The organism is Streptomyces sp. NPDC107538 (assembly GCF_055657445.1).
This window is the reverse complement of the sequence record NZ_JBVKAY010000007.1, coordinates 512,378-565,499: the sequence shown is the minus strand read 5'-3', so window position 1 is coordinate 565,499 and position 53,122 is coordinate 512,378. Positions and strand designations below refer to the sequence as shown.

Here is a 53,122-nt window from a genome sequence, read left to right as displayed (position 1 = left end):
CTCGACCCCCGCTCCCGCCACAACATGTGGCAGATCATCCGCGAACTCGTCTCCGACGGCGTCACCGTCTTCCTCACCACCCAGTACCTGGAAGAAGCCGACGAACTCGCCGACCGCATCGCGGTACTGAACGACGGCAAGATCGCGGCAGAGGGCAGCGCGGAGGAGCTGAAGCGCCTCATCCCGGGCGGCCACGTCCGCCTCCGCTTCACCGACCCGACCGCCTACCGCGCCGCCGCCTCCGCCCTGCGCGAGGTCACCCGCGACGACGAGGCCCTCGTCCTGCAGATCCCGAGCGACGGCAGCCAACGCGAACTGCGCTCCCTGCTCGACTGGCTGGACTCCGCCGGTATCGAGGCGGACGAACTGACCGTGCACACCCCGGACCTCGACGACGTGTTCTTCGCCCTGACCGGCCCCACCACCGGCCCCGCCGCCGTCACCGTCCCCAACCAGCCCAAGGAGAACGCCCGATGAGCGCCCTCGCCCTCGCCGTCCGCGACTCGAACACCATGCTGCGCCGCAACCTCCTGCACGCGTGGCGCTACCCGTCCGCGTCGCTGAACCTGCTGCTCACGCCGATCATGATGCTGCTGCTCTTCGTCTACATCTTCGGTGATGTGATGAGCGCGGGCATAGGAGGAGGCGGCGCGGATCGCTCCGAGTACATCGCCTACATCGTGCCGGGCATCCTGATGATGACCGTCGGCAGCACCGTGATCGGGGCGGCGGTGTACATCTCCATGGACATGTCGGAGGGGCTCATCGCCCGCTTCCGGACCATGGCGGTCCACCGCTCCTCCGTGATCATCGGGCATGTCGTCGGCAGCGTGCTGCAGTGCATCGCCAGCGCGGTCCTCGTCGGTGCTGTCGGCGTCGCCATCGGCTTCCGGTCCACAAACGCCACGGTCCTTGAGTGGCTGGCGGCGTTCGGGCTGCTCGTGCTCTTCTCGCTGGCGCTCACCTGGATCGCGGTCGGCCTGGGTATGGCCAGCCCGAACGCGGAGGCGGCCAGCAACAGCGCGATGCCGCTGATCCTTCTGCCGCTCATCTCCAGCGCCTTCATCCCGGCCGACACGATGCCGGGCTGGTTCCAGCCCATCGCCGAGTACCAGCCCTTCACCCCCGCCATCGAGACGCTGCGCGGTCTGCTGCTCGGCACCGAGATCGGTAACGACGGCTGGATAGCGATCGCCTGGTGTGTCGGCCTGACCGTGCTCGGCTACCGGTGGTCGACGGCCCAGTTCAACCGCGACCCCAAGTAGCGGCCACCGCCGCGACGCCGGCACAGGCCGCGCCGGCCGCCTCCCGCAGGGGTCGCGTGTGAGGGCGGCGTACTCCGACATCGCGTCGGGGGACGCCGCCCGGCCGACGTGCTCGCGAGGGAGGCGTTCGTCGTCCGGCGGTCACCGCCAGGGGACTGATGGCCCTTCAGGAAGGCGTCGGCGTCGAGGCCGTGCACGTCGATCGCCTCCGCAGCACGCTACGGCCGTTCGGTCAGGGCTTCGTCGGGCACGGGGGCGTCCGCGGCGGGGCCGGCCGTGGAGCCCTCCGGCCGGGTCACCAGTCGTACGAGATCCGTCCAGGTGGACTGGAGGCGCTCGGTGGACACGGCGTGTTCGCGGCCCAGATAGTCCGCGGTCTCGAAGGTCGTGTAGGCGAGGAGGGCGTGGGCCAGGAGGTCGTGGTCCGCGTCGACTCCCGCGTCCCGCAGCAGGGTCGCGACGTGGCGGTGGAAGGCACGCCCCGTGTCGGAGGCGTTGCGGTTGCGCAACTGGAGTCGGCGGGCCAGGGACGCGCCGAGGTCGTCGGCGGCGGCGATACGGGCGATCAGGGTGCATCCGAAAGCCGTCAGCCGGTCCGCCGCCGGAGCCCCCGGGCCCAGAGGCGGAGGGCCGCAGAGGTAGGCCTCGTGGAACTCGGCCTCGACCTCGTCGAGCAGCGCGCGCAGCAGGCCGTCGCGGTCGCCGAAGCGGCGGAAGAGGGTGCCCTTCCCCACGCCCGCCTCTTTCGCGACCGCTTCCATGGTCATGTGCTCCGTGCCGCACTCGACGACCAGACGGCGGGCGGCCTCCAGCAGCCGGGCCCGGTTGCGGGCGGCGTCCAAGCGTTCGGTGGAGCACGGCTCTTCGGCCCGTTCGAGGTCGGCGCGTTCGACGTCGGCGGCGATGCCGTCCGGTGCTGCCATCGACCTTCTCCCGTCAGGCGTACGCACCGCTGTCGTCGGCGAGAACGAGGTCCCGGACTCCTCCGGGGGTGCGCGGCCGACGGCCCAGGTTAGCGGGGTGCGGGGGCGCCGGGATGCGACCGCGGTCCCGGTCCGCATCGGCTGATGGGACTAGGACCCGGTGTGGCCGGGGGCCTGGTGAGCGACCGCCGGTCGGCCGATCAGCGTTCCGGGCGGGTCAGTTGACGTTCCGGCCGTGACCGGCCCAATAGGGCTCCCGCAGCTTGAACTTCTGGATCTTTCCGGTCGCCGTCCGCGGAATCGCGTCGCGGAACTCCACGCTCGTCGGGGCCTTGTACCCGGCCAGCCGCTCCTTGCAGTGCGCGATGATCTCCGCCTCGCTCACCGCCGCTCCGTCGGCGCGGCGAAGGCCGCCGAGGGCGTGGAGGGCACCCCGGCCGTTCCGGGCTATGTGTCGATGTCCGGTACGTCGATGGCGACCCCGCACGTGGCCGGCGCGGCGGCGATCCTCGCGCAGCGGCACCCGGACTGGACCGGTGAGCGCATCAAGCGGGCGCTGACGTCCTCCGCCGAGCCGGGCGCCGGTCTGTCGCCGTTCCAGCAGGGCACCGGGCGGACCGACGTGGCCCGGGCGATCACCCAGACCGTCGTCGGCGAGCAGGCTTCCGTGAACTTCGGTACCCAGCTGTGGCCGCACGCCGACGACAAGCCGTCGACCAGACGGATCACCTACCGCAACGACGGCGCGGAGCCCGTCACCCTCGACCTGTCGACGGAGACGACCGGGCCGAAGGGCAAGCCCGCACCGGCCGGTTTCTTCACCGTCGGCGCCGACCGGGTGACCGTCCCGGCGGGCGGCAGCGCGGGCGTCGACCTCACGGCGGACACCCGGATCGGCGGCCAGGACGGCGTGTTCGCCGGGGTGCTCGTCGCCAGGACGGCCGAGGGCGGGCGGAGCGTGCGCACCTCCTTCGCCGTGCGGCGCGAGGCGGAGGCGTACGACCTCACCCTCAAGTACGTCGACACCGAGGGGAGGCCCTCGCGGTCGGGGACGCTGGTCCTCGGTCAGACCGCCGACCTCCAGCTGAACCCGTACGACGCCGACGGCGACGGGGTCGTCAGGGCGCGTGTGCCGAAGGGCACGTATCTGCTGGAGACGCTGGTCCAGACGCCCAAGGGGGCGGGGTCCGCGGCGCCCGGCATCGCGCTGATGGTGCAGCCGAAGCTCGCCGTCGCCAAGAACACGACGGTGACCTTCGACGCGCGCAAGGCCAAGCCCGTGCGCGTCAGTGTGCCGGAGTCCGCCAGGAGTGTGCAGACGTTCGTGAAGTACTACCTGGAGACCGACGCGTTCGGTTACGGCTCGGTCTGGCAGTCGAACTCCTTCCAGGGGTTCCGCACCGGTCATGTGGGCGGCACCCTGCCGGCGAAGGAGTTCAGCTCGCAGATCGGTGGCACCTGGCAGAAGCGCGGTACGAGTACGACGTACAACCTCGTGTACGACCGCGCGGGTTCGCTGCGCACCGGCCTCACCCACAAGGTCGCCAGGAGTGAACTCTCGCTGGTGAACCTGAGGATTGGATCGTCCGTCAAGAACCGCCGGGGCGCGATCAGTCCGACCTGGGAGACGGGCTCGGGGGTCGGGTACGAGACGGTCAGCGAGCCGTTCGCGCTGCCGGCCACAGCGAAGACCTATGTCAACGCGGGCAAGGGGGTCAAGTGGGGGTTCAGCGTCGGGCAGTACCGGCCCGGAGCCGGCGAGACGCTCGATGTGATCCTGTCCGACAGCGGGCCCAGGACCTACCGGGCCGGGACGACGTACACGCGGACGTTCAACGTCGGTGTGTTCAGTCCGAAGATCGACGAGTACAACACCGCGCGGCGCTGGGGCAATGAACTCAGCTTCTGCATAGGGGAGTTCGCGGACGGCTCCGGCAACGTCGGCGAGTCGGTGACGACGAGGCAGCGGACCGTCGCCACGGTCGACGGCAAGAAGCTCGTGGACACGGCGGGGCCGCTGTGCGAGGACGTCGGCGGGTTGCCGTCCCGGTCCGCGACGTACCGGATCACCACGGACGCGACCCGCTCCACCGAGGTCGCCGGTGTCACCACCCGTCTCGTCGCGGCCTGGACGTTCACCTCGAAGAGGGCCACGGGCGACGAGTACACGGTTCTCCCACTCTCCTCGGTCCGCTTCACCCCGAAGCTGAGCCTGTCCAGCACCGCCCCCGCAGGCCGCAAGCTCACCGTCCCCCTCACCCTCCAGGGCCCCGCCGCCAAGAGCCTCAAAACCCTCTCCGTCCACGTCTCCTACGACGGCGGCAAGAAGTGGTCCAAAACCCCGGTGACCACGAAGAAAACCAACCGAACCCTCACCCTCAACCACCCCAAGAAAGCCAAGTCGGTCTCCCTCAAGGCCAAGCTCACGGACAAGAACGGCAACACGTACTCCGTCACCGTCCTGAGGGCCTACCTCCTCAAGTGACACCGGCCCCCACCACTACCGCACCCGCTTCCCACCTCCCGACAGAGGAAAAGCACGTGCCGGGCCGCCAACCGCGGGGGCAGGATGCACACATGTCGACCGAAGTCAGCGGGACGATCGAGTGCCGCCCGGGTGCCCGCCTCTGGGGTCCCGAGGACGAGGACTCCCTGTGGCACACCGCCATCGACCTCTTCCTCCTCAACAACGGCAATGCCTACGACGCCCTCGGCTGCCTCTTCGGTGTCCGCAACCACTGCGGCTTCCGCCCCCTGGCCGAGGGCCGTGGCCTTCCGACCGACGTGTCCGAGGGCCTGCGCGCCGAGTACGAGGCCTATGGCAGACACCCCGACGTCCACGGCACGACGTGGATCACATGGGCCGAACTCGCCGCCGCCGACTGGCAGGAGACGGACGGCTCCGGCACCCGCAGCCGGGAGGTGGTCGCCGGCGCCGCCACCCGCTGGGGACCCGTCTGGACCGTGATGCGCACACTCGGCGAACTCCATGGAGGGGACCATGTACGGCTTGTGGTCTGGTTTCACTGACTGGGGATCGCCGACGGCGTCCCGCTGGTTCTGTGGGGGCGGTCATGAGTGGGCGGGATGTCATGGTGAATGAGCTTGCTCAGGGGCTGCGGTCGATGGTGGAGGGGATCGACTGGTTCGATGGGCTCGGTGGGGAGGAGCAGGCGGAGACGCTGATGTTTCTGCGGCATTACTGCGTGCAGGCGCGGGTCGTGGACGCGGACGGTCCGGAGGGGGTACGCCTCTCCGGGCTGCGGCCGACGCACACGCCCGCCGTCCTCGTCACCCGTGGCCCGATCGAACAGCAGCTGGGGAAGATCATCGCTCTCACCCCACGGGACGAGCGCCGGAAGGCGTTCCGGCTGCTGGTCGCGCTGCTGGGGATCGCCGACGGTCGACGGCGCGAGCGCTTCTGTGCCAGTGGGTGCGGTCACTGGTGGCACGAGCTGCCCACCGCGTAGAGGATGGATGAGGGGGAAGGCGTCCTCGGGTCGGCCAGCCCTCCACACACACGCATCCCCCACCGAGTGATGAGGTCCGGCCATGCGCACATACGACGACCCGCCGGCGTCCTCTCTCGGCATCATGCCGAGGGCGACGTGACCGAGGCGGCGCGCGGGGGCGGGCCGGGTGAGGGGCGTTATGGGGAGGCCGTCTTCCGTCCGGAGCGGGCCGGTGAGGGTGTGCGGATCGATTACGGCGCCCTCGCCTACGACGACGTCACGATGGCGCGGCTCCGGGCGCTCGGGGTCGGCCCGGGGTGGCGCTGTCTTGATGTGGGGGCCGGCACGGGCACGGTGGCGCGGCGGCTGCTGGGCGAGGGTGGGGTCGAGAGGGTGCTCGCCGTGGACCGCGACGTACGGTTCCTCGCCGCGCGCCCCGTGCCCGGGCTCGACGTGCTGCAGGCGGACATCACCGCCCCGGGCTTCTCCCCCGGCCGCTTCCGGCTCGTCCACGCGCGCTTCGTCCTGATGCACCTGCCCGAGCGCGACCGGCTGATCGCGGCCCTGGCCGAACTCGTCGCGCCCGGTGGCGTACTCGTGCTGAGCGACGCGATCGACCCCACGCGCGACACCGGCTCGGCGGACCTCACCCAGCCGGTGGCCCCGCCGAAGCCGGTGACCCCGCCCGGGCCGACGCGCGGCCGGGCGACGCCCGCAACGCCCGCGACGCCGTACGACAAGGCGATGCGGGCGATGTGGCAGGGGCTGCGGGCCACCATCGGCACCGATGTCTCCTGGGTACCGTCGTACCCGCGGCTGCTGCGTGCGGCGGGGCTCGTGTCCGTGGCCGCCGAGGTCAATGTGCCGCCCCTGCTGCCGGGGAGCCCCCTCAGCCGCTTCTGGGCCGACACCTGGGAACGGAGCAGAGCGGCGATGGTCGCGACCGGCCTGGTCGACGACTCGGCTGTCGACGGGGCCATCCGCTACCTCGACTCCGACGAGTGCGCCGCGCTGTCGGCCGGCATGCTCACCGCCTGGGGCCGCAAACCGGGGCGAGATCGTCACCGACGATGACGCGGCCCCGCCTGTAACGCTTTTCGTGTCTCCGTCCAAGAACAAGTGACACCTTGGGAATCACACGCCCCTCCGGCGACGCGGACCGGCAGGTTCCCGACGAGAAGGAGACGCCTGTGGACGACGCGGAACGGTTACGGAGTGGGCCCGCCGAAGCGGTACGCGACCCGCGGCTCTTCGAGGAGTTCTACCGGCGCCACGTGGACGCGGTCCTGCGTTTCGTGGCCCGGCGGGTCGACGACCCGCACACCGCGGCCGACCTGACGGCCGAGATCTTCCTCGCCGTCCTCGACTCGGCCCCCTCCTACCGGCCACGCCTCGGCAGCGAGACGGCCTGGCTGTACGGCATCGCACGCAATGTCGTGTCGTCGGAGCGCCGCCGGGTGGCCCGCGAGACGGAGCACCACCGGCGGATCTCCGGGCGCCGGCTGCTGGAGGCCGACGACATCGCCCGGATCGAGGACCGGATCGACGCGGAGAGCCCCGGGCGGCGCGCCCTGGCGGCGCTGGCGAGGCTGCCGCACGGTGAGCGGGCCGTCATGGAACTGATCGTCGTGGACCAGCTCACGGTCACGGAGGCGGCGGCCTCCCTCGGTATCCGCCAGGTCACCGCCCGGGTGCGCCTGCACCGGGCGCGCAAGGCGCTGCGGGCGGAGACGGATCTCCGGCCTCCGGAGCCCAACCCCCCTGCCCCACGCGCGAGTTCTCGCGGACCGGTGTCGCCGGACGCATCGCTGCTGCACGTCGTGAGGGGAGAGGCATGACCACGGGGAACACGTTCGAGGACCGGCTGCTGGGCGAGCTGAAGCGGGAGATCGAACTGCGCGAGGCGCGACGGCCCACTCCTCGACGGCCCACTACTCGATGGCTCAGTCCGCGATGGCTCAGTCCGCGACGGATCGCCGTCGTGGCGGCGGCCTGCGCGGCGGCCTGGCTCGCCTCGGCGGCCCTGCCCGGTTCACCGGCCGACTCGACGGCGTACGCGGTCGAGCGCAACGGCGACGGCAGTGTCCGGCTCACCGTCAAGGACCAGGACATCAGCGTGGTGGAACAACGCGAACTCGCGGAGAAGGTCCGCCCGTGGGGCGTCGCCGTGACGATCGACGTGCTCGCCCCCGGCTACGTCTGCGACCGGAGCCAGGTCACCTCCGCGCTGGCGATGCTCGACCGGCAGGGCAGGCGGGTTCCCCTGATCCCCATGGAGGCCCGCTGGGACGTCACCCTGCGCCGGGGCAACGTGCTGGCCTTCGAGAACACCGAGGGTGACTCCCGGCCGCGCGCGGTCGAGTTCTACAAGACCCCGGACGAGGCCGAACCCTGCGTACCGAGGAAGGTGGCCCTGCCGGACGACTGAGTATCCGGCCCACGTCATGACACCCCCACCCTTCATTCCCTCACCCCTCCATCGACCACTCTCCGCACGCAAAACATCACCCAGTGCCATCAAGTGCGGCGGCGGCCCCTCGCGAGTGGGCTGGCTGGACGCCTTGCGCGGGATCGCCGCACTTGTCGTGGTGTTCGACCACTCGTCGTACACCTTCCTGGCGGAGTTCCGGCGGGAGCTGATGCCCGAGTTCAACACCAGCCGGTACGGCATCATGGTGTTCTTCCTGGTGAGCGGCTACATCGTCCCGGCGTCGCTGGAACGCCGGGGCTGTGTCCGGACGTTCTGGATCGGACGGGTCTTCCGGATCTACCCGCTGTGGGCGGCCGTCCTCGCCGTGACCGTCGCCCTCGATGCGTGTGGCCTCGCGGAGACGCGTGACGTCGGAGGGCAGAGCGTCGCGACCGTCGTCGCCGCGCATCTCACCATGCTCCAGGAGCTGTTGGGGACGCCCGGTCTGCTGCTGGTCCTGTGGACGCTCTCGTACGAGATGGCGTTCTATCTGCTGGTCGTCGCCCTGTACACGGTCCGCCTCCACCAGCGGTCGGCGACCGTCGCCGTCGTCCTCGCCGGGCTCGCCGCGGTGTGCGTGACGGCCGGGGTCGCGCTGCCCGCCTCCGCGCTCTCGGACCGGGTCGGCACGGGCACGCTGGTCGTGCTCGCGTCGGCCGCCCTGGTGGTCGCCGTCTGCTGCGCGAGTGCCGGGCCACCCGTACTCCGGGTGTTCGGCGGCCTGTTGGGAGGCGTGCTGGCGCTCGTCCTGGTGCCGCTGAACGGGACGGTTCCCGTGTGGGAAGGGCTGACGATCCTCGCCGTGATGTTCCTCGGCACCGCGGTCCACCGTGCCGAGCACGGTCGAACCAGCCGGCGGTGTGCGGTGGGTGCGGCCGTCGTCGTGGTCGCCTGTGGCGTGGCGAGCGCGTACGGGTACGGCGACGCGGACCACTTCACCCGGCGCGGCTGGATCGTGGCCTTCCTGCTGGCCGTCCTCACCTTCGGCGCCGGGCTGACGTTACGTCACCGGCGCGTCCCTCGCGTGCTGACCGGGCTGGGGACGATCAGTTACTCGCTCTATCTCGTGCACCCGGTGCTGCTGACGGTGATCGACACGACGATCGGCCGTCGCCAACGAGACCACCCGATGCTCGAAGTGGCCTTCCTCGCCGTGCTGTTGCCCTTGTGTGCCCTGACCCACCGCTGGGTCGAAGCACCGGGGGTCGCCCGGGGCGGGGCACTGGCCCACCGTGGTGTTCGTGGTGACGACGGTGGTCGACGGCCGCCCGTACGCCGACACCTGTCCTGCCGCTGACACCCCCCGCCCTCCGCCGGTGCGGTCAGGGCACCGGCGTCTCGGGGCTGGGGGCGGCCGAGGCCGAGTTCGTGTACGGCTTGAAGCAGACCAGTACTTCGAGGGGGTGTCCTCCGCCGGGTGTCTGGATCAGGGCCGGGAGTGCCGTCATCAGGGCGGGGTGGCCCTTGGCGACGTCCTCCTGATGCGGGCCCCAGCCGGCCGCGTCGGCGAGGGAGGTGGCGGTCTCGGCGAAGACGTCCCGGCTGCCGAAGAGGAAGAACGTGCGGGCGTGCGTGGCGTGTCGCAACTCGTCCCGGAAGTCGGCGTGTTCACTGCGTGCTCGCCAGGAGGTCGCGTCCCGGGTGGTGCGTGCCTCGTCGGTACGGACGGTCAGCGGGGTGCCGTTCACCAGCTTGCGCCGCACCTCGGGCCAATCGCTGGGGCGCAGGCCGAGGGTGTGGTGGGCGAGGACGAGGTCGACCGGCTCGCCAAAGCCGTCGTCGGGCGGGAGGCTGTCGCGCAGCGGTACGTGGACGATCGTGTGCCGGGAGTAGGCGGCGAAGGAGAACAGGCCCGCGAGACGGTTCAGCCCGTCGTGGTCCCCGAGCAGCATGCCGATGGGCTCGGGGGCTCGCAGGGTGGTGTGCCGCAGCGGAGGGTGAGGCCGGACGACACGGTGCTCTTGCGGGCCCGTCCGGGGCCTGAACTGCCGCAGTCTCAGCCGCATATGGAGAACCTCATGGCTACAGCATCGGGGGCTGCGCGCCTCCCCGGCAACGGGGATTCGCCCGGGTCACGGCATGCCCGATCAGCGTGCGGTCCGCCCGCCCGGTTCGGCTGCGCGGTTCGCCTGCCCGGTTGCCTGGTTCGCCCGCCCGCCCACGGCCGGTGACGTAACTCCCGGTCTCGGGGCGGGTCAGTCCCCGCCCGGCATGGCGTCCCTGGCGCGCTTCTCCATCTCCTCCGGCGAGATGTCCTCCACGTGCGTGGCGACATGCCACCGGTGGCCGAAGGGGTCCTCGAACTGTCCGACCCGGTCGCCGTAGAACTCGTCCTTGACCGCGGTCACCTCGGTCGCCCCCAGGGCGAGGGCCGCGTCGAAGACCTCGTCGACGTCCTCGACGTAGACAAACAGGTTCACCGGTGTCCCGCCGAGCGTCTTCGGACTGCGGAACCCCAGGTCCGGGAACTCGTCCGCGACCATGACGACCGAGTTGCCGATCTGCAGCTCGGCGTGGTGGACCTTGCCGTCGGGCGACGCCATCCGCATGCGTTCCGTGGCGCCCAGGACGGCGATGTAGAAGTCGATCCCGGCCGCCGCACCGTCCACACAGAGGTACGGCGTGAGCCGGGGATAGTCCTCGGAGAAGGGCTGTGTGCTCACTGTCTGCCACCTTCCGACAGGCGAGGGCCGTGCCCGTGGCCCCGCGACGTCCGTCGCCGCCGCCCGGCACGCTCGTCACCCCGGCGCATACCGGGACACACGTCAAGCGTGGCACTCCTCGCCGGTCCACGCAGCCAGACGGCCGGTGCAGCAGGAACCTGGGTCCGCCCACCTCTCCGTCCACCTCGCCATTCCACCTCTCCATTCCACCTCTCCGTGGGAATCTCCGCGGACTCACGAACGGTGGACCAGTAAGGGTGAGTAACATCCGCACACACCCCATTCGTTTGCCGGGAGGTAACCGCCATGACTGAATCACCTTCGGGGACAACCGACCTCAAGGCCCAGTACACCGCCCAGGTCTCCGCCGATCTCGAGCGCAACGCCAAGGAGCAGGAGCGCCTGCGCGAGGAGATCGACGCTCTGCAGGACCAGCTCCGCAATCTCCAGCAGGACCAGAGCGTGCTGGCGAACATGCAGCAGGCACTCGGCGCCGCGACGCCCGAGGCCGCTGCCGGGCCCACTGCCGCCGAGCCCGCTCGCGTGGCCGAGAAGGTCGCGGCGCCGTCCGTTCCCCGGCAGAAGACCGGGACCGCCTCGGCCACCGCTCCGACGACCGGTAAGCGGACGCGCGCGAAGAAGGCTCCGGCCCCGCAGGCCGGCAAGCAGGCGAAGAAGCCCACGGCCACCAAGACCAAGGCCAAGCCCGCTACCTCGACCGCGACCTCGACCTCCGACGCCTCCACGGCGAAGCCCGCGCCCACGAAAACCACACCCGCAAAGCCCGCGGCAGCGAAGGCCGCGTCCGCCAAGAAGTCGACGCAGCCCACCCTCGTCGAACTCATCCGCCGCCACCTGACCGAGCAGAGCGAACCGCGCTCTGCCGCCGAGGTCGCCACCGCGCTCACCCAGGCCCACCCCGACCGGCGCATCCAGACCAACGTCGTGCGCACCACCCTCGAAGGACTGGTGGCCAAGAGCAACGCACAGCGCACGAGGCAGGGCTCCTCCGTCTACTACACCGCCCCCGACACCCAGGAGCCCGCCCAGACCCCGGCCCCGGCTCCGGCCCCGTCCGACGCCGCCGCCGAGTCCGAGTGACCCAAGAAACCGGCCTGCGCGGTGCCGCGCAGGGGCAGCACCTCGCGGGACGGCCGTCGCCTACCGCACCAGGCAGGGCCGCTTGTTGTCGAACTTCCAGCCAGGGACGAGGTATTGCATGGTGACGGCGTCGTCGCGGGCGCCCAACGCCTTCTCCCTGTAGAGCTCGTGGGCCGCCAGCAGGCGGTCCCGGTCGAGGTGGACGCCGAGGCCCGGGGCGTCGGGCACGGCGATCTCGCCGTCGACGATGCGGGGTGGGGCGGTGGTGAGCCGTTCCAGCCCCTCCTGCCAGATCCAGTGCGTGTCGAGGGCGTTGTACTCGCCCGGGGCCGCGGCGCCGCAGTGCGTGACCATGGCCAGGGAGATGTCGAAGTGGTTGTTGGAGTGGCAGCCCCAGGTCAGGCCCATGGCGTTGCACAGCTGCGCCACGCGTACGGAGCCCTGCATGGTCCAGAAGTGCGGGTCGGCCAGCGGGATGGAGACCGACTGGAGGGTCAGGGCGTGGGCCAGCTGCCGCCAGTCCGTGGCGATCATGTTGGTGGCGGTGGGCAGCCCGGTGGCGCGACGGAACTCGGCGAGGATCTCCCGTCCTGAGTAGCCGTCCTCCGCGCCGCAGGGGTCCTCGGCGTAGGCGAGCGTGCCGAGCAGGGGCCGGCACAGGTCGATCGCCTCGCGCAGGGACCACGCGCCGTTCGGGTCGAGGGTGATCCGGGCCTCCGGGAAGCGGTTCTTCAGCGCCCGTACGGCCTCGACCTCCTCCGCGCCCGCCAGGACACCGCCCTTGAGCTTGAAGTCCCGGAAGCCGTAGAGGTCGTAGGCCGCCTCCGCCTGGTGGACGATCGCCTCGGGGGTCAGTGCCTCCTCATGCCGGATCCGGTGCCACCGCGCGTCCGCGTCGGGTTCGCGGACGTACTCCAGATCGGTCCGGTCCGGGTCGCCGACGTAAAAGAGATAGCCCAGCACCCGTACCGCATCCCGCTGTTGGCCGTCGCCCAGGAGGGCCGCGACGGGTACGTCGAGGTGTTGTCCGAGGAGGTCGAGCAGTGCCGACTCGACGGCGGTGACCGTGTGCACGGTGGTCCGCAGGTCGAAGGTCTGGGCGCCCCGGCCGCCGGCGTCGCGGTCCGCGAACCGGTCGCCGATCTCGCGCAGGACGCGCTTGTAGTCGCCCACCTTCGCGCCGACGACGAGGGGTTCGGCGTCGCGGAGGGTGCGGGTGATCTTCTCGCCGCCGGGGACCTCGCCCAGCCCGGTGCGTCCCTCGGAGTCGGTGAGGACGACGATGTTGCGGGTGAAGTAGGGGCCGTGGGCGCCGGAGAGATTCAGCTCCATGCTGTCCCGTCCGGCGACTGGGTAGACGGAGAACGCCGTGACGGTCGGCTGTCCGATGCTCATCGGGTGCCCTTCTGAGGTGAGATGGCGGGAGGTGGCAGGAGGAGGGGTGGGGCGGACAAGGAGCGGGTGGGGTTCAGAGGCTCAGGACGTCGAGGGCCCATTCGGACGCCAGGACGCCGCCCAGGCCGAGGATGGCGAGCACCGTCGTATAGGAGGTACGGACCTTGATCGCTTCGATGACGGAGAGGTTGAAGTACTCCTTGAACAGCCAGAATCCCGGGTCGTTGACATGGGAGCACGCGATGGAGCCACAGGCGACGGCGAGCACCATCATCTCCGGGTGGACCCCGCTGCCCGCCAGCAGCGGCAGCACCACGCCGGAGGCGGTGACGACGGCGACCGTCGCCGAGCCGAGCGCGATACGGAGGATGACGGCGACGAGCCAGGCGAGGACGATGGGTGAGATGGACCAGCTGTCGGTGGCGTCCTTGATGTAGTCGGAGATGCCGCCTTCGACGAGGACGTTCTTGAAGGCCCCGCCGGCGCCGATCACCAGGAGGATCATCGCCATGGCCTTCGCCGCCGAGGTGCAGGAGGCGCCGACCTCCTCCAGGCTCCGCCCGATCCGCGGCCCGAACGCCCAGATCGCCAGACACAGGGTCAGCAGCAGCGCGATCGGTGCCGAGCCGACGAAGGCGACGGCGTTCAGGAACGGGCTCTCGGTGGAGGTGGCCATGTCCGTCACGGCGGCGGCCACGATCAGCACCACGGGGAAGAGGGCCACGAACAGGGACCAGCCGAGGCCGGGCATCTCCTCGTCGGTGAACTCCCGCTCGGTGACCAGGCCTTGGGGGATGGACGGGTTCAGCGCGCGCACGAAGGGCAGCCGGGGCCAGGTCAGGGCGATGAGCGCGCCGGCGGGGACGGCGATGAACAGGCCGTAGAACAGCGTCAGTCCGACGGAGGCGTGGAAGGTCGCGGCGACGGCGGTGGGGCCGGGGTGCGGCGGCAGGAAGCTGTGCATGGTGGACAGCGCGATCGACATCGGCAGACCGACCCACAGCAGCTTCGCTCCGGTGACCCTGACCAGGGTGAACGCGATGGGCACGATGATGATGAAGGCGACCTCGTAGAACATGGTCACGCCGATCAGCATGGACGTGACCACCATGGCCACCTGGACCCAGCGCGGGCCGAAGGCGTCGAGGAGCTTGCCGGCTATACGTTGCGCGGCGCCGGAGTCCCCCATCACGCGGCCGACCATGGCGCCGAGTCCGATGGTGAGCATGGTGTCGCCGATCTGGCCCCCGATGCCCTCGGAGAGGACGTCCGGGATGGTCGCCACCGGAATGCCCCGGACCAGTGCCACGCCGACCGCGACGAGCAGGAGTGCCGCGAACCCGTTCAGTCTCAGCCTGGTCATGAGGAGAAGCAGAATCAGAACACTGACCGCGACCACGAGGAGGGGCAAGGCAGCTCTCCTTTGAACTGACGGGGGGGATGACTGGTGGGATATCGAAGCCATCTCTGTATGCAGATGTCGTCCACGTATGCAGATGGAGGCTAGGTGCGTGAACAGCTGGGGGTCAATGGGTGTGCGGCGGCCAATCGGCGCGGATCTACGATGGGCGCATGCCTGAGGGGAGAGGTGTCCGCGGTGTGAAGTCGGCGTCCCGGACCGTCGCGCTGCTGGAACTGCTCGCCGCGCGGGGCGAGCGGCCCTCGCGTCTGGACGAGCTGGCGGAGGACCTGGGTGTGCCGCGCAGCAGCATGTACCAGCTGCTCCAGACCCTCGTCGACTGCGGCTGGGTCCGCACCGACGCCACCGGTTCCCTCTACGGCATCGGGATTCGCGCGCTGCTGACCGGCACCAGCTACCTCGACGGCGACCGGCGCATCCGTACGGTCCGCCCCTTCCTCGACGAGGCGTCGGACGCCCTCGGCGAGACGATCCACCTGGCGCGCCTCGACGGCCCCGACGTCGTCTATCTGGCCACCCGCGAGTCCCACGAGTACCTGCGCACCATCAGCCGGGTCGGGCGCCGTGTCCCGGCCCATGCGGGCGCGCTCGGCAAGGCGCTGCTCGCCGAGCGGGCCGACGACGAACTACCGCTCCCCGAAGGGCCGTTGGCCGCCCTCACCGGGAACACGCACACCGACCGTGCCGCCCTGCTGGCCGATCTGGCCCAGGTGCGCGAGCGCGGCCATTCCCTCGACCGCGAGGAGACGGTGACCGGTATCGCCGGCTTCGGCTTCGCCCTGCGGTACGACGCGCCGGCCACCGACGCCATCAGCTGCTCGGTCCCGGTGGCCCGGCTGACCCCGGAGCACGAGTCCCGCATCGTCGCCGTGATGCGAGACATCCGAACGAAGATCGAGACCCAGCTGCCGCCCGCCCCCGGCGCGCCCGACTGGCGCTGAGCGGGCGGGGGCGTCGCCACGGCGGGGCCGACGCGCCGTGGCCTGCCGCGGCGACCAGTGGGTCAGGCCGGTGGCGTCAGCGCCCGTGCCAGGTACGGGGCGGTCGCGCTCCGCTGTGAGCGGGCCACCTCGGCGGGGGGTCCCGCGGCCACGATCCGGCCGCCCTCCTCACCACCGCCCGGGCCCATGTCGATCACCCAGTCGGCGCCGGCGACCACCGCCATGTCATGCTCGACGACCACCACGGTGTGCCCGGCGTCGACGAGGCCGTGCAGTTGGCGCATCAGCACCTCCACGTCGGCCGGGTGGAGGCCGGTCGTGGGTTCGTCGAGGACGTACAGGGTGTGGCCGCGGCGCCCGTGCCGCAGTTCGCCGGCGAGTTTGATGCGCTGGGCCTCGCCGCCGGACAGCTCGGTCGCGGGCTGCCCCAGGCGGAGATAGCCGAGGCCCACGTCGAGGAGGGTGCCGAGGGTGCGGGCCGCGGCCGGGGTGTCCGCGAAGAACTCCGCCGCCGCCTCGACCGTCAGGTCCAGCACCTGGGCGATGGTGTGGCCCCGGTAGGTCACCTCCAGGGTCCGGGGGTTGTAGCGGGCACCGTCGCACTCCGGGCAGGGCGCGTAGGTGCTCGGCAGGAACAGCAGCTCCACGCTCACGAAGCCCTCGCCCTGACAGGTCTCGCAGCGCCCGCCCGCGTTGTTGAAGGAGAACCGCCCGGCGCCGAAACCACGCTCGCGCGCCCCGTCGGTGGCCGCGAACACCTTGCGTACGGCGTCGAAGAGACCGGTGTACGTCGCCAGATTGGAGCGCGGGGTACGGCCGATGGGCTTCTGGTCGACCGACACCAGCCGCCCGACGCCGGCCGCATCCTCACCCACGCCATCGCTCCCGCCGATCCCACCGCTCCCACCCCTCCCACCGCTCCCGCCCATCCGGTCGATCTCGCCGACCAACGTGGACTTCCCCGATCCGGAGACGCCCGTGACGGCCGTGAGGACGCCCAGGGGGAATGCGGCCGTGACTCCGCGCAGGTTGTGGCGGGTCACCGGGCCGACCTTCAACTGCCCCCGAGGGGTACGGCCGTGGCCGGCGGGTGCGGGCGCGCGGTCGAAGAGGAAGCGGGCCGTCGCCGACTCCGCGACCGGGGCCAGCTCCGCCACCGGCCCGCTGTGCAGCACCCGCCCGCCGTGCTCACCGGCGAGCGGGCCGACGTCCACCAGCCAGTCGGCGCCGCGCATCACGTCGAGGTGGTGCTCGACCACGAACACCGAGTTCCCGGCGGTCTTCAGCCGGTCCAGCAGGGTGAGCAGGGCCTCGGTGTCCGCCGGGTGCAGCCCCGCGGACGGCTCGTCGAGGACGTACACCACGCCGAACAGCCCGGAGCGCAACTGTGTGGCCAGCCGCAGCCGTTGCAGCTCGCCCGCCGACAGGGTGGGGGTCGCACGGTCGAGACCGAGATAGCCGAGGCCCAGTTCGAGGATGGGCTCGATACGGGACCTGAGGTCGTCGGTGAGGACCCGGGCCGTCGCGGAGGCGCCCGCCGGGATGTCGGCCAGCTCCGCCAGCGGGCGCGCGGCGAGTTCGGCGATCGTGCGGCCCGCGAAGGTCACCGCCAGCGCCTCGGGCCGCAGCCTGCTCCCGCCGCACGCCGGGCAGTGCTCGCTCCGCAGGAAGCGCTCCGCCTTCGCCCGCAGCGACGGGCTCTTGGTGTCGGCGAACGTCTTCAGCACATACCGGCGGGCGCTCATGTACGTGCCCTGGTACGGCCGTTGGATGCGGTCGGCGTCCCGGACCGGATGTACCGTCACGACCGGCTGCTCGTCGGTGAACAGGATCCATTCCCGCTCGTCGGCGGGGAGGTCGCGCCAGGGCCGGTCCACGTCGTGTCCGAGCGCGTCGAGGATGTCGCGCAGGTTCTTGCCCTGCCACGCGCCGGGCCAGGCGGCGATGGCGCCCTCGCGGATGGACAGGGCGGGGTCCGGGACCAGTGACTCCTCGGTCGTGTGGTGCACCCGGCCCAGCCCGTGGCACTCCGGGCACGCCCCGGCCGCCGTGTTCGGGGAGAAGGCGTCCGAGTCGAGGCGCTCCGCGCCGGGCGGGTAGTCGCCCGCGCGGGAGAAGAGCATCCGCAGGGAGTTGGACAGGTTGGTGAGCGTCCCGACCGAGGAGCGGGACGTGGGCGCGGCGCGCCGCTGCTGGAGCGAGACGGCGGGCGGCAGGCCGGTGATCTCGCCGACCTTCGGCGCGCCGACCTGGTGGATGAGGCGGCGGGCGTACGGCGCCACCGACTCGAAGTAGCGGCGCTGGGCCTCGGCGTAGATGGTGCCGAACGCCAGCGACGACTTGCCGGAGCCGGAGACGCCGGTGAAGACCGCGAGCGCGTCACGCGGGATGTCGACGTCCACGCCCTGGAGGTTGTGCTCACGGGCGCCGCGGACGCGGACGTACGGGTCGTGCGGACCGGGCATGGCGGGGCTCCGTACAGGTCTGATGCCGAGCGGGGGACCACTCCCACGGTGTCACGGCGGGCGCGTGCCCGGCGCCCGTGCCGCCGATCACCTCACCGTACCCGCGTACCCACTTTCGACAATTTACTAGGACGTCCTACTATCTCTTCAGACAGCGTTCTCCGACCCGCCCGGGAAGGCCCCCATGAGCGACCTGCACCGCCCCGTGCATCCCGTCCGTCTGATCACCGCCTCGGCCCTGTTCGACGGGCACGACGCGTCGATCAACATCATGCGGCGCATCCTCCAGTCCCAGGGCGCCGAGGTGATCCATCTCGGGCACAACCGGTCGGTGCGGGAGGTCGTGGACGCGGCGCTGGAGGAGGACGCCCATGGGGTGGCGGTCTCGTCCTACCAGGGCGGACACGTGGAGTACTTCGAATACCTGGTCGAGTCGCTGCGTGAGCGGGGCGCGGACCACGTCCGGGTGGTGGGCGGTGGCGGCGGCGTCATCGTGCCCGAGGAGATCGCCCGGCTGCGCGGCAGCGGGGTGACCATCTTCTCCCCCGAGGACGGTCAGCGGATGGGGCTGGCCGGGATGGTCAACACGGTCGTGCGGGACTGCGACTTCGACCTGTGGGACAGCAAGCCGGCGGATGCCGCCGGCGTGCTCGCCGGGGACCGGTTCGCGATCGCCCGCGCCCTCACCGGGGCCGAGCTGGGCAAGCTGCCGCCGGACCTCCTGGCCCAGGTGCGGGCCGCCTCCTCGGCCCGGGTGACGCCGGTGCTGGGCATCACCGGCACCGGTGGTTCGGGCAAGTCCTCGCTCACGGACGAGCTGGTGCGCCGGTTCCGCGTCGACCAGCAGGACAAGCTGCGGATCGCCGTGATCGCGGTGGACCCGACCCGCCGCCGGGGCGGGGGTGCCCTGCTCGGCGACCGGATCCGGATGAACTCCCTCGACGGCGGCCGGATCTTCTTCCGCAGTCTGGCCACCCGCGGCAGCCGCGAGCTGCCCGAGCACCTGCCCGATGTGATCGACGTGGTCAAGGCCGCCGGGTTCGACCTGGTGATCGTGGAGACTCCGGGCATCGGTCAGGGCGACGCGGCGATCGTGCCGTTCGTGGACACCTCGATGTATGTGATGACGCCGGAGTTCGGTGCCGCCTCGCAGCTGGAGAAGATCGACATGCTCGACTTCGCCGACATCGTGGCGATCAACAAGTTCGAGCGGCGCGGCGCGAAGGACGCGCTGCGTGACGTGGGCCGTCAACTGGTCCGCAACCGCGAGGCGTTCGGCATGCGGCCCGAGGACATGCCGGTGTACGGCACCTCGGCGGCCACCTTCAACGACGACGGCGTCACCGCGCTGTACCAGCGGGTGCGGTCCGCCCTCGCCGAGCACGGACTGCCGCTGTCCGAGGGCTCGTTGGCGCCGGTCGACGTACGGCACTCGTCCGGCATCCGCCAGGTCGTGCCCGCGGACCGGGTGCGCTACCTCGCCGAGATCACCGACTCGGTCCGCGGCTACCACGCCGAGACGGTCCGGCTCGCCGAGGCCGCACGCCGGGTGCAGCGCCTGGACCTGGTCAGCGGTGAACTCGCCGACGCCGGCCGTGGCACGGACGACGTACAGGCCCTGCTCCAGGACGCCCGCCGGGGGCTCCCGCACGACCTCGGCGAGCGGATCGCGAACTGGCCCGCCGTGGTGGAGTCGTACTCCGGGGACGAGCAGGTCGTGAAGGTGCGGGACAAGGAGATCCGCACCAAGCTGACCCGTGAGTCCCTCTCCGGCAACCGGATCCCCCGTGTCGCACTGCCCCGGTTCACCGACCACGGGGAGCTGGTGAACTTCTGGCGCCGGGAGAACCTGCCCGGCCACTTCCCGTACACCGCCGGGGTGTTCCCCTTCAAGCGCGACGGCGAGGACCCGGCCCGGATGTTCGCCGGTGAGGGCGACCCCTTCCGCACCAACCGCCGTTTCAAGCTGCTCTCCGAGGGCCAGCCGGCCACCCGGCTGTCCACCGCCTTCGACTCGGTCACCCTCTACGGCCGCGACCCCGACGAGCGCCCCGACGTCTACGGCAAGGTGGGCACCTCGGGCGTCTCGGTGGCCACCCTCGACGACATGAAGGCCCTCTACGACGGCTTCGACCTGGTCGCGCCGACGACCTCGGTCTCCATGACGATCAACGGGCCCGCGCCGACCGTCCTCGCCTTCTTCCTCAACACCGTCATCGACCAGCGGATCGAGGCCTTCCGGGCCGCCGAGGGCCGCGACCCGTCACCCGAGGAGGCCGCCGACCTGCGCGCGCACGCGCTCGCGAATGTGCGCGGCACCGTCCAGGCCGACATCCTCAAGGAGGACCAGGGCCAGAACACCTGTCTGTTCTCCACCGAGTTCAGCCTGCGGATGATGGCCGACATCCAGGAGTGGTTCATCGAGCAGAAGGTCCGCAACTTCTACTCGGTGTCCATCTCCGGCTACCACATCGCCGAAGCCGGCGCGAACCCCATCAGCCAGCTCGCCTTCACCCTCGCCAACGGCTTCACCTACGTCGAGGCCTACCTCGCCCGGGGCATGCACATCGACGACTTCGCCCCCAACCTGTCGTTCTTCTTCTCCAACGGCATGGACCCCGAGTACGCGGTACTGGGCCGGGTCGCCCGCCGCATCTGGGCGGTGGCGATGAAGGAGAAGTACGGGGCGGGCGAGCGCTCGCAGAAGCTGAAGTACCACGTCCAGACCTCCGGCCGCTCCCTGCACGCCCAGGAGATGGACTTCAACGACATCCGCACCACCCTCCAGGCGCTCATCGCCCTCTACGACAACTGCAACAGCCTGCACACCAACGCCTACGACGAGGCGGTCACCACCCCCACCGAGGAGTCCGTGCGCCGGGCCCTGGCCATCCAGTTGATCATCAACCGGGAATGGGGCCTGGCCATGAACGAGAACCCCCTCCAGGGCTCGTTCGTCATCGACGAACTCACCGACCTGGTCGAGGAGGCCGTCCTCACGGAGTTCGAGCGGATCAGTGAACGCGGCGGTGTGCTCGGCGCGATGGAGACCGGCTACCAGCGCGGCCGCATCCAGGACGAGTCGATGCTGTACGAGCAGCGCAAGCACGACGGCACCCTGCCCGTCATCGGCGTCAACACCTTCCGCAACCCGCACGCCGACACCGCCGAACCCGTCGTCATCGAGCTGGCCCGCGCCACCGAGGACGAGAAGCAGTCCCAGCTCGACCGCGTACGGGAGCACCAGGACCGCCACCGCGACCAGGCCCACACCGCCCTGGCCGCCCTCAAGGACGCGGCGGTGAGCGGCACCAACGTCTTCGCGGTCCTCATGGACGCCGCCCGGGTCTGCTCGCTGCAGCAGATCACCGAGGCGTTCTTCGAGGTCGGCGGCCAGTACCGCCGGAACGTCTGAACAGGATGCCGCCGGGCCCGGGATCGGCCGGCCCCGGGCCCGGCGGCATCCCCCGTCAGGCTTTCAGTGCCGCCAGCACCACCGACCGGGCCTCCTCCTGGACCTGGCGCAGGTGGTCCGGGCCGAGGAAGGACTCGCCGTAGATCTTGTAGACGTCCTCGGTGCCCGAAGGGCGGGCCGCGAACCAGGCGTTGGCGGTGGCGACCTTGATGCCGCCGAGGGCGGCGCCGTTGCCGGGGGCCTCGGTGAGCACCTGGGTGACCGGTTCCCCGGCGAGGGTGTCGGCGGTGACCTGGGCCGGGGACAGCTTGGCGAGCAGCGCCTTCTCCTCGCGGGAGGCGGGGGCGTCGACGCGCGCGTAGGCCGGAGCGCCGAAGCGGTCGGTGAGCCGCGCGTAGTGCTGCGACGGGGTCTGTCCCGTGACCGCCGTGATCTCGGAGGCGAGCAGGGCCAGGATGATGCCGTCCTTGTCGGTGGTCCACACCGAGCCGTCGCGGCGCAGGAAGGACGCGCCCGCCGACTCCTCGCCGCCGAAGCCGAGCGTGCCGTCGGACAGGCCGTCCACGAACCACTTGAATCCGACGGGTACTTCGACCAGCTTCCGGCCGACGTCGGCCGCGACCCGGTCGATCATGCTCGACGACACCAGGGTCTTGCCGATCCCGGCTCCCGCGGGCCACTGCTCCCGGTGCGAGAAGAGGTAGGAGATCGCCACGGCCAGATAGTGGTTGGGGTTCATCAGCCCGCCGTCCGGGGTGACGATGCCGTGCCGGTCGGCGTCGGCGTCGTTGCCGGTGGAGATGTCGAACCGGTCGCGGCGCTCGATGAGCGAGGCCATCGCGTACGGCGAGGAGCAGTCCATCCGGATCTTGCCGTCCCAGTCCAGCGTCATGAAGCGCCAGGTGGGGTCGGTGAGCGGGTTCACCACCGTCAGGTCGAGCCGGTGCTGTTCGGCGATCCGGCCCCAGTAGGCGACCGACGCGCCGCCGAGCGGATCGGCGCCGATGCGCACGCCCGCGGCCCGGATCGCGTCCAGGTCCAGCACGTTCGGCAGGTCGGCCACATAGGCGCCGAGGAAGTCGTGGCGGCCGGTGCCGGGTGCGGCCAGGGCCCGGGCGTAGGGGATGCGCCGTACGTCCTTCATGCCGGCCGTGATGATCTCGTTGGCGCGGTCCTGGATCCAGGAGGTCGCCTCCGAACCGGCGGGGCCGCCGCTCGGCGGGTTGTACTTGAAGCCGCCGTCGGCGGGCGGGTTGTGCGAGGGGGTGACCACCACCCCGTCGGCGAGTGCGGACGTACGGCCGCGGTTGTGGGTGAGGATGGCGTGCGAGACGGCCGGGGTGGGTGTGTAGCCGTCGGCGGCGTCGATGAGGACGGTCACGTCGTTGGCGGCGAACACCTCCAGTGCCGTGATCCGCGCGGGCTCCGACAGGGCGTGGGTGTCGGCGCCGAGGAAGAGGGGGCCGTCGGTGCCCTGGGCGCTGCGGTACTCGCAGATGGCCTGACTGGTGGCCGCGATGTGGTCCTCGTTGAACGCCGCCGTCAGCGACGAGCCGCGGTGTCCCGACGTACCGAACGTCACCCGTTGCCCGGGGTCGGCCGGGTCGGGGTGCAGCGCGTAGTACGCCGTGACCAGCCGGGCCACATCGATGAGGTCCTCGGGCCCGGCGACCTGTCCCGCTCGCGCGTCCTGCATGTCCCCGCTCCTGTCGCAGAGGTCGAGTTGAGTACGGCCCTCATTCTCCCCCGCGCGTCTCACCGGGACGCACGGGTACCGGGGCGGAGCGGCGGGCCGGTGCCATGGCCCAGCGGATCGTCCGGGTCAGGGCCTGGCCGGTGGGGCGTACGGCGAGGTGCTCGACGACCGGGACCCGGGGCAGCCACAGCATGCCGCGGGCCCAGGGCGGCAGCAGGGCGACCGCGTTCGCGGCCAGTCCGCCGTAGAAGGGCCGTACCGCGAGAGGCAGGGGCGGCTGGAACAGCAGGAACCGGGCGGCGGCGCGGGCCTCGGGCGTGGCCCTCAACTCCTGCCGGTAGGCGGTGAGTCGCTCGGAGAGTTCGCGGCGGTCGCGCGGTGGGTCGAGCACGCCGAGCGCCTCGGCGACGCGCGCGGTGTCGGCGACGTACGCGTCATAGCCGGCGGCGTCCAGCGGCTGGGCCCCGAAGCGTTCGTGGGCGCGCAGGAAGCTGACCGTCTCGGCGGTGTGCACCCAGCCGAGCAGACGCGGATCGGCCGCGTGGTACGGCACGCCCTCGGCCGTGGTCCCGCGGATCCGCTCGTGGATGCCCCGGACGTGGTCGACCGCGCGCTGGGCGTCCTCGGCGGTGCCGTAGGTCGTCACGGCCAGGAAGGTGCTGGTGCGCTGGAGCCGGCCCCAGGGGTCGCCGCGGTAGCCGGAGTGCCCGGCCACGGCCGCCATGGCGAGCGGGTGCAGGGACTGCAGCAGCAGGGCGCTCAGCCCGCCGATGAACATGGAGGCGTCGCCGTGGACGGTGCGGATGGGGCGGTCCGGACCGAACCAGCGCGGGCCGGGGGTGTCGTGGATACGGGCACGCGTGTCCGGCCCGTCAGGACCGGCGACCCGGCGGAACAGGGCCTGGCCCAGCTGTTCACGGACGGCGGTCAGCATGGTCGGCCTCCCCTCTGCTGTTCTTCCAGTGTCCGCGACGCCTGCCCCCACCCCCGCGCACCCACGGTCACCGGTGGACGACCCTGTGCACCGAATGCACCCCGCGAACGGGAATTACGTTCCTTTTCCTACGATATGGGTACGTGGCTCACCGTACGTGAGGCCTCCCGTGAGCCTCCTGAGCACCGAAAGGAGCGTGCGTCATGGCCACTCCTGATCCCGCCCTGCGGCATCCCGCCGCGCCGCGGCCCATGACAGTGGAACCCCTCGACGGCGTGCCGCCCGGCGAGACACCACCCGGCGAAGGCTCCACGTCCGGAATCTCCCATCCGGAGCCGCCCGCGCCGCGCAAGGGCTGGGAGGCGATGTCCCTCATGGTGATCATGCTGATGGTGGTGCTGATCGCGGTCGGTCTGATCAGCATGGCCGTGGTGCTCTGACCGCCTCTCCCCTGTCGTGGTCACGGTCCCGGCCCCGGGTCGGGCCGTACGGCCTCGGTGATGCCGGCGCGGGCCGCTTCGAGCTGAGCGGCGAACGCGATGCCCAGGAACAGCACCACACCGGTGAGGTTGGCCCACAGCAGCAGGGCGACGAACGCCGTCAGGGGGCCGTACACCGCGCCGAACGATCCGCTGCTGTCGACGTAGAGCGCCAGCAGCCAGGTGGCCGCGACCCACAGCACCAGGTGGACCGCCGAGCCGAACGCGAGCCAGGTGTAGCCCGGCTGGTCCCTGCGCGGGGCCCAGCGGAAGATCACCGCCGAGGCGAGCCAGGCGAGGGCGACACCCAGGGGCACCTCCATCGGTCGCCACCAGTCGAGGAGCCCCGGGGACCAGTGCAGGGCCTCCACCACCGCGCCGCCGAGGGCGTCCCCCGCGACGAGCACGAGGAAGCCGAGGACCATCGGCATTCCGGCCGCGAGGGCGAGGAGGAGGGCCCGGCCGTACTTGGCCAGGAACGGCCGGTCGCGTTCGATGCCGTAGATGCGGTTGGCGCCCCGCTCGACCTGTGCCATCGCCGAGGCGAGGTTGAGTACGGCGAAGGCCAGCCCGAGCCACATGGCGACGGCGTTCCAGACACCGGAGCCGGCGCTGCGGGCGGTGGCGTCGAGGGCGTCCTCGACGAGCCGCGCGCTGGCGCCCGGCACGATGCGGCCCAGGGTCAGTTCGATGATCCGGCCCACGCTCTCCGTGTGCACGGTGGTGGCCACGCCGACCAGCGCGATCGTGAACGGCACCAGGCCCAGGACCACTTGGAACGCGAGCGAACGGGAGTGGGAGAAGCCGTCGCCGTAGCGGAACCGGGCGAACGCGTCGAGGAGCAGCCGCCGCCCGCCGTAGTGCCGCAGCGCGGTGAGCGCCTCGTCCCCGGACAACTCCTCCCCGATCATGTCCCGCGTCTGCGGCACGTGCACAACGGTCCCCATCGAGAACGTCCCCTCCTGCTCCCCCGGGCCCTTCCCGGCCGCCGACCCGCCACCACCTGCTTCCAGTGGTTCCCCGACGGACGGAGGCCTACCGTACCGAGAGCGCGGGGCGACCCCGCAGAACCTCGGACGCCTCCCGGCTCAGCGCGCCGAGTTCCCTCAGCTTGACCCCTTGCCTGCTCAAGCCGCTGGTCAGGGTCGGATGCTCGGCTACGGTGGCGGGATGGTCGAGAAGGGGCTGCCTGCGGACGTGGCCGAGGTGCTCGCTGCCGTGCTGGACGCGGAGGATCCGGTTCAGGGCGTGTTGCGACGGCAGGTTGCGTATCTCGGTGTGCGGGCGCGTTGCTCATGCGGGTGCGGTACGGCGTACTTCGAACTCGACGCCGGCAAGGCGGAGCCCGCGCCCACCGGACCCGGCACGGTCGTGGCGGCCGAGGCGCGACTTGTCACCGAGGCCGGTACCTGCCCCGGCGAGGTTCTGGTCTTCGCCGAGGACGGCTATCTCTCCTGGCTCGAAGTCTGTTCATGGAGCGACGAGATCGAAGTGACACTGACCGCCGCCCGTCACTGGCTCCAGCCCCACCCCTGACCCCCTGCCCCTGGGCGGCGTCCGCCACGACGGGGAGGTCTGGTCACGTCGGCCCAGCAGCGAAAGGGGCGCCCGTCGCACGGCGGACCCTGGCGCTGCGGATGGACCCCTCACCGGGCTTCCGGTACGAAGGCGACCGAGCACCCCGGTCCGACCGTGCCGAACAGGTCGATGCATCGGGTCCCGTGGCGATCGCCGCACTGGTGACGCCCGTGCGCACACCGGCGTCCGCCGTCTGAACCCGAGGCACATGCGCGACGGCACGGTGTCAGGGCCGTGCGTCAGCTTCCCGGGCGGAGTGTGGTGCGGGCCATGAGGAGGGGCTGGAAGAAGCCGGTCTGCGTAGGCGTACGCCAGGAGAGGTCGACGAATCCGGCCTCGGCCGCGAGGGCGGCCAGCCGGTTCCGGCCGAGTGCCCAGTACGTGGTCCGGCGGACCTCGACCCGCCATCCTCCGCCTGCGGGGAGGAGCTGGAAGTGCTCCAGGTCGTAGTGCTCGCCGTCGTCGTGCCAGTGCCAGAGCTGGAAGGTGACGGTCCGTTCTCCGCCGCCGCTGCCTTCGCCCGGATCGGCGGGGCCGGCGTGTCCGTGGACCTGTGGGGGTGTCGACGTCGGGCGGTCGCGCAGGAGGTCGTCGTACGGGCGGGTGCTGACCAGCAGGAGCCCGCCGGGACGCAGTACGCGGCGCATCTCGGCCAGGGCGGCGTGCGCGTCCCGTTCCGTCAGCAGGTGGGGCAGCGAGTTGTCGGCGCAGACGACCGTGTCGAACCGGCCGTCGGGGAACGGAAGGCGCCGCATGTCGGCGGCGGCCGTGGGCAGGCGGACGCCCCGGGAGACGGCCTCACGGGCGGCGCGGGCGGCCGCGCGGGGGCTGAGGTCCGTCCCGGTGACGTGGTGTCCGCGCAACGCCAGGCCGATCGCCTGTGTGCCGATGCCGCAGGAACAGTCCAGCACCGCGGCGCCGTCCCGGCCGATCAGGGCGTCCAGGGCGGCGCCCTGCCGGCGGAGGCTCGCGTCCCAGTCGGCGTAGATGAGGTGGTAGTCGTCGGCCAGTTCGTCGTAGAAGCGCGCCACGGATGCCTCGGGCATGGCGCGAGGATAGCTCTTCGCGGTCGGCCCGACCGGTCAGCCCAAGGCGTCACGCAAGGCCGGCAGGAGGGTCTTTTCCGACCAGTCCAGGTACGCGGGCTGTGACTCGCCGCCGATCTGTACGAGGGCGATGTCGGTGAAACCGGCGTCGGCGTAGGGCCGTACGGCCTCGACGAAGGCCTCCGGGTCGTCGCCGCAGGGGATGGAGGCGGCGACGTCGTCGGGGGTGACGTACTGCGTGGCCGCGGCGAACGAATCCGGGTGCGGCAGCTCGGAGTTGACCTTCCAGCCGCCGCCGAACCAGCGGAACTGGTCGTGGGCGCGCCGGACGGCGGTGTCGCGGTCGGGGTCGTAGCAGACCGGCAGTTGTCCCACGCGGGGCTTGCCCGTGCCACCGTGCCGGTCGAAGGCCTGGAGCAGCCCCGGCTCGGGTTCCGTGGCGATGACCAGGTCGGCGAGTTTGCCGGCGAGGGCGCAGGACTGTTCGCCGGAGACGGCGATGCCGATCGGCGGCGGCTCGTCCGGGAGGTCCCAGAGCCGGGCGGACTCCACGTCGTAGTGCTCGCCGTGGTGGTTCACATGGCCGCCCTCGAAGAGCGCCCGGATGATCTCCACGGCCTCCGCGAGCATCTCGTGTCGTACGTTCACGGAGGGCCAACCGCCGCCCACGACATGCTCGTTGAGGTTCTCGCCCGAGCCGAGTCCGAGCCGGAACCGTCCCTCCGACAGCAGCTGCAGCGTCGCCGCCTTCTGTGCCACGACCGCCGGGTGATAGCGGAACGTCGGGCAGGTCACGTAGGTCATCAGGGGGATGTGCGAGGTTGCCTGGGCGGCCGCGCCCAGCACGGCCCACGCGTACGGCGAGTGACCTTGCGAGCGCAGCCACGGAAAGTAGTGGTCGGACGTCACCGAGAAGTCGAAGCCCGCTCCCTCGGCCCGCACCAGATGGTCGACGAGCTCACGGGGTCCGGCCTGCTCGGTCATCATCGTGTAGCCGATGTGCACCATGAGGTGCGGGTCCCCTGCCCGGGCGGATGGAAACAGCGGATGGAAACAGGGGGCGGGGATCGGCTCACCGGGCTCCGAGCACGGCCTCCAGTTGCCCCAGCGGATCGTCGCCCACGAAGCGGAGGACGACCGTGTCGGCGCCGGCCGCCGCGAGGGCGCGGATGCCGTCGGCGGCCCCGGCGGCGTCGCCGGAGACGGTGAAGACCTCCTCCTGGGGACGGCCCAGCCAGGCGCCGTGGCCCTCGGTGAGGGGGTGGAGGGCGCGGGCCACCTCGTCGGGGTCGTCGCCGACGCGGGCGAAGGCGAACACGGTCAGGGTGTGGTCGGCGGTGGCGCCGCCCTTCGCCGTCAGCTCGCGGATGCGCTCCAGGTCGCGCGGGCCGTGGCCCTCGGCGATCAGCGTGCCGTCGGCGACCCGGCCGGACAGTTCCAGGGAACGCGGGCGCACCACGCCCGCGACGACCGGCGGGACCTCGGCCGGTGGATGCACCAACTCGACTCCGTCGAGCCGTACTTCACGCCCCGCCAGGTCGACGCGCTCCCCGCGCAGCAGCGTGCGTACGGAGGTGATCGTCTCCTCCAGCAGGGCCAGCGGGGAGCGGGGCGCCACACCGACCTGGGCCATCCACTCCCCCACACCGTGCCCGACGCCGGCCACCAGGCGGCCGGGGAACACCCGGGCGAGCGTGGCCAGTTCCATCGCCAGCAGCGCGGGGCTGCGCAGGGGGGCCGGGGTGATGCCGATGCCCACCCGCAGGTGCCGGGTCGCTCCCAGGGCCACGGCCGCCGCCGACACGCCGCCGTTCCAGCCGAGGTCCTCCACCACCCACAGATCGTCCACGCCCAAGGCCTCGGCCCGCCGCGCGAAGTCGGGCAACCCTTCCGGAGCCCGGTCCCGGTCGTGCATCACACCGATGCGTACGTTCGTCATGCGACGAACCTATGCGCCGCCCGGCCGGTGGATCAACGGCGTGAACCGGGGAAACGCCGTGTGCGTCATGGGCTGTAGCGGTGGCCCGGTGTTCACAATGGGCCGTCGACGGAGCATGGGAGGAACCCTCAAGTGGCCGATTACTCACTGACGCTCGACGAGTCGGAGATCGCGCGGTACCGGCTCATGGCGGATGTCGCCGAGCGGCGGGAGCGCGAGGTGTGGACGGCCGCCGGGGTGGCGGCGGGGGCGCGGATCGCGGATGTGGGGTGCGGGCCGGGGGCGATCTCGGTGCGGCTGGCGGGGATCGCCGCACCGGACGGTGCCGTGTGGGCGGTGGACCGGGACGGCGACGCGCTGGACGTCGCCTCGGCGCTGGCCGCACGCTCCGGGGTGCCCGTGCACACCGGCACCGGCTCCGCCGACGCGACCGGACTCGCCGAGGGCACGTTCGACGTGGTGATGCTCCGGCATGTCCTCGCGCACAACGGCGGGCGGGAGCAGGCGATCGTGGACCACCTCGCCGAGCTGGCCAGGCCGGGTGGTGGGACGGTGTATCTCGTCGACGTCGACGTGTCCGGCTTCCGGCTGCGGGGCGCGCCCGCCGCGTACGACGAGATGGACGCGCGCTACCGCGAGCTGCACCGGCGCCGGGGCAACGACCTCTCCGTCGGCCTGCGGCTCGACGAACTCCTCACCGGCGCCGGACTCGAAGTCGTCGTCTTCGAGGGGCACATCGATGTCATGACTCCCCAGCCCGGTATGCGCGGCCCCGCCTGGGCCGCCCGCGACGCGCTGCTCGCCGAGGGCCTCGTCACCGCCGACGACATCGCCCGCTGGGACGCGGAGTTCACGGAGGTCGAGAAGGACCTGTCCGGCCTCCGCTTCTTCGCCCACACCTATGTCGCGGTCGGCCGCCGGGCCTGACGTTCTCCCGGCGCTCGGTGGAAGGAGCGGCCCGGGTTCGGGGCGTCCTCGCGGATGTCGACGCGTTCTCGTCGCGGTCTTGTAGGTGGCATGACCACGCGCATGCGTAGCCTTTGCCTCCGCTTCGCCGCCCGTATGCCTCGGCTTGCTTGCATCGACGGCATGGACCACATCACGTTCCTCGTGGCGGTCGTCATCGTCACGGCCCTCGCGTTCGACTTCACCAACGGCTTCCACGACACGGCCAACGCGATGGCGACCTCGATCGCCACGGGCGCCCTGAAGCCCAGAACAGCGGTCCTGATCAGCGGCGTCCTGAACGTCGTCGGCGCGTTCCTGTCCACCGAGGTCGCGAAGACGATCTCCGGCGGCATCGTGGACGACACCCTGGTGACACCGGGCATGATCTTCGCCGGTCTGGTCGGCGCGATCCTGTGGAACCTGACGACCTGGCTGCTGGGGCTGCCGTCCAGCTCGTCGCACGCGCTGTTCGGCGGTCTCGGGGCCGTGTGGGTGGGGTCGTGGCGTGGCTGGTGACCCTGCCGGCCGCCGCGCTGGTCGGCGGTCTCGCGGCGAGCGTGGTGACGCACGGCGGGATCTCGGTCTCGTGGTCATCGCGCTGCTCGCGCTGGCCGTGGCCGGCTTCATCGTCCTCATGTCGCGCCGCGACCCCACCCACACGGCGCCGAGACCGCGCGCGAGGGCGGCGGGGGCACCGACCCGGTGGGCCTCGGCGTGGCCGGGCTGTGCTTCCTGGCGTGCGCCGCGGTGGTGGCGTACGGGATCTGGCTGATCGTTCCGCAGTTCCACTGATCCTTCGGGGAGTAGCGATGACCGAACTGCTGACCGACATGCGTGTCGACTACAGCGATCACGACGACCCGGTGCTGATCCGGCCCGACGGCAGCCCGGTGGACACCTGGCGGGAGAACTACCCGTACGCCCGGCGGATGGAGCCGGCGGAGTACGACTGGCACAAGCGGCTGCAGCAGATCGAGCTGCTGAAACTGCAGAGCTGGATCAAGGAGTCGGGGCGCCGGCTGGTCGTCGTCTTCGAGGGACGGGACGCGGCCGGCAAGGGCGGCACGATCAAGCGGTTCACCGAGCATCTCAATCCGCGCGGCGCGCGGGTGGTGGCGCTGGAGAAGCCGACCGAGCGCGAGCGCGGGCAGTGGTACTTCCAGCGGTACGTCGAGCATCTGCCGACGGCCGGGGAGATCGTGCTCTTCGACCGGTCCTGGTACAACCGGGCCGGTGTGGAGCGGGTGATGGGCTTCTGCACGGACGACGAGTACCGGCGCTTCATGCGGCAGGCGCCCGCCTTCGAGCGGATGCTCGTCGACGACGGCGTGGACCTGGTGAAGTTCTGGTTCTCGGTGTCGCGGAGCGAGCAGCGCACCCGTTTCACGATCCGTCAGGTCGATCCCGTACGGCAGTGGAAGCTCAGCCCGATGGATCTGGCCTCCCTGGACCGCTGGGACGACTACACCGCCGCGAAGGTCGCCATGTTCCGGGAGACGGACACCGAGCAGGCGCCGTGGACCGTGGTGAAGAGCAACGACAAGAAGCGGGCCCGGGTGGAGGCCATGCGCAGTGTGCTGGCCCGCTTCGACTACACCGGCAAGGACCACGAAGTGGTCGGCGAACCGGACCGCAGGATCGTGGGCGAGGCGGCGACCCTGCTGGAGGCCGGGGAGGACGACGCCCGGTAGGGCGACCGGGGAGGACGACGCCGGTAAGGCGATTCACAGGTCCCGCAAAGGCTCAGCACAGTCGGCCCCAGGTGCGCCCGACAGGATCGGGGCATGGCCGGCACTTCTGGAACGCGCGAGGACCTGATCCGCGTACTGATCGTCGACGACGAGCCCGGGCTCGTGGAGACGCTGTCGGTGGCCGTCGCGGAGGCGGGCTGGCGGCCCTGCGCGGCGGCCGACGGCGAGAGCGCGCTGCGCACGGCCCGGGGCTGCGCGCCGCATGCCGTCGTCCTGGACGGCATGCTGCCCGGCCTGGACGGCGTCCAGGTGCTGCGGCGCCTGCGGCAAGAGAACCCGCGGCTGCCCGTGCTCATGCTGACCGCCCGGGACGCCCTGGAGCACCGGATCGACGGGCTGTCGGCGGGCGCGGACGACTATGTCAACTCCCTCACCGACGCCCAGCGGAGCGTCGCCGTGGAGTCCTCGACCAAGTCGAACGAGTCGATGAAGGCGGGCGCGTTCGCCGACAACACCGTCCAGGCGTACACGGGGCTGCGCGGCGACAAGCTCTCCGCCGCCCAGAAGAAGAAGCTGCTCGGCATCGTCGACGCGTTCGCGAGCCGCGGCAAGGCCGATGTCGCGAAGGCCCGGATGGCGGAGGTCCGCAAGCACGTCGACGACACGTACGTGACATGGGCGGGCGGGATCGAGGACGACTCCGCCTTCTACGTCCGGGTGCACAGCCCGGTCGTCTGGGTCGAGGTCGACTGCCAGGCCCCCGGCCCGCTCGCGGGCGCCTACGGGGCCTCCCAGGGCAGCGGCGCGACCCAGATGCACGTCCACTCCGTCATCCGGACCCCGAACGGCAACGACTACGGGAAGGAGCTCCTTCGACAGCACTATCTGACGTCACCTCACCACCGGTGAGCTGACCACCGCGTTTTCCGTCATGGCGAGGGCCGCACCCGTTGTCCGGGTGCGGCCCTCGCGCGGGTCGCGGTGCGGTTCAGTCCACGATCAGCTCGGGGCGGGCCGCCGGGGCGCGGTCGGTGAGGAGGCCGCCGAAGTTGCCCTCGACCTCCGCCTTCTCGGCCGCGTTCGGGTACGGGTTCGTGCAGGCGGTGCCCGCGGTGGACCCGGACATCAGGCTGGAGCACGGGCCGGGCTTGCGGTCGGGCAGGCCCAGGATGTGCCCGAGTTCATGGGCGGAGATACGGATGGTGTCGTAGCCCTGGTCGACGGCCTGGCGGCCGATGTAGACGGTGCCGTTGCCGAGGCTCGTGGTCAGGGCGCGGGGCCAGCCGTTGTCCGCCAGGACCCGGATGTTGGCGCGCTGCCCGGTGGCGGCCGGCCGCAGTTCGACGGCGTCGACGCTCTCGTTCCAGATCGCCGCGCCCCGGTCGACCGCGCTCCTGAACTCGGCGGAGCCACTGGCGTCGTAGGTGAAGACCCGCGCGGCCAGGGTGGTGTCGGCCGCGTCGGCGGGGGCGGCCACGGCCTGGCCGGCCGTCAGGGACACGGACACCATCAGGGCGGCGGCCACGCCGCCGATCAGCGTACGGATGGACATGTTCGACCTCCTCGTGGGGGAAGTTAGTCGTGCACATGACATTAGCGGTTCACCGTCCGGCGGGGGTGGAGTCGAACACGTCAATCCGAGGCGGCCCCGGCCGAATGCCGCCGGGCCCCGCGTACGGTCGCGCGGGGCCCGGGGTGTCGATGTGCGTTGGGCCTTGAGGGTTGGGCGTTGGGCGTCAGGGGCAGCTGATGCGGATGTCGCCCGGGTCCGTCGTGCAGGTGTCCGTGTTGAGGCCGCCGTTGGCGGTGTCGTTGCCGGAGACGGTGTCGACGGTGTTGAGGTTGTCGGTGCCGCTGTTGCCGATCAGATTGTCGTTGCCGGGGCCGCCGTTGAGGGTGTCGTTCCCGGCGCCGCCGTCGACGCGGTCGTTGCCGTGGCCGCCGTGGACGGTGTCGTTGCCGGAGCCCGCGTTGACGGTGTCGTCGCCGCCGAGGGCGCAGATCACGTCGTTGCCGAAGGTGCCGGTGAGGGTGTCGTTGCCGCTGGTGCCGATACGGGTGCAGCCACGGCTGTTGGTCACCGTGGTGGTCGCCGTGGCCGTGTTGTCGCCGGGGTCGGGGTCGGCCTGTGTGGCGCCGACCGTGGCCCGGTCGGTGAGCGTGCCGGTGGCCCGGGGTTCGGCGGCGACCGTCACCGTGACGACGGCTCCGGGGGCGAGGGTGCCCAGGGCGCAACTGGCGCTCGTGGCGGTGGTGGTGCAGGTGCCCGAGGTGGTGGTCGCCGAGACGACCGAGGCGGCGACGCCGCTCAGCGTGTCGGACAGGGAGACGTTCGTGGCGGAGGTCGTGGTGCTGGTGTTGGTCACGCGCACGGTGTAGGCGGGCCGGTCACCGATGGCGGCCGTGGTGGGGCCGGACTTGGTGACCGACAGGTCCACGTCGGCCGGTGGCGGCGTGCCGCCGCCCTCGAAGCGGGCCAGGGCGAAGTCGGTGTCCGGGCCGCCCCACCCGGCGGCGACGATCCTGCCGTCGGGCTGGAGCGCCACGCCCTGGGCCGCGTCACCGCCGCCGAAGTCCGCGGTCGCGACGCCGCCGGTGCCGAAGCCGGTGTCCTGGCTGCCGCCGGGGTTGTAGCGCAGGACGGCGAAGTCTCCGCCGGGCCCGTTGCTTCCGGCGACGACGATCCGGCCGTCGCCCGGCTGCAGCGCCACGTCCGCGGCTCCGCCGCCGCCGGGGGTGAGGACCCGTCCGTCGCCGTCGAAGGCCGGATCCAGGGTGCCGTCGGGCCGGTAGCGGGCCAGGGCGAATCTGCCGCTGCTGCCGCCCACCGCGACGATCCTGCCGTCGGGCTGGACGGTGATTCCCTCGACGGACTCGTACGCGCCGAAGTCGGTACGTTCCATGCCGTCGCCGCCGAAGGCCGGGTCCAGGGTGCCGTCCGCGGTGTAGCGCAGGACGACGAAGTCGAAGCGGGTGGAGCCGACCTGGCCGCCGACGACGATTTTGCCGTCGGCCTGGAGCGCCAGGGTGCGGCCGTCGCCGCCCTCGTTCAGCCCCGGCGCCGGGTCGGTGGCCACCTGGCCGTCGCCGCCGCCGAAGCCCGTGTCCGGGGAGCCGTCCTCGTTGTACCGGGCCAGCGCGACGCGGCCGCCCGCGCTGCCTACGGCCACGATCTTGCCGTCGGGCTGTACGGCCACGTCCCGGGCCTCGTCCGGGCCCCCGAAATCGGTGAACACCCTGCCGTCACCGCCGCCGAAACCGGAGTCCAGCGTGCCGTCGGTGTTGTACCGGGCCACCGTGAACCAGCAGCAGTTCTCCCACCCGCGCCAGCTGCTGCCGACCACGACGATCTTGCCGTCGGGCTGCAGCGCCAAGGCGTGGGCCTCGCTCCACTGGAGGTCCGGGTCCATGTTGTTGATGGGGGTGGTCACCGTGCCGTCACCGTCGAAGCCGGTGTCCGGGGTGCCGTCGGCATTGTGCCGGGTCAGCGCGAAGCGGCTCTCCGTCGCCGAGTAGTCGGCCGAGGAGCCGACGGAGACGATCTTGCCGTCCGGCTGTACGGCCACGTCGTGGGCGCGATCGTCGTCGGCGAGGTCGGTGAGCAGCCTGCCGTCGCCACTGAAGGTGGGATCGAGGTCGCCGGGGGCCGCGGTGGCGGTGCCGGGGAAGGTGAGGACGAGGGCCAGCACGGTGGCCGCGACGGTCCCGGCGCGGGCCGGGAAGACCCAGCGGGGGCGTTCGCCCCGGCGCCGCCGGGGTGGTCGCACATGAGGTGTGAGCATGTGCGACAGCCTTTCCGGCCTTCGCACACACTGCCGGACGCGTGGGTGGGCGTTGCCCTCACCGGACGCAGGAATCCATCCGCGTGGGTGAGCTGGGGGTGGGGCGGCCGTGGCGGGGGTGGAGTTTCGGCGGGGGGATGGAGGCCGGTGGGCAGAACGGGGGCCGGCGCGGGCCGGGGCGCGAAACGCCGACGCGGGGGCGGGGGTTCGCCGCCGGGGGATACCGCAGGGGGGCGGAGCAGTACCGTCCGGTTCGGTCCGGGCGGGGGCGCCGTTGGTCAGCGGACCAGTTCCGCGGGGTTGGTCGCCTTGCCGGGAAGCCACTTCGCCGACCGCGACGACCGGGCGGGCCAGGCCCGGACTCCCCCCGGCCGTCGGCGGGCAGCGCGGGCTGGACGACGTACGGCAGGACGAGCAGGACGTCCGGGCCGTGGAGGGCGAGGAGCACTTGAAGGGGCGCCGCCCCGCTCGGCCGGTGGCGTTCTACGGTCGGAACCGTGACCGGTGACGGGTGACAATCGACCAGCGACATCGACGTGCGGCCGCGGCCGTACCCCCAGCGACGGCGAGGCGGGACACGAGTGATCCGGGTCATGGTGGTGGACGACGAGGCGTTGGTGCGCTCCGGCTTCCGGCTGATCCTCGGCGCGGCCGACGACATCGAGGTCGTCGCGACCACGACCGGCGCCGAGGCCGTGGACACCGTGCGGGACGAGACCCCGGATGTCGTGCTGCTCGACATCCGGATGCCGGACGTCGACGGGCTGACCGTGCTGCGGCGGCTGCGTACGCTGCCCGAGCCGCCGGTGGTGGCGATGCTGACCACCTTCGACGCGGACGAGTACGTGCTGACCGCGCTGCGCTCCGGCGCGGCCGGGTTTCTGCTCAAGGACACCGAGCCGGAGCAACTGGCGCCGTTGGTGCGGACGTTGGCGGCCGGGGGTGTGGTGATGTCACCGAAGGCGTCCCGGGCCGTCTGGCAGAGCCACCCCGGCGCGGGCGGGGCCGTGGACGAGGAGGCGGCCCGGGTCGGACGGCTCACCGAGCGCGAGCGCGAGGTGCTGGTCCTGGTCGCGGAGGGGCTGTCCAACGCCGACATCGGCACCCGTGTCCACCTCAGCGCGGGCACCGTCAAGGACCACGTCAGCGCGATCCTCACCAAGCTGCGGGTCGGCGGCCGAGTCCAGGCCGCGCTGCTCGCCCAACGAGCCGGCCTGCTCGAAGACACACCACGACACCCCTCGGGGGCTGAGCACGCCTCCGCATCCGGGCGCTCCTCGGGGACCGGCCCCGCCTCGGAGACCGGGCGATCCACGGAGACCGGGCCCTCCCCGAAGTCCGGTGACTCCTCCAGGTCCGGGCACTCCCCAGGGCCCGGCCCCTTCTCCAGCACCGAGCCCTCCCCGGGGCCCAGGCACCCCTCCCCCGAGGCCGGTGCCTCCTCCAAGGCCGGGCGATCCCCAGAGCCCGGCCCCATCTCCGGCACCGGCCCCACCCCGGAGTCCAGGCACCCCTCCCCCGAGGCCGGTGTTGGGCCCTCCCCCGAGGCTGGGCAAACCCCCAAGGCCGGGCGCCCCTCCAGGAGCGGGCGATGACGGCGCCGAGAGGCTGGTGGCAGTGGGTGCCCGGGGCCGTTGTCGATGGGGTGGTCGTCGGCGTCGCGGTCGTGGACGTCGTGCTCAGCCTGGGGGACGCCGACGCCCTCGCGAAGGGCCTGGCGGCGCTGGCCTGCGTCGCGCTGGGCGTGCGGCGGCGTTTCCCGCTGCCGGTCTTCTTGCTCACCCTCCCCGCCAGCCTCATGCTGGACATCGTCTTCGCCCCGTTCGCCGCGCTGTTCACCCTGGCCGAACGCTCCCGCGACCGCCGGCTGCTCGGGGTGTGCGCCGTGCTGTTCGCCCTCGCCTCCGCGGCCCCCTGGCCACCGGCCGACCTCACCGCGCACGAGCGCACCTGGACGGCCGTGTACTTCTTCTACACGCTCGCCACCGCCGCCGCACCCGTACTCCTGGGCCAACTCGTGCAGACGAGACGGGACTTGGCGAGTCGACTGGTCGAGATCGAGGAGGCCCGGGAACACGAGCGGCTGCTGCACTCCCAGGCCGTGGTCGCCCGCGAACGCGCCCAGCTCGCCCGCGAGATGCACGACGTCGTCGCCCACCAGGTCAGCCTGATCGCCGTACAGGCGGGCGCCCTTCAAATGGCCGCCGGTGACCCGGACTTCAAGGAGGGCGCGCGCACCATCCGTACCCTCAGCGTCGACACCCTCGACGAACTGCGCCACATGGTCACCCTGCTCCGCGCCTCCGGGGGCCGGTCCACCGAACTCACCCCCCAGCCCACCCTCGCCGACCTGCACCGCCTCGTCACGACGAGCGGTATCGACACCGAGCTGACCGGCGAACTCCCGCAGGACATCGGCACGCCCGCACAACGCGCCCTCTACCGCACCGTCCAGGAAGCCCTCACCAACGCCCGCAAGCACGCGCCGGGCGCCCGCGCGACCGTACGGCTGTGGCATGCCGACGACGCCTTCGGTGTGACGGTGACGAACACCCGCCCCACCCGCCCGTCCCTCCCCCTGCCCGGTTCCCGCCAGGGCCTCGTGGGCCTGCGGGAACGCGCCGAGCTGCTCCACGGGACGTTCGAGTCCGGCCCCACCGAGGACGGCGGCTACGAGGCCCGGCTCCGCGTCCCGGTCCACCCGGACTGACACCCGGCGCGGGCGAGGCCCGCCAGGGCAATCGGGCCGAGGGATCGCAGTGCGGTGGGTCGACGACGCGTCTGGAACAGGCCCCCCGGCCGATGTCGACGAGCCGAGGGCGGGTGACCCGCGTGCCGAGGGCCACCCGCCGACTGAACCCTGCCCGCCCGGGCGCGGGCCGAGGGACATCCGGGGCCGACACCTCACCGTGCGCGCACGGGACCGCCGTTCGCGTGCCACGCTTGCCGCGCGTGCACGCTCGACACACCCGTGGCGCCGGCCGGAGGACGCCGGGAGCGGCGGGGCAGGACGGAAGGACGGTCTGTGAGATCCGAGCACAACGGCCGGGGGCTCCTCCCCCGGCTGCGGGCCGTTCCCGGGGTCCGCGCGGTGTCGACGTACCGGCGCGAGTGGCTGGCCAAGGACCTGGTCGCGGGGGTCGTGCTGACCACGCTGCTGGTGCCGCAGGGCATGGCGTACGCCGAGTTGGCGGGCCTGCCGCCCATCACCGGGCTGTACACGACGATCCTCTGTCTGCTCGGTTACGCGGTGTGCGGGCCGTCCCGGATCCTGGTGCTGGGCCCGGATTCCTCGCTGGGGCCGATGATCGCCGCGACCGTGCTGCCGCTGGTGGCGGCGGACGGCGACCCCGACCGGGCCGTGGCGCTGGCCTCGGTGCTGGCGCTGATGGTGGCGGCCATCATGATCCTGGCCTCGGTGGCGAAGCTCGGCTTCATCGCCGATCTGATCTCCAAGCCGACGATGATCGGCTATATGAACGGCCTGGCCCTGACGATTCTGATCGGCCAGCTGCCGAAGCTGCTCGGCTTCAAGGTCGACGCGGACAACCTGATCGGCGAGTGCGTCGGCCTCGTACGGGAGCTGGCCGACGGGGCGGTGGTCCCGGCCGCCGCCGCGGTCGGCATCGGCGGGATCGCGCTGATCCTGGTCCTGCAGCGCGTGCTGCCGAAGATCCCCGCCGTGCTGGTGATGGTGGTGCTGGCGATCGCCGCGGCCGTCGTCTTCGATCTCGGCGCGCACGGGGTGAACCTGGTCGGTGAACTGCCCGAGGGTTTCCCGCCGTTCACGGTCCCGGAGATCCGGCTCGCCGATCTCGCCCCGCTGTTCGCCGGTGCGCTGGGCATCGCGCTGGTGTCCTTGGCCGACACGATCTCCAACGCGTCGGCCTTCGCGGCCCGTACGGGTCAGGAGGTCCGCGGCAACCAGGAGATGGCCGGCGTCGGCGTCGCGAACCTGGTGGCGGGTCTCTTCCAGGGCTTCCCGGTCAGCACGAGCGGTTCGCGTACGGCGGTCGCGGAGCGCGCGGGGGCCAGGAGCCAGCTCACGGGCGTGGTCGGGGCGGCGCTGATCGTTCTCATGCTCGTCCTGGTTCCGGGTCTGTTCCGCGATCTGCCCCAGCCCGCCCTGGCGGCGGTGGTGATCACCGCGTCGCTGTCCCTGGCCGACATCCCGGGCGCCGTACGGCTGTGGCGGCAGCGCCGGGCGGAGTTCCTGCTCTGTCTCGCGGCGTTCGTCGGCGTGGCGCTGCTCGGTGTGCTGCCGGGCATCGCCGTGGCCGTGGGCCTGTCCGTCCTGAACGTCTTCCGGCGGGCGTGGTGGCCGTACAACACCGTGCTGGGGCGGGTGCGGGGTCTGGAGGGGTATCACGACGTCCGCTCCTATCCGGGGGCCGGGCGGCTGCCGGGTCTGGTGATCTACCGGTTCGACGCCCCGCTGTTCTTCGCCAACGCCAAGGCCTTCCGTGACGAGGTCGACCGGCTGGCCGACGCCGATCCGCGGCCGAGCTGGATCGTGATCGCGGCGGAGCCCATGACCGACGTGGACACCACCGCCTCGGACGTCCTGGAGGAGCTCGACGAGACGCTCAACGCCCGTGACGTGCATCTGGTGTTCGCCGAGCTGAAGGACCCGGTCCGCGCCAAGATCGAGCGGTACGGGCTGACGCGCACGATCGATCCCCGGCACTTCTTCCCCACGGTGGAGGCGGCCGTCGCCGCCTTCCGGCTGCGCACCGGGGCGGAGTGGACGGAGGGCAGTGACGACCGCCCCGGGGACCGGGGGACCGAGCGTGAGTGAAAGGGGGGAGGGGCCGCGCGGCACCCGGGGGTGCACCAGGGATTCCACGGGTGCGCCCGGGGTCGGCCCCGGACGACGGTGACTGGGTCACAGAGCCGGGCCCCGGCACACGATGTGCCGGGGCCCGGCGGTCCAGACCACCGGGACCGGGGAAGAACGTCATGCGCTTGTCCAACATCGACGTCATGTCGAAGCCGGGCTCGTCCGGCACGGGTAAGGCCAGGAACGTCACGACGACGGGGAGAACGACGGAGGCGACGGCGGACTTCGAGAGCGTCCGTTCCCGGCTGTTCGGGATCGCCTACCGGATGCTGGGGCGGGTCGCCGACGCCGAGGACGTCGTCCAGGACGTCTGGGTCCGCTGGCAGGGCACGGACCGCACACAGGTACGGGACCGGGTCGCGTTCCTCGTGACCGTCACGATCCGGGTCGCGCTCAACGAGGCGACCTCGGCCCGCGCCCGCCACGAGATCAGTGTCGGCGGCTGGTTCCCGGAGGGGGATCCCACGGCCGCCGACCCGGCGCGGGAGGCCGAACACGGGGAGGCCCTGGAACGCGCGGTGGGGCTGCTGATGGAACGGCTCAACCCCGTCGAACGCGCCGTGTACGTGCTGCGCGAGGCCTTCGCGTACCCGTTCCGCGAGATCGCCGAGATCCTCGGCCTGAGCGAGGGCAACGCCCGGCAGGTCGCGCTCCGGGCCCGTAGGCACCTCGCCGGGGAGCGGCACTCCCCGGTCGACGCGGCGGAGCGGGACCGGCTCCTCGAAGCCTTCCTCGACGCGGCCCGGGCCGGCGACATGGCCCACCTCATCGGGCTGTTCCAGGGAGGCCGCGCCCTGACCCGTCCCCGCTGATCCGGGCCCGCGGACCGCCTCGGCGGTCCGCCCCGGTGACCGTGCCACCACCCACGTCGCCGATTGTCCGGGCCACGCGCACGGGGCATGATGGGGGCCGACCCGAGTGGATCAGGGTCTGCTCCTTTGAACTGCGCGGTGGTGGTGGATGGCGAGCGGCACTCCTCGGCGCGGGCTGCGTGGCCGGCGTGGCGAGTGCGGGGCGCTGGATCAGGTGGTGGCCGACGCCAGGGCGGGTCGGAGCCAGGTGCTGGTGCTGCGCGGCGAGCCCGGGGTCGGCAAGACCGCGCTCGTGGAGTACCTGGTGGGGCGGGCGACGGGGTACCTGGTCCTGCGGGCCGCCGGGGTCGAGTCCGAGATGGAGCTGGCGTTCGCCGGGCTGCATCAGCTGTGTGCGCCGGTGCTGGGGCGGCTCGACCGGCTGCCGGAGCCCCAGCGTGACGCTCTGGCCGTCGCGTTCGGGCTGCGGTCGGGCAGCGCGCCGGACCGTTTCATGGTCGGGCTCGCGGTGCTCAGTCTGCTGGCCGAGGTCGCGGAGGAGCGGCCGCTCGTCTGTGTGGTGGACGACGCCCAGTGGCTGGACCGGGTTTCCGCGCAGACGCTCGCCTTCGTGGCACGCCGGCTGCTCGCGGAGCGGGTGGCGCTGGTGTGCGCGGTACGGACGTCGACGACTTCGGCGGCCGACGACCCGTTGGCGGGGCTGCGGGAACTCGTGGTCCCGGGTCTGCGCGACGACGACGCGCGGGCGCTGCTGGACTCGGTGGTCCCGGGCCGGCTGGACGAGCGGGTCCGGGACCGGATCGTCGCCGAGACCCGCGGCAACCCGCTGGCGCTGCTGGAGTTGACGCGGGGGCTGACCGCGGCGGAGCTGGCCGGTGGGTTCGGGCGTCCCGACACCCGTCCGCTGGCGAGTCAGATCGAGCAGAGCTTCCTGCGGCGGATCGACGGACTCCCGGACGCGGCGCGGCGGCTGCTGCTGGCGGCCGCCGCCGAGCCGGTGGGGGACGTGCCGCTGCTGCGTCGGGTGGCCGAGCGGCTCGGCATCGGGGCGGACGCCGCGGGGGTGGCCGAGGCGGCGGGGCTGATCGAGTTCGGGGCGCGGGCGCGGTTCCGGCATCCGTTGGTGCGCTCGGCGGCCTATCGCGCGGCCGACCCCGGTGTACGCCGGGATGTGCACCGGGCGCTGGCGGAGGCGACCGATCCCGCGTTCGACTCGGATCGGCAGGCCTGGCACCGGGCCCACGCGGCGGTGGAGCCCGACGAGGACGTGGCGGGCGAACTGGAGCGTTCGGCCGGCCGGGCCCAGGCGCGGGGCGGTGTCGCGGCGGCGGCCGCGTTCCTGAGACGCGCGACCGAGCTGACGCCCGACCCGGCCAGACGCGGCACGCGGGCGGCGGCCGCCGCGCGGGCGGCCTTCGAGGCCGGGGCTCCCGACGCGGCGCTCGATCTCCTCGCCGCCGCGGAGCTGGGCCCGTTGGACAAGGAGCAGCACGCGCGGCTGGCCCGGCTGCGCGCCCAGATCGTCTTGGCCCGCAGGCGCGGCGGCGAGGCCGTGCCGTCGCTGCTCGACGCGGCCGAGCGGCTGGAACGGGTCGACGAGTCGGAGGCGCGTGAGGCGTATCTCGAAGCGGTCGGGGCGGCGATCTTCGCCGGTCGTGCGCACGGGCGCGTCGGTGTGCGGGAGGTGGCCGAGGCCGCCCGCACCGCACCGCGCGGACCGCGTCCCGCGCGGCCTACGGACGAACTCCTCGACGGCCTCGCGGCCCGTTTCACCGAGGGCTTCGTCAAGGGCGCGCCGGTGCTGAAGCCCGCGCTGCGGGCGTTCCGGCGGGTCGCCGAGCGCGAAGACGACGACGCCATGCGCTGGCTCTGGCTGACCTGGCTGGTCGCCGGCGACCTCTGGGACGACGAGGCCTGGCACGAGCTGACCACGCACGCGGTCCGGGCGGCGCGCGGGACCGGGGCGCTCAACTTCCTTCCCTTGGCCCTCGGTTACCGTGCCGCGGTCCATGTGCACGCCGGAGAGTTCGATCTCGCCTCGGCGTTGATCAACGAGTCCGACGGCATCACGGAGCTGACCGGCAACTCTCCCATCGGCTACCCCGCGCTGCTGCTCGTGGTCTGGCGCGGCGAGGACGCGAACGCGGTCGAGCTGATCCGGGCCGCCGCCCGGGACGCGAGCACCTGGGGCGAGGGCCGGGCGATCGGGCTGGGCCACTATCTGCTCGCGGTGCTGCACAACAGCCTCGGCCGGTACCAGGAGGCTCTGGCGGACGCCGAACGGGCCGGGGAGTACGAGGATCTGGCGAGCGCCGGGTTCTCCCTCGTCGAACTCGTCGAGGCGGGCGCCCGCAGCGACGCGCCCGAGGCCGCGGAGGCGGCCCTGCGCCGGCTTCAGGAGCGGGCCGATGCCTGCGGCACGGACTGGGCCCTCGGTGTTCTGGCCCGGTCGAGGGCGCTGCTCTCCGAGGGCGAGGCCGCCGACGGGCTGTACCGGGAGGCCATCGAGCGCCTGCGGCGCAGCCGGATCGCCGTCCATCTCGCCCGCACCCATCTGGTGTACGGCGAGTGGCTCCGCCGCGAGAACCGGCGCCTCGACGCCCGTGAACACCTGCGCACCGCCTACGACATGCTGCACGGTTTCGGGGCGACCGCCTTCGCCGAGCGTGCCCGTCGGGAGCTTCTGGCCACCGGCGAGTCGGTGCGGCAGCAGACGGTCGACCTGAGTGATGCGCTCACCGCGCAGGAGGCCCAGATCGCCCGGCTGGCCGCCGACGGAAGGACGAACTCCGAGATCGGCGCCGAGCTGTTCATCAGTCCCCGCACGGTCGAATGGCATCTGCACAAGGTGTTCACCAAGCTCGGCGTCAACTCGCGGAACAAGCTGCGCGCGGCGCTGGCCCGCGCCTGACGGTCAGCCCGCTGCTGACGGTCAGGCGACCAGGCAGAGCGCGCGGCCGGGGCGGTTCCGCGCGAAGACGACGAGCCGCAGCACCGCGAAGCGCGCGACGCCGGCGAGGGCGGAGGCCGACAGGTAGACGACCTGTTCGAGCACCGCGCCGGGCTCGGCCACCGACTCGCGCAGGACGAACACCGCCGCACAGGTCACCGCGTACGCCGCTGCCGCCGACCCGGCCGACTGCGTGTGCTGACGCCAGGTGGCGCGCCCGCCCGCGCCGAAGGTGAAGCGGGCGTGCAGTTCGGTGGCGAGGAGCGTGGACGCCACGGTGATCAGGGCGTTGGCCAGGGCCCAGGGCACCCAGGAGGCCAGGGCCGCCACGGCGAAGCTGGAGGCGACGCCGACACCACCGCCGCAGACCACGAAGCGGGCGAAGGCGGTGACGGCGCCGGGCGCCGCCTGCTGCTGGCTCTGCACTGTCTCCATCATCCCGGCCCCCTTGATCGCCCGCCTATTTCTCGATACGCAAACGCTACGTTGCATTTATGGAGTCAGCAACAGAGTTATTGCATGCGATCGACATAAGGGCAGCTAGGAGCCGCTATTTCGTTGCAACGAATGCACTATTAACGCAACAGAACCTCCTCGATTCGTTGCAACCAGTGAGGGTGAACGCTATCCCTGCAGGACGCGGGTGCCGGGAGCGCAGTCGTCCCGGAGCGCGGCCAGCTCTGCGGCCGACAGGCTCAGGGCGGAGCCGCGTCGGCCGTGGTCGAGCAGGGCCGACCCGGTGCGCAGCCACTGCGGCAGGGGGTCGACGCCGATGAACTCCGCCAGGCGGGTCAGCTCCTCGACGGGGTGGTCCAGGAGGCCCTCGTAGGAGAGGGTGGCGCTCCGGTCGGCGGGGAGCCGGTGGAGGAACTCCGTTCCCTCGGTGACGAGTTCGGACCACAGGGTGCCGAAGGTCCGCAGCGGGATGGGCCGGTCGCGTACGAGGGCGGGGTCGAAGCGTTCGCCGAGCAGGGGGGCCAGGTCCGGGGGCAGCGCGCGGACGTGTTCGGGGGTCAGGTCGGCGAAGCTGTCGACACCGCAGCGGGCCTTGATCTCGCGGAGCAGGGAGATCGCGCGGTATCCGGGATGACGGCTCATCGACAGGGCGCAGTCGGGGCCGTCGCGGAACAGGTGCACGAACCTGGCGTCGGGGAAGGCCTCCCGCAGTCGCGGGGCCCAGCCGGTGGAGTAGCCGGAGCGCTCCACGACGGCGGTGCGGCCGAACCGGGCGCGGAGCAGGGCGAACAGGGCCCGGTGGTGCTCGGCGGCCGGCCGCCCGGGCCAGCGGACCACCGCCGCGCCGAGCTCGTCGAGGAGGCCGTCCGGGTCGTCCGTGAGATGCGGCAGCACCATCAGGGAGAGCGCGGGAATGCCCGTCGTCGCGCTCGTGTACCTGCCGGGGCGGCGGGTGTACAGGAACTCCGGCAGCGGCACACCGCTGCGGATCATCCGCTCGAAGTGCGGCGCCGGACGGTACAGCGCCTGCCAGAACTCCTCGCCGTCCACCTCCCCCGCCGGGAAGGCCGCGTCGCCGACGGAGGCCAAGTACTCGTTCAGACTCAGTACGTCCGGATGAGCGTTGAGGATGCGGGACAGCGCCGTCGAACCACTGCGCCCCGTGCCGTAGACGAAGGTCGGAGAAAGCATGATCCTCTTTGATCCCCTTTCACATGGTGGACTCACAGGTAGCCGGGGAAGGGCTCGACACCCATGAGGACCGCGCCCGCGCCGTCGTACATACCTTCCTGGAGGAAGGCGTGCTGCGGTACGACCGACGCGTCGCGCAGGTACCGCTGCAGGGGGCTCGTCTCGTCGACGGCGTCGATGCCGCCGAGTTGGTAGGCGTCGCGTACGACCTCGAAGGACGTCCTGGCGAGATGCGCGGAGGCCAGACGCAGGGCGCTCGCCTGCCCTGCGGTCGCGGGGTCGCCCGCCCGGACCGTGGCCCAGGCCTCCTCCGTGGCCTCGTAGAAGAAGGCGCGGGCGGACCGCAGTCGGGCCTCGGCGCGGCCGACCGCGATGCGGTAGGTGGCGCGTTCGGCCGGCTTGGGGGCGCCGGTGTAGCCGGGCCGGGCGCCGTGCGCGATGACATGGTCGAGGGCGGCACGGGCGATGCCGAGGCCGACGACCGCCAGGACCTGGGAGGCGTACGGGACGGTCGGGTAGCGGTAGAGGGGTTCGTCGACGGTGGCCGCGCCGCCGCGGACGAACGTCCATTCCTCGGGCACGACCTGCCCGTCGACCACCAGGTCATGGCTGCCGGTGCCGCGCAGACCGACGACGTCCCAGTTCTCGGCGATCCTCACCCGGTCGGGGCGCAGTACGGCGGTGAGGGGCCGGGGGTCGGCGTGGCCTGGGCGGCGCGGCCGTCCGGCCCGCTCCGCGCCGGCCCTGATGCCCACGCCGAGGACGTCGGCGCCCGTGCAGCCGCTGGCGAACCTCCAGCGGCCCGTGACCCGGTAGCCGCCCGCCACCCGCTCGGCGGGCTGGACGGGGAACAGGCCGCCGGCGAAGACGACATCGGGTCCGTCGGCGTACAACTCGGCCTGGGTGTCGAGCGGCAGCGCGGCCAGATAGACCAGGGCCGACCCGAAGCTCGCGACCCAGCCGGCGGAGCCGTCGACGACCGAGATCCGTTCGACGAGACGGAGGAACTCGGCGGGCGGCAGGGCGTCGCCGCCGAATCGCGCCGGTGCGCTCGCCCGGTAGAGTCCCGCCTCCTTGAAGACGGCGATCACGTCACGCGGGATGTGCCGCTTCTCCTCGAACTCGGCCCGCCGCTCCCCCACCACCGCCAGCACCCGGTCCAGGGTCCGTGCCATGAGAGTCCCCCTCGCGTCGCCAGGTGTTTCGTTCACCCAACTCTCTCTCATTCGACGGGACTTGGCCGACGGGAGGGCGAGACGGTGGTACTGCCGACACCCGCGAGTCAGGGGCGCGGCGGCGGCAGGAGGCCTTGGACCCGGGTGTTCTGGAAGGAGACGAGTTCCCAGCCGCGCTCCCGGTGGGCGGCCACATAGGTCTGGACGGAGTGGCTGTCCGGACGGCACTCCGGCTCACCGGGGTTGGCGACACAGCCGGTGGTGATCATCACGGCGGTGTCGGGCGTCGGGTGGCGCAGGGTCACGGGCACCTCGGTGAAGACCAGGCGGGTCCCTTTCGTGTACTCGTCGAAGTAGAGCTGGAAGTTGCGCGCCATCTCCGGGCGGCCGCGCAGATGGGTGCCGTCGAAGGTGATGAACTCGGCGTCCTCGGCATAGGTGTTGGCGAAGGCGGTGCCGTCGCCCCGGTTCCACGCGCCCGCCTGGCGCTGGAGGAGCCGCTTGAGCTGCGGCAGGGCGGATCGGGCGGGGTGGGTGCGCGCGTCGGACACGGTGGATTCGGTGCGCGTGATGGATGTGGTGGGTTCGGCGGGGGCGGCGGTGGATCCGGTCGCCGCGTTCGCGCCTGTGGCGAGGGTGAACAGGAGGGCTGCGGCCAGGGCGAGGGCAGGGGTAGGGGCAGGGGGACGGCGGAGGCCGGGTGTCCGTCGAGCGGTTCGGCGGTCGTACGGCGTGGGCGTGCGTGGCGTCATGTCGGGGCTCCTTCGGGCGAGTTGGGGTTCCGGCCCTGCGTGGGCCGGTTCGGATCGCCACCAGCGTGGGGGCGCGCCCGCCTGGCGGACCATCTGCCGTGTGGGGGAAACCGGCCGCCGGGCGGCCTCTGCCGTTCGGCGGATCGCGGCGCGTCCACCGCCCGGGGTACGTTGAGCGGCATGTCCGTGGGAGGGCGGGAGCGGCCGTGGCCGCCGGCATCGGGGGCGGCGGCCGTGGGGGTGCCGGCCCTGGTGGGCGCCCTGGCCGCCGTGGGCGTGGCCACCGCCGGTCCACTCGCCCCGCTCCCCGCCGTGGTCGCCGTGTCGGTGGTCGTCGTCCTCGGCGTACTCCCCGAACGCGCCCGGCCCTGGACGGCGGCGCTCGCCGTGCTCGCCGCGCTGGTCTCGGCCGGGGTGACGCCGGTCCTGCTCGCCGGTGGCGGGGTGAACTTCCCGATCGGGGCGTGGGGCGTGGTCGAGGCCGGGGCGCTCCTGGTCCTGACGATGCAGGTGGCCCGGCGGACGGTGGCGCCGGTCCGGGCCGCGGGGGCCGTCGCGGTGCTCTGTGTGGCCGAGGCCGGGCTGATGGTACGGGTGGTGTGGCCCGAGTCGCTGCCCAACATGCTGCTGACGACGGCGTACTGGTCGCTGGGGGCCGGAGTCGCCGTCGCCGTGGGCCTGCGGCTGCGCACGATCGACGAGGCATGGGCCCGCTCCGTCGCGGCGGCCCGCCGGACCCAGCGGCTGGAACTCGCCCGGGATCTGCACGACTTCGTCGCCCACGACGTCACCGGCATGGTCGTCCAGGCGCAGGCCGCCGCCCATGTCCTGGACGGGCAGCCCGAGGTGGGCGCGGCCCTGAAGCGCATCGAGGAGGCGGGGCAGCGGGCGCTCGCCTCGATGGACCGGACCGTGCACATGCTGCGCGGCACGGACGGCGATCCGGGCCCCGGCCCCGGCCCCGTTCCGCCCCACCTGCCCACGCTGGCCGATCTGCCCGCCCTGGTCGGTCACTTCGCGGCCATCGGCCCCGCCAGCCCCCGGCTGAGCGTCGACCACCGGGCGGTGGCCGCGACCGACCGGGAGACGGGCACCACCGCCTACCGGGTGGTCACCGAAGCCCTGACCAACATCCGCCGGCACGCCCCCACGGCCGCTCACGTCGAGATCAGCATCGCCCGCGACGACGGCGACGACGGCGACGGCGACGGCGACGGCTCTTGGCTGACGGTCGTCGTCGCCAACGACCGTGCCCCGGCGGGCCGTCCGGACGCGGCGCGCGCCTACCCGCTCGGTGGAGCCCATCGCCGCCACGGCCTCGGCCTGATCGGCCTGGCCGAGCGGGTGGAGGCACTCGGCGGCACCCTCACGGCGGGCCCCACCGCGCCCGGCAGCTGGCGGGTCACGGCCGCCCTCCCGATGCCCGCCGCCGCGAACGCCCCCGCGCGACACCCGGACGCCGGGCACGACCACCCGGACCCGATGACCACGGAACCGGAACGTTGACCCCGGAGCCCAGACGTTGACCACGAAGCCGAGACGATGACCCCGGAGCCCAGACGATGACCACCGGCACGACGCCCGCCGCACCGATCCGGATCCTCGTGGCCGACGACCAGCGCGACATCCGTATCGGCTTCCGGATGATCCTGGACGCGCAACCCGACATGCGCACCGTGGGCGAGGCCGCCGACGGCGCCACCGCCATCGAGTGCGCCCGCCGGCTGCGGCCCGACGTCGTCCTGGCCGACATCCGGATGCCCGGACCGGACGGTCTGGAGGTCACCCGCGTCCTGGCCGGCCCCGACGCAACGGAACCGACCAAGGTCATCGTCGTCACCACGTTCGACCTCGACGCCTACGTGCACACGGCCCTGGCCAACGGCGCCTGCGGCTTCCTGCTCAAGCGTTCCGGACCCACCCTGCTCACCGAGGCGGTCCGCGCGGCCATGGCCGGTGACGTGCTCATCAGCCCGTCGGTCACCGTACGGCTGCTGCGCCATCTCGGCCCCCGCGCCGACGCCCCGCACCACCCGGGCCCGACGGAACCCCTCACCGACCGGGAGGCCGAGGTCGCGGGGCTGGTGGCGCAGGGGCGGACCAACGCGGAGATCGGCACCGCGCTCTTCATCAGCGCCGGGACCGCCAAGACCCATGTGGCCAACATCCAGCGCAAACTCGGCGCCCGCAACCGCGTCGGCATCGCCGCCTGGATGTGGCGGAACGACGCGCCCGACCGGACGGGCCGCGACCGGTAAGAGTGAACTTCCCTGGACTGTGCGGGCGTTGACCGCCGAGCAATTATGATCTTGGGTCATGACTGTGCAGAACACCGACAAGACCACCCTCTCCCGTAAGCAGCGGCTTCAGGAGAAGCAGCGCCGCCAGCTGGCCGTCGTCGACACCGTCGACAAGGCCGAGGGCAAGGTCCGCAAGGCGGAGACCGAGCTGGCCGTGGCCGTCGCCGAGGCCGTGCAGATGTTCGGCGACGAGCAGGCCGCGTCCGACGCGCTCGACATGTCGGTCGGAGCGATCCAGCGCTTCCTGCACATGGCCAAGGACGAGGCGGCCGACGCCGCTGCGACGGCACAATGACGCCACGTCACGCCGCGGCGGGCACCAACTGCCCGCCGCCGTAGCATCCTTGGGCGTGCGAGGAGGAGAGGACGACGTGGACGTGAGCGAGCAGCAGCCCGACGACACCCCGCAGCCGCGCCCCGACACCGGTACGGACCCGCAGCGGCGCCCCGACACCGGTACGGCGCACAACGCCCGCGTCTGGAACTACTGGCAGGGCGGCACGGACAACTACGAGGTCGACCGGCAGGTCGGTGACCAGGTCGCCGGTCTGATCCCCGTCATCCGTGACATCGCCTCCGCCGACCGGCGCTTCCTCGTCCGCGCCGTACGCCATCTCGCCGAGGAGCAGGGGATACGCCAGTTCCTCGACATCGGCACCGGTCTGCCCGCCCTGGAGAACACCCACGAGATCGCCCAGCGCGTCGCGCCCGCGTCGAGGGTGGTGTACGTCGACAACGACCCGGTGGTGCTCGCGTACGCCCGGACCCGGCTGAGCAGTACCGAGGAGGGCGCCGCCGTCTACCTCGACGCCGACGCGCGCGACCCGGACACCATCCTCGACATCGCCGCCCGCACCCTCGACTTCGGTGAGCCCGTCGCCCTGATGCTGCTCGGCATCCTGAACTTCGTCCTCGACGACACCGAGGCCCTGGACATCGCGCACCGGCTCCTGGCCCCGCTCGCCCCGGGCAGCTTCCTGGTGCTGACGCACCCCACCACCGAGCCCGAACTCGGCGGCGACCTCCAGCTGGAGGCGATGGAGTTCTGGAACGCCCACGCGAAGCCGCCGGTCACCGCACGCGGCGTCAAGGACGTCGGCCGGTACTTCGACGGCCTCACGCTCCTGGACCCGGGCCTCGTCTCCTGCTCCCTGTGGCGCCCCGACCCCGGCGACGAGCCCGTGGTCGTACCCCAGTTGGGGGCCGTGGCCCGGAAACCCTGACAGCAGTCCTGACAGCCGCCCGCGCTTCGCGCGGGGTCAGGGCCGGGCGAGCCGGGGGACGAGCTGTTCGGCGTTGCCGCGGTTGACGGCGTGCAACTCCCCCGGCTCCCCGTGCGGGTAGTCGTCCAGGCCGCTGTCGAAGCCGGTGGCCCACTGCTCGGGCAGCATGGGGAAGTCGCTGCCGTACAGGACCTGTCCGGGCGCGGCGAAGGCGAGCAGGGAGGGCAGGGCGGCCGGGCCCGCGGAGATGGCGGTGTCGAAGTAGAAGCTCCGGAGGTCGCTCAGCAGTTCCTCGGGCGTGGACACGGGGTGGACCTGGGCGGCGACGGCGAAGCGGTGGGCGGCGTAGGGCAAGAAGCCCCCGGCGTGCGGCAGGATCAGCGGGCCGGGCCGCCCCCGGACAGCCGGTACGCCCCGCCGCCGAACCACCCGGGCGGCCCAGCCACTCCCCGTCCGGTCAGGCGGGCGCGGGCCCCGGGGTGCGACGGCGGGTTCGGGGGCCGCTCCACGCCGTGGTGGAGAGGGAGAGGACGGAGAGGAGGACGAGGGCGGCGGCGGGGCCGAGGAGGGTCCAGGGGGCCAGCTCCGCGTAGGGCTGGTTCTCGGCGAGGAGGCGGCCCCACTCCGGGGTGGGCGGCTGTTCGCCGAGGCCGAGGAAGCCGAGGGAAGCCAGGACGAGGACCGTGGTGGGCAGGCGCAGCAGCGCGTTACGTACGAGGGCGGGCAGGACCGCGGGCAGCAGATGGTGGCGCAGGAGGTGGGCGGGGCCGGCGCCGTAGGAGAGCGCGGCGAGCAGATGGCCGCTGGCCCGCTCCTGTTCGAGAAGGGCGGCGGCCTGGGCGGCGTACGGGGTCCAGGCGACCAGGCACACCGCGCAGGCGGCGCCCCAGACGGACGGTCCGGTCACCGCGGTGGTGAGGAGGCCGGCGAGGACGGCCGGCACGGTCGATGCCACTTCGGTCAGGCCCGCCCCCAGTTGTGCGGTCGTCCCGATCAGCAGGCCGAGGAGGGCGCTGACGACGGTCACCGCGAGGGCCGCGCCGACCGTGCGCAGGGCGCCGTGGCCGAGCCGGGCCAGCAGGTCACGGCCGAGGGAGTCGGTGCCGAGGGGGTGCGCGGTCGAGGGCGGCAGCAGCCGGGCCGTCGTCTCCACCGCCAGGGGGTCGCGCAGCAGGCCCGCCACGACCAGGGCGAGCAGGACGGTGGCGCAGCCCCCGATGATCCAGGGCAGCGACCGGGTCCGTACGAGCGCGGGCGGGTGCAGGGCGGGCAGGGCGCCGTCGCGCAGGGCGGGGCCGAGCAGGGCGTGCCGGGTCGCCTGGATCAGGAAGCCGGCGCAGACGCCGAGCAGGACCAGGGCGAGGGTCGCGGTCTGCAGCGGCGGCAGGTCCTGGGCGGTGGCCGCGTCCAGCGCGAGCCGGCCGAGGCCGGGGATGTTGAAGATCTTCTCGACCGCGACCGCGCCGCCGACCAGGGCGACGACGGTCGGCAGGAGTTGCGGGAGCACTCCGGCGAGGGCCCGGCGCAGCGCGGTGCGGGCGATCCGGCCGCCCGGGTGGCCGAAGGCGCGCCAGGTCCGGGCCCAGGGCTCGTTGAAGGCGGCGGGCAGCGACTGGTCGAGCAGTCCGCCGATCATCGCCCCGGAGGGCACGCCGAGGGCGAGCGCCGGCAGGACCATCGACTGCGGCCCCTCCCAGCCCTGCGAGGGGAACCAGCCCAGCCACACCCCGAACACGGTCGCCAGCAGGGAGGCGAGCAGGAACTTGGGCAGCGCGGCGAGGACGGCGGCCGCCGCGCCCGCGCGTCTCCGCCGCAGCTTT

45 protein-coding genes and 3 pseudogenes (1 of these 48 only partly in view) are annotated in these 53,122 nt (G+C 72.3%); 27 read left to right on the top strand and 21 right to left on the bottom strand.

The window, feature by feature from the left end; all coding sequences use genetic code 11:
* Together ACZ7MG_RS27100 and ACZ7MG_RS27095 are read left to right on the top strand one after the other, a co-directional pair.
* A partial coding sequence (locus ACZ7MG_RS27100; protein ID WP_471946161.1) for an ATP-binding cassette domain-containing protein occupies positions 1-477 on the top strand: 477 nt, incomplete at its 5' end.
* Positions 474-1,265, top strand: coding sequence for an ABC transporter permease (locus tag ACZ7MG_RS27095; RefSeq protein WP_471381277.1), 792 nt, complete (start codon positions 474-476; stop codon positions 1,263-1,265). The genes ACZ7MG_RS27100 and ACZ7MG_RS27095, both read left to right, overlap by 4 nt.
* A 218-nt stretch (positions 1,266-1,483) precedes the next feature.
* Here the strand turns inward: ACZ7MG_RS27095 and ACZ7MG_RS27090 are convergent, their stop codons facing one another.
* Positions 1,484-2,188 (bottom strand): TetR/AcrR family transcriptional regulator, encoded by a 705-nt coding sequence (locus tag ACZ7MG_RS27090; RefSeq protein ID WP_471381275.1) that lies wholly within the window; start codon positions 2,186-2,188, stop codon positions 1,484-1,486.
* 217 nt (positions 2,189-2,405) lie between these two features.
* A pseudogene (locus ACZ7MG_RS27085) lies at positions 2,406-2,588 on the bottom strand (AMP-binding enzyme); the annotation flags it as partial.
* Between ACZ7MG_RS27085 and ACZ7MG_RS27080 the strand changes: the two are divergent.
* The 7 genes from ACZ7MG_RS27080 to ACZ7MG_RS27050 all read left to right on the top strand — a co-directional run bounded on the left by ACZ7MG_RS27080 (position 2,547) and on the right by ACZ7MG_RS27050 (position 9,407).
* Positions 2,547-4,673: a S8 family serine peptidase gene (locus ACZ7MG_RS27080; RefSeq protein WP_471381272.1), complete on the top strand. Its 2,127-nt coding sequence runs from the start codon at positions 2,547-2,549 to the stop codon at positions 4,671-4,673. The pseudogene ACZ7MG_RS27085 and the gene ACZ7MG_RS27080 overlap by 42 nt on opposite strands.
* 92 nt (positions 4,674-4,765) lie before the next feature.
* Positions 4,766-5,218 carry a hypothetical protein gene (locus ACZ7MG_RS27075; protein ID WP_471381271.1) on the top strand — a complete coding sequence of 151 codons (453 nt, stop codon included), beginning with the start codon at positions 4,766-4,768 and terminating at the stop codon, positions 5,216-5,218.
* Between the two features lie 62 nt (positions 5,219-5,280).
* The gene (locus ACZ7MG_RS27070) at positions 5,281-5,658 is read left to right on the top strand and encodes a DUF5958 family protein (RefSeq protein ID WP_471381270.1); all 378 of its coding nucleotides are present in this window, start codon (positions 5,281-5,283) and stop codon (positions 5,656-5,658) included.
* A 138-nt stretch (positions 5,659-5,796) separates the two neighbouring features.
* On the top strand, positions 5,797-6,714 hold the full coding sequence (locus ACZ7MG_RS27065; RefSeq protein ID WP_471381268.1) for a class I SAM-dependent methyltransferase: 918 nt from the start codon (positions 5,797-5,799) through the stop codon (positions 6,712-6,714).
* A 116-nt stretch (positions 6,715-6,830) separates the two neighbouring features.
* Entirely contained in the window at positions 6,831-7,478 is a 648-nt protein-coding gene (locus tag ACZ7MG_RS27060; RefSeq protein WP_471381745.1) for an RNA polymerase sigma factor, read from the top strand.
* A complete protein-coding gene (locus tag ACZ7MG_RS27055; RefSeq protein WP_471381266.1) occupies positions 7,475-8,068 on the top strand; it encodes a hypothetical protein in 594 nt (197 codons plus the stop codon). The genes ACZ7MG_RS27060 and ACZ7MG_RS27055 overlap by 4 nt, the downstream gene beginning before the upstream one ends.
* A gap of 115 nt (positions 8,069-8,183) precedes the next feature.
* Positions 8,184-9,407, top strand: a complete 1,224-nt coding sequence (locus ACZ7MG_RS27050; protein ID WP_471381264.1) for an acyltransferase family protein — start codon at positions 8,184-8,186, stop codon at positions 9,405-9,407.
* A 25-nt stretch (positions 9,408-9,432) separates the two neighbouring features.
* Here the strand turns inward: ACZ7MG_RS27050 and ACZ7MG_RS27045 are convergent, their stop codons facing one another.
* Both ACZ7MG_RS27045 and ACZ7MG_RS27040 read right to left on the bottom strand, forming a co-directional pair.
* Positions 9,433-10,116 (bottom strand): hypothetical protein, encoded by a 684-nt coding sequence (locus ACZ7MG_RS27045; RefSeq protein ID WP_471381262.1) that lies wholly within the window; start codon positions 10,114-10,116, stop codon positions 9,433-9,435.
* A gap of 189 nt (positions 10,117-10,305) precedes the next feature.
* On the bottom strand, positions 10,306-10,773 hold the full coding sequence (locus ACZ7MG_RS27040; RefSeq protein WP_471381260.1) for a VOC family protein: 468 nt from the start codon (positions 10,771-10,773) through the stop codon (positions 10,306-10,308).
* Positions 10,774-11,079: 306 nt separating this feature from the next.
* On the opposite strand from ACZ7MG_RS27040, the gene ACZ7MG_RS27035 reads away from it, so the two are divergent.
* A complete protein-coding gene (locus ACZ7MG_RS27035) occupies positions 11,080-11,874 on the top strand; it encodes a hypothetical protein (RefSeq protein WP_471381258.1) in 795 nt (264 codons plus the stop codon).
* A 60-nt stretch (positions 11,875-11,934) separates the two neighbouring features.
* On the opposite strand, the gene ACZ7MG_RS27030 is transcribed toward ACZ7MG_RS27035, so the two are convergent.
* The gene (locus ACZ7MG_RS27030; protein WP_471381744.1) at positions 11,935-13,263 is read right to left on the bottom strand and encodes an enolase C-terminal domain-like protein; all 1,329 of its coding nucleotides are present in this window, start codon (positions 13,261-13,263) and stop codon (positions 11,935-11,937) included.
* 79 nt (positions 13,264-13,342) lie between these two features.
* Positions 13,343-14,680, bottom strand: a complete 1,338-nt coding sequence (locus tag ACZ7MG_RS27025) for a gluconate:H+ symporter (RefSeq protein ID WP_471381257.1) — start codon at positions 14,678-14,680, stop codon at positions 13,343-13,345.
* 161 nt (positions 14,681-14,841) lie between these two features.
* Between ACZ7MG_RS27025 and ACZ7MG_RS27020 the strand changes: the two genes are divergently transcribed.
* Positions 14,842-15,630, top strand: coding sequence for an IclR family transcriptional regulator (locus tag ACZ7MG_RS27020; protein WP_471381254.1), 789 nt, complete (start codon positions 14,842-14,844; stop codon positions 15,628-15,630).
* Between the two features lie 62 nt (positions 15,631-15,692).
* Here ACZ7MG_RS27020 and ACZ7MG_RS27015 read toward each other — a convergent pair whose 3' ends face one another.
* On the bottom strand, positions 15,693-18,095 hold the full coding sequence (locus tag ACZ7MG_RS27015; protein ID WP_471381252.1) for an excinuclease ABC subunit UvrA: 2,403 nt from the start codon (positions 18,093-18,095) through the stop codon (positions 15,693-15,695).
* A 184-nt stretch (positions 18,096-18,279) separates the two neighbouring features.
* On the opposite strand from ACZ7MG_RS27015, the gene icmF reads away from it, so the two are divergent.
* Complete coding sequence (gene icmF, locus ACZ7MG_RS27010) at positions 18,280-21,510, top strand: fused isobutyryl-CoA mutase/GTPase IcmF (RefSeq protein ID WP_471381249.1); 3,231 nt, start codon at positions 18,280-18,282, stop codon at positions 21,508-21,510.
* 55 nt (positions 21,511-21,565) lie between these two features.
* Here the strand turns inward: icmF and pgm are convergent, their stop codons facing one another.
* Together pgm and ACZ7MG_RS27000 are read right to left on the bottom strand one after the other, a co-directional pair.
* Positions 21,566-23,206, bottom strand: a complete 1,641-nt coding sequence (gene pgm / locus ACZ7MG_RS27005; protein WP_471381246.1) for a phosphoglucomutase (alpha-D-glucose-1,6-bisphosphate-dependent) — start codon at positions 23,204-23,206, stop codon at positions 21,566-21,568.
* A gap of 40 nt (positions 23,207-23,246) precedes the next feature.
* A complete protein-coding gene (locus ACZ7MG_RS27000) occupies positions 23,247-24,140 on the bottom strand; it encodes an oxygenase MpaB family protein (protein ID WP_471381243.1) in 894 nt (297 codons plus the stop codon).
* Positions 24,141-24,343: 203 nt separating this feature from the next.
* On the opposite strand from ACZ7MG_RS27000, the gene ACZ7MG_RS26995 reads away from it, so the two are divergent.
* The gene (locus ACZ7MG_RS26995; RefSeq protein ID WP_471381241.1) at positions 24,344-24,580 is read left to right on the top strand and encodes a DUF6480 family protein; all 237 of its coding nucleotides are present in this window, start codon (positions 24,344-24,346) and stop codon (positions 24,578-24,580) included.
* A 20-nt stretch (positions 24,581-24,600) separates the two neighbouring features.
* Here ACZ7MG_RS26995 and ACZ7MG_RS26990 read toward each other — a convergent pair whose 3' ends face one another.
* The gene (locus ACZ7MG_RS26990) at positions 24,601-25,566 is read right to left on the bottom strand and encodes a YihY/virulence factor BrkB family protein (RefSeq protein ID WP_471381239.1); all 966 of its coding nucleotides are present in this window, start codon (positions 25,564-25,566) and stop codon (positions 24,601-24,603) included.
* A 223-nt stretch (positions 25,567-25,789) separates the two neighbouring features.
* Between ACZ7MG_RS26990 and ACZ7MG_RS26985 the strand changes: the two genes are divergently transcribed.
* Positions 25,790-26,155 carry a hypothetical protein gene (locus ACZ7MG_RS26985; protein ID WP_471381238.1) on the top strand — a complete coding sequence of 122 codons (366 nt, stop codon included), beginning with the start codon at positions 25,790-25,792 and terminating at the stop codon, positions 26,153-26,155.
* 281 nt (positions 26,156-26,436) lie between these two features.
* Here ACZ7MG_RS26985 and ACZ7MG_RS26980 read toward each other — a convergent pair whose 3' ends face one another.
* From ACZ7MG_RS26980 to ACZ7MG_RS26970, 3 genes are all read right to left on the bottom strand, one after another.
* Positions 26,437-27,243 (bottom strand): class I SAM-dependent methyltransferase, encoded by an 807-nt coding sequence (locus ACZ7MG_RS26980; protein WP_471381236.1) that lies wholly within the window; start codon positions 27,241-27,243, stop codon positions 26,437-26,439.
* Positions 27,244-27,279: 36 nt separating this feature from the next.
* The gene (locus tag ACZ7MG_RS26975) at positions 27,280-28,251 is read right to left on the bottom strand and encodes an LLM class F420-dependent oxidoreductase (protein WP_471381234.1); all 972 of its coding nucleotides are present in this window, start codon (positions 28,249-28,251) and stop codon (positions 27,280-27,282) included.
* 64 nt (positions 28,252-28,315) lie between these two features.
* On the bottom strand, positions 28,316-29,182 hold the full coding sequence (locus ACZ7MG_RS26970; protein WP_471381231.1) for an LLM class flavin-dependent oxidoreductase: 867 nt from the start codon (positions 29,180-29,182) through the stop codon (positions 28,316-28,318).
* Positions 29,183-29,314: 132 nt separating this feature from the next.
* Between ACZ7MG_RS26970 and ACZ7MG_RS26965 the strand changes: the two genes are divergently transcribed.
* From ACZ7MG_RS26965 to ACZ7MG_RS26950, 4 genes and pseudogenes are all read left to right on the top strand, one after another.
* Positions 29,315-30,109 carry a methyltransferase domain-containing protein gene (locus ACZ7MG_RS26965; protein ID WP_471381230.1) on the top strand — a complete coding sequence of 265 codons (795 nt, stop codon included), beginning with the start codon at positions 29,315-29,317 and terminating at the stop codon, positions 30,107-30,109.
* A gap of 162 nt (positions 30,110-30,271) precedes the next feature.
* Positions 30,272-30,631: pseudogene (locus ACZ7MG_RS26960) on the top strand (inorganic phosphate transporter); the annotation flags it as partial.
* Positions 30,632-30,939: 308 nt separating this feature from the next.
* A complete protein-coding gene (gene ppk2, locus ACZ7MG_RS26955; RefSeq protein WP_471381227.1) occupies positions 30,940-31,821 on the top strand; it encodes a polyphosphate kinase 2 in 882 nt (293 codons plus the stop codon).
* A 93-nt stretch (positions 31,822-31,914) separates the two neighbouring features.
* Positions 31,915-32,730: a DUF3500 domain-containing protein gene (locus ACZ7MG_RS26950; RefSeq protein ID WP_471381225.1), complete on the top strand. Its 816-nt coding sequence runs from the start codon at positions 31,915-31,917 to the stop codon at positions 32,728-32,730.
* Between the two features lie 79 nt (positions 32,731-32,809).
* Here ACZ7MG_RS26950 and ACZ7MG_RS26945 read toward each other — a convergent pair whose 3' ends face one another.
* Complete coding sequence (locus ACZ7MG_RS26945) at positions 32,810-33,373, bottom strand: snapalysin family zinc-dependent metalloprotease (protein WP_471381222.1); 564 nt, start codon at positions 33,371-33,373, stop codon at positions 32,810-32,812.
* Between the two features lie 184 nt (positions 33,374-33,557).
* Positions 33,558-35,603, bottom strand: coding sequence for a calcium-binding protein (locus ACZ7MG_RS26940; protein ID WP_471381220.1), 2,046 nt, complete (start codon positions 35,601-35,603; stop codon positions 33,558-33,560).
* A 593-nt stretch (positions 35,604-36,196) separates the two neighbouring features.
* Here ACZ7MG_RS26940 and ACZ7MG_RS26935 point away from each other — a divergent pair.
* The 5 genes and pseudogenes from ACZ7MG_RS26935 to ACZ7MG_RS26915 all read left to right on the top strand — a co-directional run.
* A pseudogene (locus ACZ7MG_RS26935) lies at positions 36,197-36,850 on the top strand (response regulator); the annotation flags it as partial.
* Positions 36,851-37,194: 344 nt separating this feature from the next.
* Positions 37,195-38,313 carry a sensor histidine kinase gene (locus ACZ7MG_RS26930; RefSeq protein WP_471381218.1) on the top strand — a complete coding sequence of 373 codons (1,119 nt, stop codon included), beginning with the start codon at positions 37,195-37,197 and terminating at the stop codon, positions 38,311-38,313.
* A 315-nt stretch (positions 38,314-38,628) separates the two neighbouring features.
* Entirely contained in the window at positions 38,629-40,401 is a 1,773-nt protein-coding gene (locus ACZ7MG_RS26925; protein ID WP_471381217.1) for a SulP family inorganic anion transporter, read from the top strand.
* A 161-nt stretch (positions 40,402-40,562) separates the two neighbouring features.
* A complete protein-coding gene (locus ACZ7MG_RS26920) occupies positions 40,563-41,255 on the top strand; it encodes a sigma-70 family RNA polymerase sigma factor (RefSeq protein ID WP_471381216.1) in 693 nt (230 codons plus the stop codon).
* A 148-nt stretch (positions 41,256-41,403) separates the two neighbouring features.
* Positions 41,404-44,166, top strand: coding sequence for a helix-turn-helix transcriptional regulator (locus ACZ7MG_RS26915; protein ID WP_471381214.1), 2,763 nt, complete (start codon positions 41,404-41,406; stop codon positions 44,164-44,166).
* Between the two features lie 21 nt (positions 44,167-44,187).
* Here ACZ7MG_RS26915 and ACZ7MG_RS26910 read toward each other — a convergent pair whose 3' ends face one another.
* The 4 genes from ACZ7MG_RS26910 to ACZ7MG_RS26895 form a co-directional block, all read right to left on the bottom strand.
* Positions 44,188-44,640, bottom strand: coding sequence for a hypothetical protein (locus ACZ7MG_RS26910; RefSeq protein WP_471381743.1), 453 nt, complete (start codon positions 44,638-44,640; stop codon positions 44,188-44,190).
* Positions 44,641-44,829: 189 nt separating this feature from the next.
* Complete coding sequence (locus ACZ7MG_RS26905) at positions 44,830-45,852, bottom strand: sulfotransferase family protein (protein WP_471381212.1); 1,023 nt, start codon at positions 45,850-45,852, stop codon at positions 44,830-44,832.
* A 32-nt stretch (positions 45,853-45,884) separates the two neighbouring features.
* Entirely contained in the window at positions 45,885-47,027 is a 1,143-nt protein-coding gene (locus ACZ7MG_RS26900; RefSeq protein WP_471381209.1) for an acyl-CoA dehydrogenase family protein, read from the bottom strand.
* A 107-nt stretch (positions 47,028-47,134) separates the two neighbouring features.
* On the bottom strand, positions 47,135-47,779 hold the full coding sequence (locus ACZ7MG_RS26895) for an SgcJ/EcaC family oxidoreductase (protein ID WP_471381207.1): 645 nt from the start codon (positions 47,777-47,779) through the stop codon (positions 47,135-47,137).
* Positions 47,780-47,959: 180 nt separating this feature from the next.
* Here ACZ7MG_RS26895 and ACZ7MG_RS26890 point away from each other — a divergent pair, with 180 nt between their 5' ends.
* Genes ACZ7MG_RS26890 through ACZ7MG_RS26875 form a run of 4 tightly spaced genes read left to right on the top strand, consistent with a single transcriptional unit; the run spans position 47,960 to position 51,302 of the window.
* Entirely contained in the window at positions 47,960-49,285 is a 1,326-nt protein-coding gene (locus ACZ7MG_RS26890; RefSeq protein WP_471381205.1) for a sensor histidine kinase, read from the top strand.
* Between the two features lie 56 nt (positions 49,286-49,341).
* The gene (locus tag ACZ7MG_RS26885; protein ID WP_471381203.1) at positions 49,342-50,037 is read left to right on the top strand and encodes a response regulator; all 696 of its coding nucleotides are present in this window, start codon (positions 49,342-49,344) and stop codon (positions 50,035-50,037) included.
* A 58-nt stretch (positions 50,038-50,095) separates the two neighbouring features.
* Complete coding sequence (locus ACZ7MG_RS26880) at positions 50,096-50,374, top strand: hypothetical protein (protein WP_471381201.1); 279 nt, start codon at positions 50,096-50,098, stop codon at positions 50,372-50,374.
* Between the two features lie 55 nt (positions 50,375-50,429).
* A complete protein-coding gene (locus ACZ7MG_RS26875) occupies positions 50,430-51,302 on the top strand; it encodes an SAM-dependent methyltransferase (RefSeq protein WP_471381200.1) in 873 nt (290 codons plus the stop codon).
* Between the two features lie 36 nt (positions 51,303-51,338).
* Here the strand turns inward: ACZ7MG_RS26875 and ACZ7MG_RS26870 are convergent, their stop codons facing one another.
* Both ACZ7MG_RS26870 and ACZ7MG_RS26865 read right to left on the bottom strand, forming a co-directional pair.
* Complete coding sequence (locus ACZ7MG_RS26870; RefSeq protein WP_471381197.1) at positions 51,339-51,731, bottom strand: amidohydrolase family protein; 393 nt, start codon at positions 51,729-51,731, stop codon at positions 51,339-51,341.
* A 28-nt stretch (positions 51,732-51,759) separates the two neighbouring features.
* Positions 51,760-53,122 carry the 3' portion of an ABC transporter permease subunit gene (locus tag ACZ7MG_RS26865; protein WP_471381196.1) on the bottom strand. The gene runs 425 nt beyond the window's last position, so only the last 1,363 of its 1,788 coding nucleotides appear in the window; its start codon lies off the right edge, out of view; the stop codon is at positions 51,760-51,762.

Excerpts from the sequence above, each read along its gene's own strand:
- ACZ7MG_RS26910 (WP_471381743.1), bottom strand. The coding sequence starts at position 44,640 with ATGGAGACAGTGCAGAGCCAGCAGCAGGCGGCGCCCGGCGCCGTCACC.
- ACZ7MG_RS26890 (WP_471381205.1), top strand. The coding sequence starts at position 47,960 with ATGTCCGTGGGAGGGCGGGAGCGGCCGTGGCCGCCGGCATCGGGGGCG.
- ACZ7MG_RS27020 (WP_471381254.1), top strand. The coding sequence starts at position 14,842 with ATGCCTGAGGGGAGAGGTGTCCGCGGTGTGAAGTCGGCGTCCCGGACC.
- pgm (WP_471381246.1), bottom strand. The coding sequence starts at position 23,206 with ATGCAGGACGCGCGAGCGGGACAGGTCGCCGGGCCCGAGGACCTCATC.
- icmF (WP_471381249.1), top strand. The coding sequence starts at position 18,280 with ATGAGCGACCTGCACCGCCCCGTGCATCCCGTCCGTCTGATCACCGCC.
- ACZ7MG_RS27090 (WP_471381275.1), bottom strand. The coding sequence starts at position 2,188 with ATGGCAGCACCGGACGGCATCGCCGCCGACGTCGAACGCGCCGACCTC.
- ACZ7MG_RS27055 (WP_471381266.1), top strand. The coding sequence starts at position 7,475 with ATGACCACGGGGAACACGTTCGAGGACCGGCTGCTGGGCGAGCTGAAG.
- ACZ7MG_RS27000 (WP_471381243.1), bottom strand. The coding sequence starts at position 24,140 with ATGCTGACCGCCGTCCGTGAACAGCTGGGCCAGGCCCTGTTCCGCCGG.
- ACZ7MG_RS26945 (WP_471381222.1), bottom strand. The coding sequence starts at position 33,373 with ATGTCCATCCGTACGCTGATCGGCGGCGTGGCCGCCGCCCTGATGGTG.
- ACZ7MG_RS26895 (WP_471381207.1), bottom strand. The coding sequence starts at position 47,779 with ATGACGCCACGCACGCCCACGCCGTACGACCGCCGAACCGCTCGACGG.
- ACZ7MG_RS26905 (WP_471381212.1), bottom strand. The coding sequence starts at position 45,852 with ATGCTTTCTCCGACCTTCGTCTACGGCACGGGGCGCAGTGGTTCGACG.
- ACZ7MG_RS26885 (WP_471381203.1), top strand. The coding sequence starts at position 49,342 with ATGACCACCGGCACGACGCCCGCCGCACCGATCCGGATCCTCGTGGCC.
- ACZ7MG_RS27045 (WP_471381262.1), bottom strand. The coding sequence starts at position 10,116 with ATGCGGCTGAGACTGCGGCAGTTCAGGCCCCGGACGGGCCCGCAAGAG.
- ACZ7MG_RS27075 (WP_471381271.1), top strand. The coding sequence starts at position 4,766 with ATGTCGACCGAAGTCAGCGGGACGATCGAGTGCCGCCCGGGTGCCCGC.
- ACZ7MG_RS26940 (WP_471381220.1), bottom strand. The coding sequence starts at position 35,603 with ATGCTCACACCTCATGTGCGACCACCCCGGCGGCGCCGGGGCGAACGC.
- ACZ7MG_RS26990 (WP_471381239.1), bottom strand. The coding sequence starts at position 25,566 with ATGGGGACCGTTGTGCACGTGCCGCAGACGCGGGACATGATCGGGGAG.
- ACZ7MG_RS27035 (WP_471381258.1), top strand. The coding sequence starts at position 11,080 with ATGACTGAATCACCTTCGGGGACAACCGACCTCAAGGCCCAGTACACC.
- ACZ7MG_RS27070 (WP_471381270.1), top strand. The coding sequence starts at position 5,281 with ATGGTGAATGAGCTTGCTCAGGGGCTGCGGTCGATGGTGGAGGGGATC.
- ACZ7MG_RS26930 (WP_471381218.1), top strand. The coding sequence starts at position 37,195 with ATGACGGCGCCGAGAGGCTGGTGGCAGTGGGTGCCCGGGGCCGTTGTC.
- ACZ7MG_RS26915 (WP_471381214.1), top strand. The coding sequence starts at position 41,404 with ATGGCGAGCGGCACTCCTCGGCGCGGGCTGCGTGGCCGGCGTGGCGAG.
- ACZ7MG_RS26920 (WP_471381216.1), top strand. The coding sequence starts at position 40,563 with ATGCGCTTGTCCAACATCGACGTCATGTCGAAGCCGGGCTCGTCCGGC.
- ACZ7MG_RS26980 (WP_471381236.1), bottom strand. The coding sequence starts at position 27,243 with ATGCCCGAGGCATCCGTGGCGCGCTTCTACGACGAACTGGCCGACGAC.
- ACZ7MG_RS26985 (WP_471381238.1), top strand. The coding sequence starts at position 25,790 with ATGGTCGAGAAGGGGCTGCCTGCGGACGTGGCCGAGGTGCTCGCTGCC.
- ACZ7MG_RS26970 (WP_471381231.1), bottom strand. The coding sequence starts at position 29,182 with ATGACGAACGTACGCATCGGTGTGATGCACGACCGGGACCGGGCTCCG.
- ppk2 (WP_471381227.1), top strand. The coding sequence starts at position 30,940 with ATGACCGAACTGCTGACCGACATGCGTGTCGACTACAGCGATCACGAC.
- ACZ7MG_RS26975 (WP_471381234.1), bottom strand. The coding sequence starts at position 28,251 with ATGGTGCACATCGGCTACACGATGATGACCGAGCAGGCCGGACCCCGT.
- ACZ7MG_RS26950 (WP_471381225.1), top strand. The coding sequence starts at position 31,915 with ATGGCCGGCACTTCTGGAACGCGCGAGGACCTGATCCGCGTACTGATC.
- ACZ7MG_RS27095 (WP_471381277.1), top strand. The coding sequence starts at position 474 with ATGAGCGCCCTCGCCCTCGCCGTCCGCGACTCGAACACCATGCTGCGC.
- ACZ7MG_RS26880 (WP_471381201.1), top strand. The coding sequence starts at position 50,096 with ATGACTGTGCAGAACACCGACAAGACCACCCTCTCCCGTAAGCAGCGG.
- ACZ7MG_RS26995 (WP_471381241.1), top strand. The coding sequence starts at position 24,344 with ATGGCCACTCCTGATCCCGCCCTGCGGCATCCCGCCGCGCCGCGGCCC.
- ACZ7MG_RS26900 (WP_471381209.1), bottom strand. The coding sequence starts at position 47,027 with ATGGCACGGACCCTGGACCGGGTGCTGGCGGTGGTGGGGGAGCGGCGG.
- ACZ7MG_RS27015 (WP_471381252.1), bottom strand. The coding sequence starts at position 18,095 with ATGCCCGGTCCGCACGACCCGTACGTCCGCGTCCGCGGCGCCCGTGAG.